The 57,671-nt window shown below is 42.8% G+C and carries 57 protein-coding genes, 3 tRNA genes, 1 rRNA gene, 1 other RNA gene and 1 other annotated feature (1 of these 63 running past the window's edge); of the genes, 34 read left to right on the top strand and 28 right to left on the bottom strand.

What is annotated here, in order from left to right:
* On the bottom strand, positions 1–311 hold the 5' portion of the coding sequence (locus CRO17_RS00305; RefSeq protein ID WP_097038172.1) for a pyridoxal-phosphate-dependent aminotransferase family protein. It extends 850 nt beyond the left edge of the window; the window shows 311 of its 1,161 coding nt (coding positions 1–311); it begins with the start codon at positions 309–311; its stop codon lies beyond the left edge, outside the window.
* 484 nt (positions 312–795) lie between these two features.
* Here CRO17_RS00305 and CRO17_RS00300 point away from each other — a divergent pair, with 484 nt between their 5' ends.
* The gene (locus tag CRO17_RS00300; RefSeq protein WP_097038170.1) at positions 796–1,515 is read left to right on the top strand and encodes an NAD-dependent protein deacylase; all 720 of its coding nucleotides are present in this window, start codon (positions 796–798) and stop codon (positions 1,513–1,515) included.
* Between the two features lie 29 nt (positions 1,516–1,544).
* Here the strand turns inward: CRO17_RS00300 and CRO17_RS00295 are convergent, their stop codons facing one another.
* The 8 genes from CRO17_RS00295 to CRO17_RS00260 all read right to left on the bottom strand — a co-directional run bounded on the left by CRO17_RS00295 (position 1,545) and on the right by CRO17_RS00260 (position 8,042).
* Positions 1,545–2,975 (bottom strand): MDR family MFS transporter, encoded by a 1,431-nt coding sequence (locus CRO17_RS00295; RefSeq protein ID WP_097038168.1) that lies wholly within the window; start codon positions 2,973–2,975, stop codon positions 1,545–1,547.
* Between the two features lie 227 nt (positions 2,976–3,202).
* Positions 3,203–3,433, bottom strand: coding sequence for a 30S ribosomal protein S18 (gene rpsR, locus CRO17_RS00290; RefSeq protein ID WP_077306011.1), 231 nt, complete (start codon positions 3,431–3,433; stop codon positions 3,203–3,205).
* A gap of 20 nt (positions 3,434–3,453) precedes the next feature.
* Positions 3,454–3,966 carry a single-stranded DNA-binding protein gene (gene ssb / locus CRO17_RS00285; protein WP_097038166.1) on the bottom strand — a complete coding sequence of 171 codons (513 nt, stop codon included), beginning with the start codon at positions 3,964–3,966 and terminating at the stop codon, positions 3,454–3,456.
* Between the two features lie 12 nt (positions 3,967–3,978).
* On the bottom strand, positions 3,979–4,269 hold the full coding sequence (gene rpsF / locus CRO17_RS00280) for a 30S ribosomal protein S6 (protein ID WP_077306007.1): 291 nt from the start codon (positions 4,267–4,269) through the stop codon (positions 3,979–3,981).
* Between the two features lie 151 nt (positions 4,270–4,420).
* Complete coding sequence (ychF, locus tag CRO17_RS00275; RefSeq protein ID WP_097038164.1) at positions 4,421–5,521, bottom strand: redox-regulated ATPase YchF; 1,101 nt, start codon at positions 5,519–5,521, stop codon at positions 4,421–4,423.
* Positions 5,522–5,850: 329 nt separating this feature from the next.
* Positions 5,851–6,060 (bottom strand): DUF951 domain-containing protein, encoded by a 210-nt coding sequence (locus tag CRO17_RS00270; RefSeq protein WP_097038162.1) that lies wholly within the window; start codon positions 6,058–6,060, stop codon positions 5,851–5,853.
* Positions 6,053–6,973 (bottom strand): mechanosensitive ion channel family protein, encoded by a 921-nt coding sequence (locus CRO17_RS00265; protein ID WP_097038160.1) that lies wholly within the window; start codon positions 6,971–6,973, stop codon positions 6,053–6,055. Before CRO17_RS00265 ends, CRO17_RS00270 begins: the two co-directional genes overlap by 8 nt.
* Before the next feature lie 49 nt (positions 6,974–7,022).
* Entirely contained in the window at positions 7,023–8,042 is a 1,020-nt protein-coding gene (locus CRO17_RS00260; protein WP_097038158.1) for a YkvI family membrane protein, read from the bottom strand.
* Positions 8,043–8,129: 87 nt separating this feature from the next.
* Here CRO17_RS00260 and yyaC point away from each other — a divergent pair, with 87 nt between their 5' ends.
* Positions 8,130–8,723: a spore protease YyaC gene (yyaC, locus tag CRO17_RS00255; protein ID WP_097038156.1), complete on the top strand. Its 594-nt coding sequence runs from the start codon at positions 8,130–8,132 to the stop codon at positions 8,721–8,723.
* Positions 8,724–8,780: 57 nt separating this feature from the next.
* On the opposite strand, the gene CRO17_RS00250 is transcribed toward yyaC, so the two are convergent.
* The 10 genes from CRO17_RS00250 to rpmH all read right to left on the bottom strand — a co-directional run bounded on the left by CRO17_RS00250 (position 8,781) and on the right by rpmH (position 17,959).
* The gene (locus tag CRO17_RS00250) at positions 8,781–9,620 is read right to left on the bottom strand and encodes a ParB/RepB/Spo0J family partition protein (protein ID WP_097038154.1); all 840 of its coding nucleotides are present in this window, start codon (positions 9,618–9,620) and stop codon (positions 8,781–8,783) included.
* Complete coding sequence (locus CRO17_RS00245; protein WP_097038152.1) at positions 9,592–10,374, bottom strand: ParA family protein; 783 nt, start codon at positions 10,372–10,374, stop codon at positions 9,592–9,594. Before CRO17_RS00245 ends, CRO17_RS00250 begins: the two co-directional genes overlap by 29 nt.
* 152 nt (positions 10,375–10,526) lie before the next feature.
* Positions 10,527–11,378: a nucleoid occlusion protein gene (gene noc, locus CRO17_RS00240; protein ID WP_097038150.1), complete on the bottom strand. Its 852-nt coding sequence runs from the start codon at positions 11,376–11,378 to the stop codon at positions 10,527–10,529.
* A 216-nt stretch (positions 11,379–11,594) separates the two neighbouring features.
* On the bottom strand, positions 11,595–12,311 hold the full coding sequence (gene rsmG, locus CRO17_RS00235) for a 16S rRNA (guanine(527)-N(7))-methyltransferase RsmG (RefSeq protein WP_097038148.1): 717 nt from the start codon (positions 12,309–12,311) through the stop codon (positions 11,595–11,597).
* A 21-nt stretch (positions 12,312–12,332) separates the two neighbouring features.
* Complete coding sequence (gene mnmG / locus CRO17_RS00230; protein WP_097038146.1) at positions 12,333–14,219, bottom strand: tRNA uridine-5-carboxymethylaminomethyl(34) synthesis enzyme MnmG; 1,887 nt, start codon at positions 14,217–14,219, stop codon at positions 12,333–12,335.
* 17 nt (positions 14,220–14,236) lie between these two features.
* A complete protein-coding gene (mnmE, locus tag CRO17_RS00225; RefSeq protein WP_097038144.1) occupies positions 14,237–15,613 on the bottom strand; it encodes a tRNA uridine-5-carboxymethylaminomethyl(34) synthesis GTPase MnmE in 1,377 nt (458 codons plus the stop codon).
* Positions 15,614–15,812: 199 nt separating this feature from the next.
* On the bottom strand, positions 15,813–16,451 hold the full coding sequence (gene jag, locus CRO17_RS00220; protein WP_097038142.1) for an RNA-binding cell elongation regulator Jag/EloR: 639 nt from the start codon (positions 16,449–16,451) through the stop codon (positions 15,813–15,815).
* A complete protein-coding gene (spoIIIJ, locus tag CRO17_RS00215; RefSeq protein WP_097038140.1) occupies positions 16,451–17,230 on the bottom strand; it encodes a YidC family membrane integrase SpoIIIJ in 780 nt (259 codons plus the stop codon). The genes jag and spoIIIJ overlap by 1 nt, the downstream gene beginning before the upstream one ends.
* 34 nt (positions 17,231–17,264) lie before the next feature.
* Entirely contained in the window at positions 17,265–17,636 is a 372-nt protein-coding gene (rnpA, locus tag CRO17_RS00210; RefSeq protein WP_097038138.1) for a ribonuclease P protein component, read from the bottom strand.
* A 188-nt stretch (positions 17,637–17,824) separates the two neighbouring features.
* The gene (rpmH, locus tag CRO17_RS00205; RefSeq protein WP_077305977.1) at positions 17,825–17,959 is read right to left on the bottom strand and encodes a 50S ribosomal protein L34; all 135 of its coding nucleotides are present in this window, start codon (positions 17,957–17,959) and stop codon (positions 17,825–17,827) included.
* Positions 17,960–18,567: 608 nt separating this feature from the next.
* Here rpmH and dnaA point away from each other — a divergent pair.
* The 8 genes from dnaA (at position 18,568) to CRO17_RS00165 (ending at position 28,684) form a co-directional block, all read left to right on the top strand.
* Positions 18,568–19,917, top strand: a complete 1,350-nt coding sequence (gene dnaA, locus CRO17_RS00200; RefSeq protein WP_097038136.1) for a chromosomal replication initiator protein DnaA — start codon at positions 18,568–18,570, stop codon at positions 19,915–19,917.
* A 188-nt stretch (positions 19,918–20,105) separates the two neighbouring features.
* A complete protein-coding gene (gene dnaN / locus CRO17_RS00195) occupies positions 20,106–21,239 on the top strand; it encodes a DNA polymerase III subunit beta (protein ID WP_097038134.1) in 1,134 nt (377 codons plus the stop codon).
* A 156-nt stretch (positions 21,240–21,395) separates the two neighbouring features.
* Entirely contained in the window at positions 21,396–21,617 is a 222-nt protein-coding gene (yaaA, locus tag CRO17_RS00190; RefSeq protein WP_077305970.1) for a S4 domain-containing protein YaaA, read from the top strand.
* A gap of 30 nt (positions 21,618–21,647) precedes the next feature.
* Positions 21,648–22,772 (top strand): DNA replication/repair protein RecF, encoded by a 1,125-nt coding sequence (recF, locus tag CRO17_RS00185; protein WP_097038132.1) that lies wholly within the window; start codon positions 21,648–21,650, stop codon positions 22,770–22,772.
* A gap of 1 nt (position 22,773) precedes the next feature.
* On the top strand, positions 22,774–23,019 hold the full coding sequence (gene remB, locus CRO17_RS00180; RefSeq protein ID WP_097038130.1) for an extracellular matrix regulator RemB: 246 nt from the start codon (positions 22,774–22,776) through the stop codon (positions 23,017–23,019).
* A gap of 20 nt (positions 23,020–23,039) precedes the next feature.
* The gene (gyrB, locus tag CRO17_RS00175; RefSeq protein ID WP_097038129.1) at positions 23,040–24,968 is read left to right on the top strand and encodes a DNA topoisomerase (ATP-hydrolyzing) subunit B; all 1,929 of its coding nucleotides are present in this window, start codon (positions 23,040–23,042) and stop codon (positions 24,966–24,968) included.
* 43 nt (positions 24,969–25,011) lie between these two features.
* The gene (gene gyrA / locus CRO17_RS00170; RefSeq protein WP_097038126.1) at positions 25,012–27,537 is read left to right on the top strand and encodes a DNA gyrase subunit A; all 2,526 of its coding nucleotides are present in this window, start codon (positions 25,012–25,014) and stop codon (positions 27,535–27,537) included.
* Between the two features lie 73 nt (positions 27,538–27,610).
* Entirely contained in the window at positions 27,611–28,684 is a 1,074-nt protein-coding gene (locus tag CRO17_RS00165; protein ID WP_097038125.1) for an HD-GYP domain-containing protein, read from the top strand.
* 9 nt (positions 28,685–28,693) lie between these two features.
* On the opposite strand, the gene CRO17_RS00160 is transcribed toward CRO17_RS00165, so the two are convergent.
* Entirely contained in the window at positions 28,694–29,650 is a 957-nt protein-coding gene (locus CRO17_RS00160; protein WP_097038123.1) for a YaaC family protein, read from the bottom strand.
* Positions 29,651–29,785: 135 nt separating this feature from the next.
* Between CRO17_RS00160 and guaB the strand changes: the two genes are divergently transcribed.
* From guaB to proC, 10 genes are all read left to right on the top strand, one after another.
* Entirely contained in the window at positions 29,786–31,261 is a 1,476-nt protein-coding gene (gene guaB / locus CRO17_RS00155; RefSeq protein WP_097038121.1) for an IMP dehydrogenase, read from the top strand.
* Positions 31,262–31,419: 158 nt separating this feature from the next.
* Positions 31,420–32,412, top strand: a complete 993-nt coding sequence (locus CRO17_RS00150; protein ID WP_342748937.1) for a TAXI family TRAP transporter solute-binding subunit — start codon at positions 31,420–31,422, stop codon at positions 32,410–32,412.
* A 70-nt stretch (positions 32,413–32,482) separates the two neighbouring features.
* Positions 32,483–33,007, top strand: coding sequence for a DUF1850 domain-containing protein (locus tag CRO17_RS00145; protein WP_097038119.1), 525 nt, complete (start codon positions 32,483–32,485; stop codon positions 33,005–33,007).
* Complete coding sequence (locus tag CRO17_RS00140; protein ID WP_097038117.1) at positions 33,000–35,108, top strand: TRAP transporter permease; 2,109 nt, start codon at positions 33,000–33,002, stop codon at positions 35,106–35,108. The genes CRO17_RS00145 and CRO17_RS00140 overlap by 8 nt, the downstream gene beginning before the upstream one ends.
* A gap of 67 nt (positions 35,109–35,175) precedes the next feature.
* On the top strand, positions 35,176–35,856 hold the full coding sequence (locus CRO17_RS00135) for a uracil-DNA glycosylase (protein WP_097038115.1): 681 nt from the start codon (positions 35,176–35,178) through the stop codon (positions 35,854–35,856).
* 107 nt (positions 35,857–35,963) lie between these two features.
* Positions 35,964–37,292: a serine hydrolase gene (locus CRO17_RS00130; RefSeq protein ID WP_245864509.1), complete on the top strand. Its 1,329-nt coding sequence runs from the start codon at positions 35,964–35,966 to the stop codon at positions 37,290–37,292.
* Positions 37,293–37,593: 301 nt separating this feature from the next.
* Positions 37,594–37,796 (top strand) — a binding site (T-box leader).
* Between the two features lie 50 nt (positions 37,797–37,846).
* Positions 37,847–39,121: a serine--tRNA ligase gene (gene serS, locus CRO17_RS00125; protein ID WP_097038113.1), complete on the top strand. Its 1,275-nt coding sequence runs from the start codon at positions 37,847–37,849 to the stop codon at positions 39,119–39,121.
* 61 nt (positions 39,122–39,182) lie between these two features.
* Positions 39,183–39,277 (top strand) — tRNA-Ser (locus tag CRO17_RS00120).
* 59 nt (positions 39,278–39,336) lie between these two features.
* Positions 39,337–39,429, top strand: a tRNA-Ser gene (locus CRO17_RS00115).
* A gap of 133 nt (positions 39,430–39,562) precedes the next feature.
* Positions 39,563–40,384, top strand: coding sequence for a pyrroline-5-carboxylate reductase (gene proC, locus CRO17_RS00110; protein WP_097038111.1), 822 nt, complete (start codon positions 39,563–39,565; stop codon positions 40,382–40,384).
* A 25-nt stretch (positions 40,385–40,409) separates the two neighbouring features.
* Here the strand turns inward: proC and CRO17_RS00105 are convergent, their stop codons facing one another.
* Complete coding sequence (locus CRO17_RS00105) at positions 40,410–41,090, bottom strand: deoxynucleoside kinase (protein ID WP_097038109.1); 681 nt, start codon at positions 41,088–41,090, stop codon at positions 40,410–40,412.
* Positions 41,087–41,728, bottom strand: a complete 642-nt coding sequence (locus CRO17_RS00100; RefSeq protein WP_097038106.1) for a deoxynucleoside kinase — start codon at positions 41,726–41,728, stop codon at positions 41,087–41,089. The genes CRO17_RS00105 and CRO17_RS00100 overlap by 4 nt, the downstream gene beginning before the upstream one ends.
* A gap of 150 nt (positions 41,729–41,878) precedes the next feature.
* Between CRO17_RS00100 and CRO17_RS00095 the strand changes: the two genes are divergently transcribed.
* Positions 41,879–41,951, top strand: a tRNA-Arg gene (locus tag CRO17_RS00095).
* 207 nt (positions 41,952–42,158) lie between these two features.
* On the opposite strand, the gene CRO17_RS00090 is transcribed toward CRO17_RS00095, so the two are convergent.
* From CRO17_RS00090 to CRO17_RS00080, 3 genes are read right to left on the bottom strand one after another with little or no spacing between them, the layout of a single operon-like run.
* The gene (locus CRO17_RS00090) at positions 42,159–43,403 is read right to left on the bottom strand and encodes a Ger(x)C family spore germination protein (protein WP_097038104.1); all 1,245 of its coding nucleotides are present in this window, start codon (positions 43,401–43,403) and stop codon (positions 42,159–42,161) included.
* Complete coding sequence (locus CRO17_RS00085) at positions 43,400–44,491, bottom strand: GerAB/ArcD/ProY family transporter (protein WP_097038102.1); 1,092 nt, start codon at positions 44,489–44,491, stop codon at positions 43,400–43,402. Before CRO17_RS00085 ends, CRO17_RS00090 begins: the two co-directional genes overlap by 4 nt.
* Before the next feature lie 19 nt (positions 44,492–44,510).
* Positions 44,511–45,953, bottom strand: a complete 1,443-nt coding sequence (locus CRO17_RS00080) for a spore germination protein (RefSeq protein ID WP_245864507.1) — start codon at positions 45,951–45,953, stop codon at positions 44,511–44,513.
* 228 nt (positions 45,954–46,181) lie between these two features.
* Between CRO17_RS00080 and CRO17_RS00075 the strand changes: the two genes are divergently transcribed.
* Entirely contained in the window at positions 46,182–46,931 is a 750-nt protein-coding gene (locus tag CRO17_RS00075) for an N-acetylmuramoyl-L-alanine amidase (RefSeq protein WP_097038100.1), read from the top strand.
* A gap of 163 nt (positions 46,932–47,094) precedes the next feature.
* Here the strand turns inward: CRO17_RS00075 and CRO17_RS00070 are convergent, their stop codons facing one another.
* Positions 47,095–47,277: a CsbD family protein gene (locus tag CRO17_RS00070; protein ID WP_097038097.1), complete on the bottom strand. Its 183-nt coding sequence runs from the start codon at positions 47,275–47,277 to the stop codon at positions 47,095–47,097.
* 244 nt (positions 47,278–47,521) lie between these two features.
* Here CRO17_RS00070 and CRO17_RS17310 point away from each other — a divergent pair, with 244 nt between their 5' ends.
* The 4 genes from CRO17_RS17310 (at position 47,522) to CRO17_RS00055 (ending at position 51,047) form a co-directional block, all read left to right on the top strand.
* Positions 47,522–47,680 carry an aldehyde dehydrogenase family protein gene (locus CRO17_RS17310; RefSeq protein ID WP_143595971.1) on the top strand — a complete coding sequence of 53 codons (159 nt, stop codon included), beginning with the start codon at positions 47,522–47,524 and terminating at the stop codon, positions 47,678–47,680.
* A 318-nt stretch (positions 47,681–47,998) separates the two neighbouring features.
* Positions 47,999–49,702, top strand: coding sequence for an acetate--CoA ligase (acsA, locus tag CRO17_RS00065; protein ID WP_097038096.1), 1,704 nt, complete (start codon positions 47,999–48,001; stop codon positions 49,700–49,702).
* Positions 49,703–49,766: 64 nt separating this feature from the next.
* A complete protein-coding gene (locus CRO17_RS00060; RefSeq protein WP_097038093.1) occupies positions 49,767–50,279 on the top strand; it encodes a type 1 glutamine amidotransferase domain-containing protein in 513 nt (170 codons plus the stop codon).
* Between the two features lie 51 nt (positions 50,280–50,330).
* Positions 50,331–51,047, top strand: coding sequence for a DUF3891 family protein (locus tag CRO17_RS00055; RefSeq protein WP_097038090.1), 717 nt, complete (start codon positions 50,331–50,333; stop codon positions 51,045–51,047).
* 28 nt (positions 51,048–51,075) lie between these two features.
* Here CRO17_RS00055 and CRO17_RS00050 read toward each other — a convergent pair whose 3' ends face one another.
* Both CRO17_RS00050 and CRO17_RS00045 read right to left on the bottom strand, forming a co-directional pair.
* On the bottom strand, positions 51,076–52,362 hold the full coding sequence (locus tag CRO17_RS00050) for a glycoside hydrolase family 18 protein (protein WP_097038088.1): 1,287 nt from the start codon (positions 52,360–52,362) through the stop codon (positions 51,076–51,078).
* Between the two features lie 60 nt (positions 52,363–52,422).
* Entirely contained in the window at positions 52,423–52,947 is a 525-nt protein-coding gene (locus CRO17_RS00045; RefSeq protein ID WP_245864505.1) for a cysteine hydrolase family protein, read from the bottom strand.
* 101 nt (positions 52,948–53,048) lie between these two features.
* On the opposite strand from CRO17_RS00045, the gene tadA reads away from it, so the two are divergent.
* From tadA to CRO17_RS00005, 8 genes are all read left to right on the top strand, one after another.
* Complete coding sequence (gene tadA, locus CRO17_RS00040) at positions 53,049–53,528, top strand: tRNA adenosine(34) deaminase TadA (RefSeq protein WP_097038084.1); 480 nt, start codon at positions 53,049–53,051, stop codon at positions 53,526–53,528.
* A gap of 69 nt (positions 53,529–53,597) precedes the next feature.
* An RNA gene (gene ffs / locus CRO17_RS00035) (signal recognition particle sRNA large type) lies at positions 53,598–53,863 on the top strand.
* A gap of 115 nt (positions 53,864–53,978) precedes the next feature.
* Complete coding sequence (dnaX, locus tag CRO17_RS00030) at positions 53,979–55,661, top strand: DNA polymerase III subunit gamma/tau (RefSeq protein WP_097038082.1); 1,683 nt, start codon at positions 53,979–53,981, stop codon at positions 55,659–55,661.
* Positions 55,662–55,691: 30 nt separating this feature from the next.
* Entirely contained in the window at positions 55,692–56,009 is a 318-nt protein-coding gene (locus tag CRO17_RS00025) for a YbaB/EbfC family nucleoid-associated protein (RefSeq protein WP_077305912.1), read from the top strand.
* A 16-nt stretch (positions 56,010–56,025) separates the two neighbouring features.
* Positions 56,026–56,622: a recombination mediator RecR gene (gene recR, locus CRO17_RS00020; protein ID WP_097038080.1), complete on the top strand. Its 597-nt coding sequence runs from the start codon at positions 56,026–56,028 to the stop codon at positions 56,620–56,622.
* Between the two features lie 14 nt (positions 56,623–56,636).
* Positions 56,637–56,852, top strand: coding sequence for a YaaL family protein (locus tag CRO17_RS00015; RefSeq protein ID WP_077305908.1), 216 nt, complete (start codon positions 56,637–56,639; stop codon positions 56,850–56,852).
* 74 nt (positions 56,853–56,926) lie between these two features.
* Entirely contained in the window at positions 56,927–57,187 is a 261-nt protein-coding gene (locus CRO17_RS00010) for a pro-sigmaK processing inhibitor BofA family protein (RefSeq protein ID WP_097038077.1), read from the top strand.
* Positions 57,188–57,422: 235 nt separating this feature from the next.
* A 16S ribosomal RNA gene (locus CRO17_RS00005) occupies positions 57,423–57,671 on the top strand; the annotation flags it as partial.

Below are 57,671 nucleotides of genomic sequence, written 5' to 3'. Positions count from 1 at the left end.
TGCAGCTGATAAGCTTTCGCTATTTTGACGAAACGATCCCCAAAAGCACCAACTACCACAACCAAAACTTCATCACCAGGCTTCGCCGTATTGGCTACGGCCGCCTCCAAGCCGGCAGTCCCGCTGCCTGTAACTAACAAGACATCTTGTTCGGTTCCGAAAACAGGCTTTAACCTTGGCTTAATGCGCTGGAGCAATGCAGTTGTTTCCGCACCGCGGTGACCAATCATAGGCTGACTCATTGCCCGCTGCACACTCGGCGGTATTGGTGATGGTCCTGGAATACGTAATAAAAGCTGATCTGGTAACATAGTTTCTTTTCCTCCTTGGTTTGTGAGATTTCTTCACAGGTAAAAAAGCCAATAAGAAAAGCCTTCCGCTCCCTTACCTGTTTGTAAGGGGCGAAAAGCTTGAATCTACTCACGCGGTGCCACCCTTTTTCACCGTCTGTGTCATTGCACAGAACAGCCTTCATTGAAGCTATGCGTAACGGGCATATACCGGACAAACCTACTTCATTCAGCCTGCCTATTCCGAAGTGCTGCCCTTTGCCGGATTATGCTAGTTTCCACCATCCACTAGCTCTCTTGGATAATCACTGGACAAAGATATGGTCTTCATCAACATAGTTGGTGTTTGGTTCAATTTTTTATTTATCATAGCAGACACACAGCTGATGTCAATACGTTTTCAAACAATTTTACCAAATGTGATTGTTCGGATTTTGCTGCATTCTGCTTCCTTATCGTTTTTTTGCTATACTGGAAAAAATAAAAAAAAGTTGGAGGATCCATCATGCAAACAGAAGCAGCAGCCCGAAAAATTGCCGCAGCCTCGTCGATCGCGATTCTGACTGGAGCTGGTGTATCTACCGCCAGCGGTATTCCCGATTTTCGTTCCACAAATGGTCTTTGGACAGCTGATGAAGCGCGGGAATATTATATATCTAATCATTATTTTCATAAAGATCCTGAAGATTTTTGGAAGAAATATAAAGATATCTTTCGTGTCAAACTGCTGAAAGACTATGGCCCTAATCATGTGCATCGCTATCTCAAACAGCTGGAAACGGGTGGGAAACAAATTAGCATCATTACGCAGAATGTCGATGGCTTACACACACTGGCAGGTAATGAGCAAGTTATTGAATACCACGGCACGTTAAACAGTGCTACCTGTCAAAACTGCGGTCAATCCTATGAATTAGATTACTTATTACAAGATGATGTACCCGTCTGTCAAAATTGCCAGCATATAGTAAAACCAGACGTCGTCTTATTTGGCGATCCCATTACAGCGCATCATCAAGCAGAACGTGTTATCCAGCAGAGTGAATTAGTGCTTGTACTAGGCACATCCCTGCTTGTCAGCCCATTTAATCTGCTTCCTGATTACGCCAGCTCCATTGGTAAGCCATCTATTCTAATAAATCGAGAACCTACTGTAATGGATCATCTTTTCGATATTGTTATTCATGATGATCTTTCTAAAATTGTACAACAACTGCAAAAATAGCGAGCTCCTTAGCAGGAACTCGCTATTTCTCATTCATATTGGTAATGGTGTGCAGGCTTGGATTGTTTGACGAATAGAACGAACACAACAGCAGCTACTGCGAATGCCCCTGCAATTGTGAAGGCAAACTGAAAACCAGCTGTCATTGCCTGATTGGCATTTTCATTGGATACCGCTTGGCTTCCGCTGCTCATCAATGTGATAAACAGTGCAGGACCAATTGCTCCTGAAATTTGATTAAATGCATTCAGAGAGGCACTGCCATGAGAATAAAGCTCTTCCGTCAGCTGATTGAGCCCTAAAGTTGTCATCGGCGTCAAGATGAGACCAATTGCAAATGTAAAGCCAACATATAACAAGGTGAACTGCAGCTTCGTCGTATCAGTAGATATTGTCGTCATTAAACCAATCATCGCCACAAGAAGCACTGTACCTGTAATCGCAAATGGTTTTGGCCCGAACCGATCTGAAAGCCGGCCCGTAAGCAAGGCCATAATGGCAATCATGATTCCTCCTGGAAACAAGACAATGCCAGAGTCAAAGGCACTGATTCCTAATGCATCCTGCATGAATACTGGCAAGAGAATCATCGCGGCAAAGAAGCACATCATCACGGTAATTGTCACAAGTATGGCCATCAAGAAGTTTTTGTTTTTATATGGTCGTAAATCTAACATTGGTGTTTCCAAATGGAACTGACGATAAGCAAAATAAGCAATCGCAAGCATACCAACTAGTAGCGCTCCAAGCACAATTGGACTTGTCCAGCCTTGTTCACTGGCACTGCTGAATCCAATTACAATAGAACCAAAACCGATAACAGCTAAAACTACCGATACTATATCGATCTTTGTACGCTTTGTCTCGAGCACATTACGAACATAATACGCTGCAAACCCAAGCAAAATAAGTGTCAATGGCAATACGCTAATAAAAACATAGCGCCAGGAAGCTTGTTCCACTACCATTCCGGAAAATACAGGCCCGATAGCAGGCGCAAATAAGATGACAACCATCAGCAAGCCTAACATGGAACCACGCTTAGCTAACGGTGTAATCGTAATGATGACAGTTGTTACAAGCGGGATGATAATCCCAGAACCAGAAGCCTGGATAACACGTCCGATCAGCAAAACAGTAAAGTTAGGAGCGAAACCGGCAATCAGTGTTCCAATAAAGAAAAACGACAGTGCAGTCAGCAGCAATTGCCGTGTCGTAAAACGCTGCATCAAATAAGCACTAATCGGAATAAGAATACCGATCGTCAGCATATACCCTGTAGATAACCAATGTGCTGTTGTCGTTGGAATCCCCAGGGTTTCTTCTATATTGGGCAATGCGACATTCATAACTGTTTCGTTTATTAGTGCGATGAAGTTCCCCAGCATTAAGACAATAATTAACGGAATACGGTTTTTCACTTGCACGTGTTTTTCGATTGGTTGTGTAGTAGCAGCCATATAGATGCCCCTTTCCTTCTGTCAGAATAAGAATCAACTTTTTCCATTATAGAAGTTTTGCTGTGAGATTCAAGCATCTTGTTTATATAGGCCTTATAATGCCAAATTAATTATTTTCTGAAAACTAACCATAAAAAAAACCCATTGGATGGGGTTAAATTTTATAGATTATCTATTAAAATTTATATACAAAAAAAGCATCACCCGAATGGATGATGCTCCTTTTATTACTCGCTCACATATGGCAATAGAGCCATTTGACGAGAACGTTTAATTGCGATAGTCAATTTACGCTGGTATTTTGCAGAAGTTCCAGTTACACGGCGAGGAAGAATTTTTCCACGCTCAGAAATGAAACGTCTTAGCAAATCAACGTCTTTGTAATCGATGTAAGTGATGCCATTTGAAGTGAAATAACACACTTTTCTGCGCTTAGCGCGACCACGACGTGCTGCCATGTTTGTTTGCCTCCCTTATATTAAAATGGTAAATCATCATCAGAAATATCGATCGGTTCACCTTTATCACGGAAAGGATCCTGATTGCTGTTATTCTGATTCTGATTCTGATTGAAATTATTGTTATTGCTATTGAAATTATTATTGTTGTTATTAAAGTTCGAGTTCTGATTTTGGTATCCAGAAGAACCTTGTCCGCCTCCTTGAGAAGCACCTTTCGATTCAAGGAATTGCACGCTGTCTGCAACGATTTCCGTTACAAAGACACGATTGCCTTCCTGGTTATCGAAACTTCTCGTTTGAACACGGCCATCTACGCCAACCAGACTTCCTTTGCTCATGAAATTCGCCAGATTTTCAGCTGGGCGTCTCCATACAACACAGTTAATGAAATCTGCCTCACGTTCGCCTGACTGATTAGAGAAAGGTCGGTTTACTGCTAAGGTAAAGTTGGCAACTGCCACTCCATTTGGTGTATAACGCAGGTCCGGATCCTTGGTTAATCTGCCGACAAGTACGACACGATTTAACATCAGAACCCCTCCTTATTGCTCGTCTAGACGAAATGCCATCTGACGAATAATATCATCAGAGAATTTCGCTTGACGGTCGAATTCATTAATAGCGGCTTCATTGCCTTTTAGATTAATGACGTAATAGTAGCCATCACGGTAATCGTTGATTTCGTAAGCAAGACGTTTCTTGCCTTTCTCGTCAACTTTCACGATTTCCGCGCCGTTATCAGTTAGGATTCCGTTGAAACGCTCAACTAGAGCAGTTTTCGCTTCTTCCTCGATATCTGGGCGGACGATGTACATGATTTCGTAATCTCTCATCCGTTTGCACCTCCTTTTGGACTTAACGGCCCTTATCTTTCATAAGAGCAAGGAGTAATCTTAAATACGTAATTACTCACAATAATAAATTATAGCAATATTATTGTCGTTAAGCAAGCTTATTCGTATATTTGCAGATGAGGAACCGGCCTTATACGTTAAAACGGAAATGCATAACATCTCCATCCTTCACCAAATAGTCTTTACCTTCCAACCGAACTTTCCCGCGTTCTTTTGCAACGCTCATAGATCCGCCATCAACCAGGTCATCGTAGGAAACTGTTTCCGCGCGAATGAAGCCCTTCTCAAAGTCGCTGTGAATGATACCTGCTGCTTGCGGCGCTTTGATTCCTGTAGGGAATGTCCAAGCTCTTACTTCCTGTTCACCAGCAGTAAAGTAAGTTGCTAAACCAAGCAAGCTGTAAGATGCCTTAATCAGCTGATCTAAGCCTGACTCAGGAATACCTAGCTCTTCGAGGAACATTTCTTTTTCCTCTCCTTCAAGCTCAGCAATTTCTGATTCAATCTTGGCACAAACTACAATTACTTGTGCTCCTTCATTGGAAGCAAACTCCTGTACTTTTGCCACGTTTTCATTGGCAGATGGATCGGCTACTTCCTCTTCACTCACATTTGCTGCATAAAGAACTGGCTTGCTTGTAAGCAAATGCAGTCCCTTCACGATTCTTTGTTGTTCATCCGTGAATTCAAGCGCACGTGCTGGCTGTTCATTTTCCAAAGCATCTTTCACTTTAGATAGAACTTCCTGCTCTGCTACTGCTTCTTTATCTTTTTGACGCGCAAGTTTCTCTACACGCTGAAGACGTTTGTTAACAGAATCAAGGTCAGCGAAAATCAATTCCAAGTTAATTGTTTCGATATCATCAATTGGATCCACTTTTCCGGATACATGTGTGATATTTTCGTCATCAAAACAACGCACTACATGAACAATTGCATCTACTTGACGGATATGGGATAGGAATTGGTTGCCTAAGCCCTCGCCCTTACTTGCCCCTTTTACGATACCCGCGATATCTGTAAACTCGAAAGCTGTTGGGATCGTTTTTTTCGGTTTGACAAGCTCTGTCAATTTATTTAAACGTGAATCTGGAACTTCTACAATGCCGACGTTTGGGTCAATCGTACAAAACGGATAATTGGCTGATTCGGCCCCCGCCTGTGTGATTGCATTAAACAATGTGGATTTACCAACGTTTGGTAATCCGACAATACCTGCTGTTAAAGCCATGTAATCTTCCACTCCTTAAGTGTGCTGACCAGCTTTGATCGGACAACTGGTCATGATAAATCTGTTTACTGAACACTCCGCCCAGAGTTAGGGAAGATGGGGCAGCACCGGTAACTGACTTGTGTTCAGCATGCCAGACAGCCGTTGCTTTGTCCAAGTAAACATACGTAATTCTAGAGTACACTATTCTGCCTGAAACAGCAAAAATATCTACGCATTTTTAGCCTTATTAAACCATTTACATACAAGAAAATAGATTTTAACTAAAAAAACAGAAAGCCTGTCCACTACCGAATTGGACAGGCTTTCTGTTTCACGTGAAACTTGTACTAGTTTGTCGTTTCTTCTTCTGCACGTTCTAGAACTTTTTTTAGCTTTGTCTCAAATTTCCTCCGAGGAACAAGCACGCTGTGACCGCAGCCCTCACACTTAATTCGGATGTCCATTCCAAGACGGATAATCTTCCAGCGGTTCTCCCCGCATGGATGAGTTTTTTTCATTTGTACGATATCATTTAACTGATAGACCTTATCACTCATGAGCTTCCCCCCTCATTGCACTTTCTGCCATAAGATCTGCTGCTTCTTGTTTATTATACATGACCAATCTTGGCGCCGGAATACTAATATTTCGCTGTAACAGTCTTGTTTTAATGCGATTCCTAGCTTCCCTCGCCACTCCGAAGTGTTCCATTGGCAGCGTTTCAATTATTGCACGCATGACAATATGAGAAGTAGATAGTGTCTCCACTCCAAGTAATTCTGGTGTTGATTGGATTTCCGGAAAATCAGCGGGCATTTCCAGTAACACCTGCATAATGACTTCTTCCGCAACATGTAAATCTGCTTCATATGGAACATTGATGTCCAGTACAGCCAAACTATTATGCACAGAGAAATTGGTCACTTGTGTAATATTGCCGTTCGGGATAATATGCAGTTCTCCTGTCCAATTTCGAATCTTACAAGTACGCAATCCTATCTCCTCTACATCGCCGCGCACACCTGCTGTCTGGACATTATCGCCTACGGAAAATTGATTTTCGAATATAATAAAGAACCCGCTGATAACATCCTTTACTAAGTTCTGCGCTCCAAAGCCAATCGCGAGGCCAGCAACTCCTGCACTTGCTATTAAGGCACCGATATTCAAACCTAATTGAGACAGCACCATGACGACAGCAGTGAAATACACAACATAAGTAAGAACATTTTGTATGAGCTTTCTCAATGTATTTTCTCGCCGCTCCGATACAATTGGAGACTTAATTTTTGCTTTTTCACGAATTGAATTATGAAATGTTCTATCAACAATATTGTTACCTACCCGTACGACAATCATGGATAATACGATAATCATTATAATCTTAAAGGCTGCTAATCCGATGGTTGTCCAGAGCTCGGCACTTGTCAAATAGTCATATATGGTTGTCCACTGCTCCTCTACATTCATGATCTGTTTCTCCTCAATAGTAATGTTTTCTTTTTATAGTATCAAAATTCTATTTCATTTTGTAATAATTTAGTATTGGATATACGAGGATAGCAGAAAGCAGGTAAAGATTAGCGAAACCGAATAATGGGTACATAAAAGCTATCAAGTCTGCGAAGCCAAGCTGTGTCAATGGCAGCATTATGAATACGAGAATAGCAGCCTGAATCCACAATGGTCCTCTAAACTTTTTCTGAAAACGCGATACGATACCTAATATCCCAGATACAGCAGATGTGTAGATGGCTAACCACAAGACAATACTAATGGCAATAAACACAAGAGAAGGGTAGTTTTTCAAGATATAAAACAAAGGGATGTCATAATGAGGAATTGCATGGCTGATATGCATCAAATCATTATTATACAAGTACGTAAGTGCACCTATAATCAGCCCGCTGCCAATACTCGCAATCCATAACTCTCCTTTAGTCTTCATCTGGTTGCCAATTGCGCCAATGATAGCGACGACGGGCAGAATATTTAATGCAGTAAACGGGAAAGCAGCTCGCCAATTTGTTTGTACGCGCCAATCATGAAGCAAGTTAATTTGTTCATGTTTTGTATAGATGATTAGCACTAGAATAAGCCCCCCGACTAAAAGCGGCAGGATATAGCTGTTCAGCGATACAACGCCTTTTACATTCGTGGTGAAGATTAAAATAATCATCACAGCAATAAATAAGATACCAAGCCAATTCGGAATTTGATACATGGTGCCTGTGGCTCCTCCAGCAGCAATCATCACTACTGTCACGGTAAACAAATAAAACACAATTAAAACATCATATACTGCAGCTAATCTCTTACCGATCAGTCGCTCCAGCACTGGGATGTAGTGCATACTTTTTTCCTTATAACTGATATGCAGAATCACTTGACTGCACAACGTAAACAGGATTGTAAAGATGACAATAGCTAGTCCGCTTCCAAAACCGAAGAATTGCCAGATTTCTCTTCCAGAAGCGTATCCTGCACCGATTAAAGTTGCCAATATTAGAAACATCCATTTTAGACCTGCAGCCCACATCACAGTCCCTCCAATTTTTAACTGACCACGTATAGAAAAAGCAGAAAAGCTATATACTATTACCAATATGTGTATGGAGGATAAGCTATGAGCCTGAAAAGAATATTTACGAAAAAAAAGGAGTTCCGCTGCGACTATCAAGATCCCCTTCTTATGAGTAAAGCTTATGAAACAATCAGCTCATGGATTCCTGATGAACGTGAGATAGTTGTTCTTTGCATTGGGACAGATCGATCAACTGGAGATGCATTAGGACCAATTATCGGTTCCTTCCTGACAGAAAAACCGCTGAACAGACTTCATGTGTACGGCACATTGGAATCTCCTGTTCATGCTGTTAATCTTGTGGAACGTCTGCAGCTAATAGAAAAAAGACATCCAAATGCTTTTATTATTGCAATTGACGCTTGTTTAGGCAGAACTACATCAATAGGGTCCATTATTGTTTCCCCTACCCCGCTGCGTCCAGGGGCTGCCTTAAAAAAGAACCTTCCAGCTGTTGGAGATGCACAAATTACCGGCATCGTGAATGCCAGTGGCGACATGGAATATTTTGTATTGCAAAACACACGTCTGCATCTCGTTATGCAGCTTGCTTATAAGATTAATGCCTTACTATTAGCTGTTGACCAAAGACAAGTACCTATCCTATCTCCCGACAAAACTGCTGCCGAAAACTGATATGTTTCACGTGAAACATACAAAAAAGCCAAGAGAAGTTGCTTTTTCTCTTGGCTTTTATCTATTCAGTACGTTTAAAATCCGTTCTAAGTCTTCATCGGAAAAGAATTGGATTTCAATTTTACCTTTCCGCTTACCGCGATGAATCGTCACATCTGTCCCAAATTGATTACGCAGCTGTGATTCGGTCTGAACAAGGAAGATATCCTTTACTGGTTTCTTCTTGTCTGTTTCAGGTACATTATTGTTCAGCTTCATAATCAGTTGTTCTACCTGCCGAACATTCAATGATTCTGTTCTTATTTTTTCTACTAACGGCTGCAGTTTGTTCTTATCTTTAAGCCCTAACATAGCCCGTCCGTGCCCCATGGATAACTCTCCCTGATTGATTAAATCACTAATAGAAGGAGGCAGCGATAGCAGACGAACAAGGTTAGCAATATGAGAACGGCTTTTCCCTAATCGCTTTGCTAAAGTCTCTTGTGTAATATCCAATTCATTCATTAGATTGAAATAAGCTTGTGCTTCCTCAATTGGTGTAAGATCTTCCCGTTGAAGATTTTCCAAAAGGGCAAGCTCCATCATCTTTTCATCATCCAATGATTTAATGATTGCCGGAACTTTTTTCATTCCTGCTGCTTTAGCAGCACGAAATCTTCTTTCACCAGCTACAATCTCATAACCTTTAATACTCTTACGCACAATAAGCGGCTGCAGAATACCGTATTCTTGTATGGATTGCTTTAGTTCTTCAATGGCTTCGGCAGCAAAGACTTTGCGCGGCTGATACGGATTTGCTCGGCAATCACTGATTGCGATTTCCTGAATTTGATCTTCTTCCTTCATTTCTAATTCCGGAAAGAAAGCATTAAGACCTTTCCCCAACCCTTTGGCCATGCGCCATCACTTCCTTTGCTAAGTCTAAATAAACCTCTGCTCCACGTGACTTTGGATCGTAAATAATGATCGGCTGACCATGACTAGGTGCTTCCCCTAGTCTTACGTTTCTTGGAATAATAGACTGATATACTTTATCTTGAAAATATTTCTTAACTTCTTCAATGACTTGAAGCCCTAAGTTTGTACGTGCATCCAGCATAGTCAACAGGACACCTTCTATCATCAGGTGTTTGTTCAAATGCTTTTGTACGAGACGAATTGTATTCAATAATTGACTAAGCCCTTCCAATGCATAATACTCGCATTGGACTGGTATGAGGACTGTATCGGCTGCTGTCAATGCATTCAATGTCAGCAAACCTAAGGAAGGCGGACAATCGATAATGACATAATCATAGTTATCTTTCACACTATCAATTGCTTTTTTCAGACGAACTTCTCTTGATATTGTCGGCACTAGCTCAATCTCGGCGCCTGCAAGCTGAATCGTTGCTGGTATAACATCCAAATGATCAACTGCAGTCGGTACAAGAACTTTCTCTGCTTCTAAATCTTCAACAAGGACATTATACACACAATTTTCAACATCTGCTTTGTTTACACCAACACCGCTAGTAGCATTCCCTTGCGGATCAATATCTACAAGCAATACTTTATTACCTAAAAAAGCCAGGCAAGCACTCAAATTGACGCTGGAAGTTGTTTTCCCAACACCGCCCTTTTGATTTGCTATTGCGATTACTTTGCCCAATGGTGTCACCTACCTCAAACTCAATACGTTTATTTTATCACTTTTCCACCTAAACCAACGGATAAATTCATAGTTTTAAAAAAGTTGCTCACTTTTCCTATATAAAATCCCATCTTGCAGCAAGATGGGATTCTATGAAGGCGTACATATAGTTAAGATTTTTTCGGTATCTTAATTGTTATTTGATAGTAATCGTCCAAGTCTTCTTCCTCTGTCTCCAAATTGATACCTGTATCGGAAACCATAGACAGCGACTGACGTATTGTGTTCATAGCGATGCGCATATCTTTGTTGACACCCTTCATTTTCGGCCGTTTCTTTTTCGGCGGTGCGTTGACCATGCGGGCGATACGTGCCTCTGTTTCTTTTACATTCAGTTCTTTTTCAATGATCTCCTGCAGTATGATTTCCTGCTTCTCTGCATCTTTTAATACAATGAGTGCGCGAGCATGCCGCTCTGTGATCTTCTTCTCCAGCAAAGCTGTTTGCACCGCATCAGGCAATTTCAACAATCGCATTTTATTAGCGATTGTTGATTGGCTTTTTCCAAGCCGCTGTGCCAATGCTTCCTGTGTTAAAGAATGCAGTTCCAACAGACGCTCATAAGCAAGAGCTTCTTCAATAACTGTCAATTCTTCTCGCTGTAAGTTCTCAATCAGTGCTACAGATGCCGTTTCTGTATCTGACATCTCACGGATGATGGCAGGCACAGTTTCCCACTCCAGCGACGTTACCGCACGCCAGCGTCGTTCTCCAGCAATTAACTCATATCCGCCCTCTGCGATTTTCCGCACGACAATTGGCTGAATAATACCATGTGTGCGAATAGTCTGGGCCAATTCTTTGATTTTCTCTTCCTGGAAAACCGTTCTTGGCTGGTATTGGTTCGGAACAATGTCCTGTACCGGCAGGTTCATTACTTCATCCTGTTGCACATCGTTTTCCGTTTCCGCTGAATCCGATTTATCACCTAGCCCAAAAATACGGCTGAAAGGGTGTAACATCCTCAGACACCACCTTTTTTACAATCCTAATCTAGCAAGCAGGTACATAAGGAATAGTAAATGTTTCACGTGAAACACGTATAAAAAGGCGCAGCAGTTCTCTTTAGAAGCTGCTGCGCTTGCATAAGCCGAGCCAGTTCCTTATCTACTATTTTAGCATAGATTGGTTGAGAATGGTAAGCTTGTATGGTACTTCATCTACTAATTTTCTTTTCCTTATTCGATTGGTTCACGATTCGGAACACCAGCTTTTCGCGGGTATTTCTTCGGTGTTTTTCGACGCTTAGCGATGATAGCAATATTCCGCTCACCGCCCTCTTCCGGTAAATCAAATGTGAAGCTTTCCACCAATTCGCCGCCAAGCAGCTGGATAGCAGATTCAGCATCTTGCAGCTCTGTTTCCATATTCGGCCCTTTCATTGCAATGAAATGTCCCTTTGTTTGGCAAAGCGGCAGACACAGTTCACTAAGGACAGACATCCTGGCCACAGCTCGAGCTGTTACTAAATCAAAAGATTCCCGGAAGCTATCATTTTTCCCGAAATTTTCTGCTCGATCGTGATAAAAAGCGACATTTGTTAATCCAAGCTTCGTTGCTAGCTCATTAAGAAAAGTAATTCGTTTCTTCAGCGAATCGACAATTGTCACCTTCAGGTCTGGATAGATAATCTTTAGCGGAATACTCGGGAAACCAGCGCCGGCACCTACATCACAAATACTTTCATCCCCTTTAAAATCAAAGAAGAAAGCTGCAGAAATAGAGTCATAGAAGTGTTTCAAATACACTTCGCCCTTCTCCGTAATAGCAGTTAAATTCATTTTTTCATTCCACTCTACTAAGAGATGAAAATAGTCTTCTAACTGCTGTTTCTGCCGGTCAGATAACGTGATTCCTTGCTGTTCCAATTGTTGTAGAAAGTCTGTTTGGTTCATCCTGTACCTCTTTTCGACGGATTATTGGTTTGCTGCTTTTGCAGGGCCACCTTGTTCGATATAAACGAGCAGGATGGACACATCAGCTGGATTAACACCGGAAATACGAGAAGCTTGACCGACAGACAGCGGACGAACTTCTTGCAGCTTCTGACGTGCTTCAGTGGCAAGTCCGCTAACGTCATCATAATTGATGATGTCTGGGATTTTTTTGTTTTCCATGCGTTTCATGCGATCTACCTGCTGCATGGATTTTGCAATATATCCTTCATATTTCGTTTGAATTTCAACTTGCTCTTTTACGTCAGCAGGCAGTTCTATATCAGCCGGCACGATTTTTTCCAACAAGCTGTACTTGATTTCTGGACGTTTTAACAAATCTGAAGCGCGCTGAGCTTCTTTCATGACAGATCCTGCTTCTTCCATCAGTTCCAGCACATGCGGTTCTGTTTTGATAATAATTCCTTCTAAACGTTTGCGCTCTTCTTCAATCAAGCGTTTTTTCTCTTGGAAGCGCTCATAGCGTTCATCACTGATTGTACCAATTTGATGGCCTAGTTCAGTCAGGCGCATATCGGCATTGTCATGACGAAGCAGCAAGCGGTACTCAGCGCGTGATGTAAGCAAACGGTAAGGTTCATTTGTTCCTTTTGTTACCAAGTCATCAATTAAGACACCGATGTATGCTTGGGAACGGTCAAGGATAACTGGATCTTTGCCAAGTGCTTTTGCAGCAGCATTAATCCCAGCCATGATACCTTGGCCAGAAGCTTCTTCGTAGCCGGACGTACCGTTGATTTGACCTGCTGTATAAAGACCAGCAATTTTTTTCGTTTCCAATGTTGGCCAAAGCTGCGTTGGTACCATTGCATCATACTCAATGGCGTAGCCGGCACGCATAATTTCTGCGTTTTCCAATCCCGGGATAGTTTGCAGCATCTCTTTTTGGACATATTCAGGTAAAGAAGTCGACAATCCTTGCACATATACTTCTTCTGTATTGCGTCCCTCAGGCTCCAAGAAGATTTGGTGGCGCGGTTTATCGTTGAAACGTACAACTTTATCCTCGATGGATGGACAGTAACGCGGACCAGTACCTTTGATCATACCGGAATACATTGCCGACAATCCTAGGTTTTCGTTAATAATATTGTGTGTGAATTCATTTGTATACGTCAGCCAGCAAGGAATCTGATCGGTAATGAATTCTGTCGTTTCATATGAGAATGCCAAAGGCTCGTCATCGCCTGGCTGAATCTCTGTTTTGGAATAGTCGATAGATCGGCTGTTTACACGCGGTGGTGTTCCTGTTTTAAAGCGCACCATTTCGAAACCAAGTTCTTCTAAGTGCTCAGATAATGTAACCGATGCACGCTGGTTATTCGGACCGCTCTCATAAGATACATCGCCGATGATTACGCGGCCGCGCATAAATGTTCCTGTTGTAATAACAACTGTTTTCGCGTAGTAAGCTGCTTTTGTTTCGGTGATCACACCTTTGCAGACGCCGTCTTCCACAATCAGACGTTCTACCATCCCTTGACGCAATGTCAGGTTTTCCTGACTTTCCAGTTGTTTTTTCATTTCTGTAATATACAGCGGTTTATCCGCTTGTGCACGCAATGCTCGAACAGCAGGACCTTTTCCTGTGTTAAGCATGCGCATTTGAATGTGTGTTTTATCTATTACTTTTCCCATTACGCCGCCAAGTGCATCTATTTCACGCACGACAACACCTTTTGCAGGGCCGCCGACGGATGGATTACACGGCATGAATCCTGTCATGTCAAGGTTCATAGACAGCATTAGAGTGTTCGCACCCATTTTTGCTGCACCAATACCAGCTTCACAGCCAGCATGTCCTGCACCAATGACGATGACATCGTAATGTCCAGCATCGTATGTCATGTTCATTCTCTCCTTTTTTATTTACCTAAACAAAACTGTGAAAACAGTTGATCAATTAAACTTTCATGCACGGTATCCCCGATAATTTCACCGAGTAATTCCCAAGTACGTGTTACATCTATTTGGACAATATCCATCGGCATTTGCATTTCAATGCCATTCATTGCTTCCTGCAGTGAAGATAATGCTTGCTTGAGCAACTGAATATGCCGCACATTCGATATATAACTCAAGTCGCCGCCATCAATTTCTCCTGCAAAGAAGGTATCTTTGATGGCCAGCTCCAGTTCATCAATTCCTTTTTCCTCTATAAGTGCTGTCGTGATGACAGGACGGTCTCCTGCCAGCTTTTGCACTTCTTCCAAATCGATTTTCTGCGCAAGGTCCGTCTTATTCACTATAACAATGACATCAAGTCCTTTGACAGCTTCGAATAAATGACGATCTTCATCAGAGATTTCTTCGCCGTAATTAAGCACAAGTAAAATAAGATCACTTTGCTTCAATACTTGGCGGGAGCGCTCCACGCCAATTCTTTCAACGATATCTTCTGTTTCCCGAATACCTGCTGTATCCACAAGTTTTAATGGAACACCGCGTACATTGACATATTCTTCGATTACGTCTCGCGTAGTTCCTGCAATTTCTGTGACAATCGCCTTATTTTCGTGCACAAGTGCATTCATCAAGGAAGATTTTCCTACATTCGGGCGGCCAATAATCGCAGTAGCCAGACCTTCGCGCAAGATTTTACCTTGCTTCGCCATCTCCAGCAATTTCTCAATTTCCTTATACACATATTGTGTCTTCTCAATCATCATATTGTGCGACATCTCTTCTACATCGTCGTACTCTGGATAATCAATATTCACTTCTACGTGTGCTACAGTCTCCAGCAGTTCCTGACGCAGCTTCTGAATGAGTCGGGAAAGTCTGCCGTCCATTTGTTTTAGCGCCACGTTCATCGCTCTGTCAGTCTTCGCGCGAATAAGATCCATGACAGCTTCTGCCTGGGACAAATCAATCCGGCCATTTAAGAAAGCACGTTTTGTAAATTCCCCTGGCTCTGCCAAGCGTGCTCCTTCTTGCAATACAAGCTCCAAGACGCGATTAACGGAAACAAGACCGCCGTGACAGTTTATCTCCACAACATCTTCTCGCGTAAAGGTTTTTGGAGCTTTCATAACAGAAACCATTACTTCTTCTGCGACTTCCCCGGTAATAGGGTCAATAAGCTTGCCGTAGTGAATGGTATGGCTTGGCACAGTCGTCAATGCTTTACCATCAAAAAGCTTTGCAGCAATTTCTACTGCTTCTGGCCCGCTTAGCCGCACAATGGCAATTGCTCCCTCTCCTACTGGAGTTGAGATAGCTGCAATTGTTTCATGCTGCATGCTTTTCACCTCTTTCTATCTATTGTTCAGTTCATCTATTTATCCACAGTTTAATCCTGTGGTTGTGTTTATACTCACTAACTTATAAGAATAGCACATTTGCCTATTAAAAAGAAAGATATCCACAACAAAAAATAACACTTGCTAGGTTGTCAAAAAATGTCCACATGTGAATAAAGCGCACAAAAAAAGTCTTGGCTTATTGCCAAGACTTTTCCTGTGATGGTTGGATGATGAGATAACGATTGGGTTCTTTCCCTTTCGAATCTGTTTCAACATCCTGTTGTTTATGCAGTGCAGCATGTATGATCTTCCGTTCGCTTGCCGGCATTGGTTCCAGAGGTATCGCTTTTTGCAGCGCTAATGCCTTGCTGGCAGCATTCACTGCTAGCTTTTCAAGAGTTTCCCGCCTTTTTAATCGATATCCTTCCGCATCGACGGTAACTGTAACATGATATGCTTTTTGCTGATGCAGGAATTGTTCGACAAGCTGCTCCAGCGCATTAAGCGTCTGTCCTCGTTTCCCTATCAATATGCCGAGGTTTTCTCCGCTAAGCGTAAACATCACATGCTTTTTCTTTCGAGTTGTGATCTCCACCTGGACATTCGGATGCAGGTGTCGAATCACACTTTCCAAATAAGCTTTTGCTGCTTTCATAACATCTGTTTTTATCACGACTTTTACTACAGCCGGTTTGGCACCGAATAAACGAAGAAAACCTTTGCTTCCTTCATCAATGATGGTTACTTCAACATCTTCTTTGGCAGCTTGCAGCTGCTGAAGGGCCGATTGGATGGCATCATCTACGGTTTTCCCGCGAGCAGTGAGCTGGTTCATTACTTTTTGCCATCAGCTTGCTGCTTGTTCCCCGCCATCATTGGTTTGTTGATCAATAATGTTTGGGCTACCATGAAAATATTACCGACTACCCAGTACAATGCTAGAGCAGACGGCAGGAACAAGGCAAAAACAGTAATCATAACTGGCATGATATAAAGCATCATTGTCATCTGCGGATTAGCCGCCATCGCCGTATTCCCAGCCATCATCAGCTTCTGCTGCAAGAATGTTGCTAAACCTGCAACAATCGGCAAGATGAAGTATGGATCGGGTTGACCTAGCTGCACCCATAAGAAACCATGTTCTTTAATCGCTTCTGTTCTGCTGATTGCTTGATAGAACGCAAGCAAGATTGGCATTTGAACGATGATTGGTAGACAGCCCGCAAGCGGGTTTACACCATGACGCTGGAATAGCTGCATCGTTTCCTGCTGAAGTTTTTGTTGTGTGTTTGCATCTTTGGAACTGTATTTCTTTTGCAGCTCTTTCAATTCCGGCTGGATCGCCTGCATGGAACGGGAGCTTTTCAGCTGTTTAATGTTAAGCGGCAGCAAGATTAGACGGATAATCACCGTAACGATGATAATTCCTAAGCCATAGTTATCACTGAACAATTCAGCAAAGTAGCGAATTACCTCGGATAAAGGAAAAATTGCATATTTGTTCCAAAATCCGGTGCTCTCCGATGTGATTGGCTCCGAGTTCGGCGCACAACCTGCCAATGCTGCGACAAGCAGCACGAGCGCTAACGCTAATATACCTTTTTTACGCACCATGTTTCCTCCTTAACTTCCTTACATAAGACTTTCTCTATTCTGTATCTTTATTTCGGTTTTTCAGCTGCTTCAGCAGACGCGGTTTCCACAGCACGTGGATCAAGCTTTTTTTCAGCTCATGATATGACATGTCTTTTGCCGGCTGTCTCGCAATGACAACATAATCATAGCCGCCAGCTACTTGCTCGTCCAATTCATGGAAAGCTTGTCTTAAATAGCGCTTTATCTTGTTCCGCATAACAGCGTTTCCAAGTTTTTTGCTGACAGACAAACCGATACGGAAATGCGCATCTCCGTTATCCTGCTTCTTATAATATAGAACGAGTTGGCGATTCGCAAAGGAGTTCCCTTTTTGGAACACTTCCTGGAACGCTTCATTCTTTTTGATTCGATATTCTTTCTTCATAAGAGGATCCCCTCAAACATGCCTATTTAGCAGAAATAGTCTTTTAATTTGAAAGAAGGAGAATAAACACGGCATTTAAGCTTCTGGTTTATTCTCCTTCTCCACTCATGTAAAAGCACAGTCGGAACTGTGTTCGTACACTGATCAAGTATATAAAGTCAAAAAGACCACTATTACAGTAAGTGGTCTTATGCAGACAATACTTTTCTTCCTTTACGACGACGACGAGCTAGAACTTTACGTCCGTTTTTACTGCTCATACGCTCACGGAAGCCGTGTACTTTTTTTCTTTTACGGTTATTAGGTTGAAATGTACGTTTCATATATCAAACACCTCCCTCGAGGATATATAAAAAATATTGCGAAAGGTCATAGACAGTCTTGAACATTATACTTTTAAATGAGCAAACATGTCAACCTCTCATTTTTTGCTGCTAATTGCCTTTCTTTTATCCACAACCCGTGTTAATCTAATACACCTGTGCATAACTTTTTCCACACAAGTTTTCGACAACTTACTCACATAATCGCACCCTGTGGATATTTTTTGTCTACACGTACAAGTGAATGTGGATAAGTGTCGAATGCGCATTGCAACACAAGGATTATTCTGGTATCATATTTGTGTTTTACTGATTGAATAACTACCTAGCCAAAAACTATTATCCACAATGTGTGGATAAGCTGTGGACATCTATTCACAGCCCTGTAGATGCACTTATCAACAGGAAAGTGGACAACTGGAGAAACCTCTCTGATTCCACAATTTACGCGGTTTTTTTTATCCACATTACTATAATTGAGTTGCACGGCCTTTTTGGCATGTCCGTATTTTTCTTATGCCTAAAAAAAGGTCTTTTAATACCTACTATGATGCAGTTCCTAGTTAAAGTGACTGCTTCTTTCATTTTTTCAGAAAGGGGGATGCCTGTTGGAGAATATTCAGGATTTATGGAAAAAAACGTTACAAGCAATTGAACAGAAAATCAGTAAGCCAAGCTTTGATACGTGGCTGAAAAATACGAACGCATACGCACTCGAAGAGGATACCCTAATTATTGAAGCTCCCAATGAGTTTGCCAGAGACTGGCTGGAAAGCAGCTACTCTTCCTTGATTGGAGACACCCTTTTTGAAGTGACCGGTAATCGCCTGCAGACAAAGTTCATCATTCCGGAATTTCAGCAGGAAGAAGAAGCTGCCAGACCAGCTGTGCCTGCAAAAACAGCAGCGAAAGATACTGCATCGGAATCACCAAAAACGATGCTGAATAGCAAATATACATTTGATACATTCGTTATCGGATCCGGCAATCGCTTCGCACATGCTGCATCACTGGCTGTTGCAGAAGCACCCGCTAAAGCTTATAATCCGCTTTTCATCTATGGAGGTGTCGGGCTCGGCAAGACGCATTTAATGCATGGAATCGGACACTATGTACTTGATCATAATCCAGGTGCAAAAGTGGTGTACTTATCTTCCGAAAAATTTACAAATGAATTCATTAACGCTATCCGAGATAACAAAACAGCAGAATTCCGGGCAAAGTACCGAAATATTGATGTCTTGCTTATAGATGATATTCAGTTTTTGGCTGGAAAAGAACAAACACAAGAAGAATTTTTCCACACATTTAATGCGCTGCATGAAGAAAATAAGCAAATTATTATTTCCAGTGACCGGCCGCCAAAAGAAATTCCAACATTAGAGGATCGTCTTCGCTCCCGGTTTGAATGGGGATTAATTACTGATATCACACCACCGGATCTGGAGACGAGAATTGCCATCTTACGCAAAAAGGCCAAAGCAGAAGGTTTAGATATTCCAAATGAAGTTATGCTGTACATTGCCAATCAAATAGATACAAATATCCGAGAGCTGGAAGGTGCACTTATACGCGTTGTTGCTTATTCCTCTCTTATAAACTCGGATATTGATGCTTCTTTAGCAGCGGACGCACTTAAAAATATCATTCCTAGCTCGAAGCCGAAAGTCATTACGATTCACGCGATTCAAGAGCTGGTCGGTGAGCGCTTTAACGTACGCTTAGAAGAATTTAGTGCAAAAAAACGTACGAAGGCCATTGCTTTTCCTCGTCAAATTGCAATGTTTCTTTCTCGTGAACTAACCGATTTCTCTTTACCTAAAATAGGTGAAGAATTCGGCGGAAGGGACCATACCACTGTCATTCATGCGCACGAGAAAATATCTAAGCTATTAAGTGAGGATCAGGAATTCCAGCGTGAAATTGATGAGATAAAAGAAAGACTAAAATCTTTCTGACGAGAAGGCCCTGTTGATAAACGTGCATAAACTCTTTTTTTATTCACATATTATCCACAGGGTGTTTTTGTTGTCATAACTGGGTTTTTTGGTGGTTATCCACATAATCACAGCCCCTATTACTACTACTGTATTTTTATAAATAATAATTAATATAAGAACACCCCTTTAGGAGGCACGCAATTATCATGAAATTTGTCATACAACGTGATCGACTATTAGCTAGTATTCAAGACGTGATGAAAGCAATCTCATCCAGAACAGCTATTCCAATTCTTACAGGAATGAAGATTGAAGCAAAAGAAGACGGCATTACGCTAACAGGCAGTGATTCCGATATCTCAATCGAATCCTTTATCCCTAAAGAAGAAGATGGAATTGTGTATGTAGAACAAATAGAACCAGGAAGCATTGTCTTGCAAGCTAAGTATTTCCCAGAAATCGTACGAAAAGTACCGATGAATGCGGTAGAAATTGAATCTGATGGACAATTAAATGTTACGATTCGTTCAGGAAGTGCAGAATTTAAATTAAATGGGCAAGATGCTGATGAATATCCACAGCTGCCGAAGCTTCATAGTGAAGACAGCTTTGAACTTCCTGCGGATTTATTCAAGAATGTAATAAAAGAAACAGTATTTGCTGTATCTACACAGGAAACACGCCCTTTATTGACTGGCGTAAATGTTCGTGTACAAGATGATCAATTGCATTTTGTTGCGACAGATAGTCACAGGCTAGCATCTCGACAAATTCCGATTTCAGCAGCATTTGATTTCCAAAATGTTGTCATTCCAGGTAAAAGTTTGACAGAACTGAATAAAATTCTTGATGAAAATCAGGACCCTGTAGAAATTCGAATTACAAATAACCAAATTCTTTTCCGCACAAAACATTTATATTTCCTTTCTCGTTTGCTGGAAGGTAATTACCCGGACACGTCTCGTCTGATCCCAAATGAAAGCAAGACTGTCCTTCAAATTGATACAAAAGAATTGCTCCGTTCTATCGATCGTGCATCTTTGCTAGCAAAAGAGAATAGAAATAACGTTGTGAAACTTGTTACGCAAGAATCCGGAAAATTAGAAATCAGCAGTAACTCACCAGAAGTTGGTCGAGTGGTAGAAGAAATGTCTGTTGAAGAAATTTCCGGTGAAGAACTGCGCATTAGTTTTAGTGCCAAGTATATGATGGATGCGCTGAAGGTTATTGAAAGTGAGCAAGTGAAAATTGAATTCACAGGAGCAATGCGTCCATTCCTCATTCGTCCAACTGATGATGAAGATTTGCTGCAGCTGATTACACCAGTTCGTACGTACTGAGTTATGCACATGTGGATAAAGGCACTGCCAATCGGCGGTGTCTTTTTTTTGTGCATAACATGTTGTCTGTTCAATTGGGCATAATGAAAATAACTTTCAATGTTGTGGATACTTTAGTAAAATAATAAGAAGGCACTAAAAGTAAGGAGAGCGGAAATGAACGAAGAAATTCAGATTAATACCGAATATATTCAGCTGGGTAAATTCCTGAAGCTGGTGAATGCTGTGGAAAGCGGCGGAATGGTTAAGTTGTATCTGGCTGACTATCCGGTGCTAGTGAATGGAGAAGAAGAAAACAGACGCGGCAGGAAGCTGTATCCGGAGGATCGTGTCGAGCTGCCAGCGACATCCGATGTATTTATTGTCAAAAAGGCATAGCAGCTTGCCGGATACAGAAAGGACCTGAGCATGCATATTCAAGAGCTAACGCTTACGCATTATCGGAATTACGATAAGCTGCAGCTTCAATTCGACGATAAAGTAAATGTAATCATCGGTGAGAATGCACAAGGCAAGACGAACTTGATGGAGGCCATCTATGTTCTCGCTTTTTCTAAATCCCACCGGACTCCGAAAGATAAAGAACTTATCCAATGGGACCAAGAATATGCTAAAATAGAAGGGAACATCTCAAAGCGAAAACAGCGGTTTCCTCTGGAAATTGTATTATCGTCCAAAGGCAAAAAAGCAAAACTGAATCATCTGGAACAAAAACGCCTAAGTGATTATATCGGGGCGCTTAATGTAGTCATGTTCGCTCCTGAGGATCTGAACTTGGTGAAAGGCAGTCCGCAAATTCGCAGGCGTTTTATTGATATGGAGATCGGACAGATTCAGCCTGTTTACATTTATCACCTTGGACAATATCAAAAAATATTAAAGCAGCGAAACCATCTGCTGAAGCTGCTTCAGCGGCGTCAAGCTGATCCGACGATGCTTGATGTGCTCACAGAGCAGCTGATCGAGCACGCTGCTATTATTTTAGAAAAACGTTTCTTGTTCCTTGGACTGCTGCGGAAATGGGCCCAGCCCATTCACCAGGGCATTACTACGGGACTGGAGATGCTTGATATAGAATATCTTTCCAATATTGACGTATCAGAAGAATCCGATAAGGAAACGCTGAGAATAGCTTATGAAGAAAAATTCTCTGCACTTAGAACGCGTGAAGTGGAAAGAGGGACAACATTAGCAGGCCCCCATCGTGATGACCTGTCTTTTTACGTGAACGGGAAAGACGTACAAGCCTTCGGTTCACAAGGGCAGCAGCGCACAACTGCATTATCCCTGAAACTGGCTGAAATTGAGCTGATTCATAAAGAAGTGGGAGATTATCCGATTCTATTGCTGGATGATGTATTGAGTGAATTGGACGACAGCCGACAATCCCATTTACTTGGAACGATACAAGGAAAAGTACAGACTTTTGTATCAACGACAAATGTGTCCGGCATTCAGCATGACACATTAAGGCAGGCCGAACTGTTTAACATCCAAGCAGGCAAGCTTGTTCGTGAGTCAGGAGGGGCTTGATATGTTTCTGTCAATTGGTTGGGATAATGTCGTCAGGGCGAGAGATGTTGTGGCTATATTGGAATACGACCAAGCGGCCAAAACAGTTGACCCCGAGAGGGCAGAAAATGACGAAGCGGATGATACAGCAGCCAAATCTATCATTGTCACCATAGATGGGATCTATTCGAGTCCCTTATCTGTGCAAACACTGAAAAGACGGGCTGCTGTCTCGATTCCGAGAATGATAGAAGAAGATAACCTTTAAAGAAACGCAGGTGAAAGCATATGGCAATGGAAGATAAGATGCCGGAAGAACAGTTATATGATGCAGATCAGATACAAGTACTGGAAGGCTTAGAGGCTGTAAGAAAACGTCCGGGAATGTACATTGGTTCGACAAGTGAGCGCGGGCTGCACCACTTAGTGTGGGAAATCGTTGATAACAGTATCGATGAAGCACTTGCCGGCTATTGTGACCATATCAAAGTAACAATTGAGAAGGATAACAGCATTACGGTAGAGGATAACGGCCGAGGAATTCCTGTCGGCACACATGAAAAAACTGGCCGGCCTGCAGTTGAGGTCATTATGACGGTCCTTCACGCCGGAGGTAAATTTGGCGGAGGCGGTTATAAAGTATCCGGCGGTCTGCACGGTGTAGGTGCATCCGTTGTAAATGCTTTATCGACAGAATTGAATGTTACCGTGCACCGTGATGGCAAAATCCATGAGCAAACTTTTGAACGAGGTATCCCAAAAGCTGATTTAAGAGTCACTGGGGAATCTGACAGAACAGGAACTTTCACGCATTTTAAGCCGGATCCAGAGATCTTCACGGAAACAACAGAGTATAACAAAGAGACGCTGCTTGTCCGTATTCGTGAGCTTGCGTTTTTAAATAAAGGACTGGCTATCAGTCTGGAAGACAAGCGCGAAGAAGAACCTGAGGTTGTTACCTTCCACTATGAAGGCGGTATTCGTTCTTATGTGGAGCATTTGAATCGATCCAAGGAAGTATTACACGAACCGTTTTATGCAGAAAATACGGATTCTGATATCACAGTGGAGATTGCCCTGCAATACAACGACGGCTACACAAGCAGTATCTACTCTTTTGCGAATAATATCCATACGTATGAAGGCGGAACACATGAAGCTGGATTTAAATCTGGATTGACACGCGTTATAAATGACTATGCGCGGAAAAACAACATGTTCAAAGAAAATGACCCTAATTTGTCTGGTGATGATGTACGGGAAGGCTTAACTGCCATTATATCTATCAAACATCCCGATCCGCAGTTTGAAGGCCAAACAAAGACGAAGCTTGGTAACAGTGAAGCACGCCAAGTAACTGATGCGGCGTTCACAGAGTTATTCTCCAAGTTCATGTTCGAAAATCCAGATACAGCCAGAATTGTAGTTGAAAAAGGATTAATGGCATCTCGCGCTCGTATAGCGGCAAAACGAGCACGCGAACTCACACGGCGTAAAGGTGCTTTGGAAGTAAGCAGCTTGCCAGGTAAACTTGCAGATTGTTCTTCCAAAGATGCTTCTATCAGTGAATTGTACGTAGTAGAGGGAGACTCTGCCGGCGGTTCAGCGAAGCAGGGACGTGATCGTCACTTCCAAGCGATTCTGCCATTGCGAGGTAAAATTATCAACGTTGAGAAAGCTCGACTAGATAAGATTCTTGCCAATAATGAGATTCGCGCAATGATTACTGCTTTAGGAACAGGTATCGGGGAAGACTTCGATATTTCAAAAGCACGATATCATAAATTGGTTATCATGACGGATGCTGATGTCGACGGCGCACATATCCGGACGTTGCTTTTGACATTCTTCTACCGCTACATGCGCCCGCTGATAGAAAATGGTTATGTATATATCGCCCAGCCGCCGCTTTACAAAGTACAGCAAGGGAAAGCGGCATACTATGCGTACAATGACCGTGAAATGGATCGGATTATGAGTGAACTCCCGAAAGTACCGAAGCCTGGTGTGCAGCGTTATAAAGGACTAGGAGAAATGAACGCAACACAGTTATGGGATACCACAATGGATCCAGATCACCGCACATTGCTGCAAGTCAGCTTAGCGGATGCGATTGATGCCGATCAGATCTTCGATATACTGATGGGTGACAAAGTTGAACCAAGAAGGAATTTCATTCAAGACAATGCAGAAAATGTGCAGAATTTAGATATTTAACCAATAGAGTATTGGTACTGGCAATTGACAGGAGGTTTTTCGCATGGCGGATGAATTACGTCCAAGTGTGCAAGAAAGAGATATTGGTCAAGAAATGCGTACATCATTCCTTGACTATGCAATGAGCGTTATCGTAGCACGTGCATTGCCCGATGCTAGAGATGGCTTGAAGCCTGTACACCGCAGAATTCTTTATGCAATGCACGATTTGGGTATGCATGCTGATAAAGCATATAAAAAATCAGCTCGTATTGTCGGGGAAGTAATCGGTAAGTACCACCCGCATGGTGACTCGGCAGTATATGAAGCGATGGTGCGTATGGCGCAGGATTTCAGTTATCGCTACATGCTCGTTGACGGACACGGCAACTTCGGTTCTGTGGACGGCGACTCAGCAGCAGCAATGCGGTATACGGAAGCACGTATGTCTAAGATATCAATGGAGCTATTGCGTGATATCAACAAAGATACAATTGACTATGGCGATAACTACGATGGTTCCGAAAGACAGCCACTTGTATTGCCAGCCCGCTTCCCGAACCTGCTTGTAAACGGTGCGTCTGGTATTGCGGTCGGAATGGCTACGAATATACCGCCGCATAACCTAAATGAAACGATTAATGGTGTCCTGGCTCTTAGTAAGAACCCAGATATCACCGTTGAAGAACTGATGGATGAACATATATTTGGCCCTGATTTTCCTACTGGAGCTCAAATATTAGGCAGAAGCGGCATTCGGAAGGCTTATGAAACAGGACGCGGTTCAATCACTGTTCGTGCTAATACAGAGATTATTGAACACGACAATGGTAAATCCACTATCCTTGTTTCAGAACTTCCTTACCAAGTGAACAAAGCTCGTCTGGTGGAGAAAATTGCAGAGCTAGTGCGTGATAAGCGAATTGAAGGTATCACAGATTTGCGCGATGAATCTGACCGGAACGGGATGCGCGTTGTTATTGAAATCCGCCGTGATGCAAATCCAAACGTAATTTTGAATAATTTGTATAAGCATACAGCTTTGCAGACGTCATTCGGAATTAACATTTTGGCGCTTGTAGACGAGAAGCCGCAGATCCTGAACTTGAAGCAAGTGCTTAAACATTACCTGGATCACCAGCAAATTGTTATCCGCCGCAGAACAGAGTTCGAATTGCGTAAAGCGGAAGCAAGAGCTCACATCTTGGAAGGTTTACGTATTGCACTCGACAATTTGGATGAAATCATTCGTTTGATTCGCGGATCCCAAACAACAGATATTGCTCGTGAAGCGTTAATGACTAACTTTGAGCTATCTGACAAACAAGCACAGGCAATCTTGGATATGCGTTTGCAGCGTTTGACAGGTTTGGAACGTGACAAAATTGAAGAGGAATATCAGGAACTTGTAAAACTTATCGCAGAGCTGAAAGCAATCCTTGCTGATGATGAGAAAGTATTGGAAATCATCCGGGAAGAATTGATTGAAATTAAGGAACGCTTTGGTGATGAGCGCCGTACGGAGATTGTAATCGGCGGAACAGACTTTATTGAGGATGAAGCACTGATCCCAGAAGAGAATGTGGTCATCACCTTAACACACCAAGGGTATGTCAAACGCCTGCCTTCTTCCACATATCGCAGCCAAGGACGCGGCGGCAGAGGTATTCAAGGTATGGGAACGAATGAAGATGACTTTGTTGAACATCTCATCTCTACTAGTACGCATGATACGATTCTATTCTTCTCTAATAAAGGGAAAGTATATCGTGCAAAAGGCTATGAAGTACCAGAGTTCAGCCGGACAGCGAAAGGTATACCGATTATCAACATGCTGGAGATTGAAAAAGGCGAATGGATTAATGCTTTGATACCTGTTAAGGACTTTGTTGATGACTGGTATTTGATTTTTACAACAAAACAAGGCATATCCAAACGGACAACCCTTTCTCAATTTGCCAATATCCGCCGAGGCGGTTTGATTGCATTGAATCTGCGTGAAGATGATGAATTGATTTCTGTTCGTATGACTGATGGTAACAAGCACATCATGATTGGTACGAAAAATGGTTATTTGATTCGCTTCCCTGAAGAACAGATTCGTCCGATGGGCCGGACTGCTGCGGGAGTAAAAGGAATCAGCTTACGCGGGGAAGACGATTCGGTAGTATCAATGGATATTATTGATGAAGGCGTCGATATCCTGAACGTTACAGAAAAAGGATTCGGAAAGCGCACGCCAGAATCAGAATATCGTATTACAAATCGCGGCGGTAAAGGTATTCTAACCTCTAAGATTACGGATAAAACAGGTCAGATGGTTGCTGTCAAACCAGTAAGTGGTGATGAAGATATTATGATTATTACCGTTTCTGGCGTCTTAATCCGTATGCCTGTTGCCAGTATCTCCGTCACTGGCCGGAATACACAGGGCGTCATTCTAATTCGTATTCAAGAAAATGAAGCAGTTGCTACTGTTGCTCGGATTGATAAAGAGCAAGAAGAGGAAATAGAGGGTGTTTCGGAAGAATTGCTGGATGTACCAGTACAGTCTGAAGCAGACAACTCTGAGGATTCCGAAGAAGTATGATTGAAAGCATTCCCGCTCCCATAGTGGGAATGCTTTTTTTACATAATGTAGTGGAAGAAAGGGTGCGTAGGATATGATCGTCTCAGCTAATCAACTTGTAGCTGGCTGTATTGTAACTGCAGACGTGATGGGAAAGAGTGGTTTACCGCTTGTAAAGAGTAAAACAATACTGACAGAGTCGGATATCTTTTATCTGCAAAAATTACTTGTGAAGGAAGTACCAATAGCCAGTCACTTAGAAGACGGTACCAGCTTTGTTCCAAGTAAGGAATTTGTAAAGCCAAAGATGCTGAAAAAGGAACAGAATTTTCTAGATGCCTTGGAAGCAGCAGCAGATGCATATCAAAAACAGTTTGCTTCTTGGCAGCACGGAGCTGCAGTGGATGCGTCTAGTTTGCGGCAAATGCTGTTACCGGTAATGGAAAAGGCAGCAAGCTGGGAAGGAAATATTTTCAATTTGCCATCTTATCGGACGCAGACAGACTATGTATCTCATCATGCAATTGGAATTGCGCTGCTTGCAGCAGCTGTGCTGCAGAAAGCAGGTTACACAGAGGCGGATGTGAACCAAACAGCTTTAGCTGCTTTGTTGGCTGATTGCGGGATGGCGAAGCTCAAGCAGCCATATTTTCTGCAAAAGCGGAGATTACATGCACATGAACGAGAGGATATAGAGAAACACCCTACACTGTCTTACCGAATGATAGAGCAAGTTTCTCATCTTTCCACAAAAGCAAAACTTGCAATTCTGCAGCATCACGAACGAGCAGATGGAACAGGATATCCGCTCCGGCTGAGTAAAGATAAAATCCATCCTTTCGCAAGTCTTGTTTCCATTTGCGATACCTATCATGCACTCATATCCGAACGGGCTCATCAGCGGGCTGTATCTCCTTACAGAGCAGTTGAAATCATACTGGACGAGCAATTTGAACGATTTGATCCTTCCATGGTGCAGTCTTTTATTCAAGCTTTTCTTGATGCACAGCAGAAGACGACGGTTCGTTTATCTTCCGGGCAGCTAGCTGAAATTGTTTTTACGGATAGCAGTAATCCGACCAAACCAATGGTCCGTGAGCTGGAATCTGGAGAAGTGAAAGCGATGAATGAATATCCGGACTTACACATTGAAGAAGTCATCAAATGAAGCACGCATTTAGCGTGCTTTTTTTGTATCTATAAAGCGCTGCTGCATAAAAGATCCGATTAGCAGCGGAATTTTCTCACAAGTGGTTTCTAGAAAACGGACAATTAGCGGATATTCGTGCGGTTTACTCACATGCAGAAAATCTGTCCACCATTCAGTTTCATAACGGCAAATCATGCTCAGATTATACAGCAGTACATAATGGGCCATGCACTCATGGATAGCCGTTAAGCTTCGCTGTTTGAGAAAGTGGTATTGCTGATCTGTTGTACTGTAAAAAAGCGGACCAGCTGCTTGCCAAATTATATCTGGAGTCTGGATAGCCAGCTGGTCGTCACTAGTCAATTGCAACGAGAAAGCATGCAGAAGTTCACGGAAACGGCGCTGTGTATATTGAAAGTGATCAGGCAAGGATGAAGGCAGATGAATGGTATTTTGCTGCTGTTCTGCCGGTACCATATGCTGTTTCTCTTCTTGCATCAGTAAGAGATCTTGTAACTCTGGAATTAAACCAAGCATATCGCCCATAGATAGCTTCTGGATGGAAAGTAAATCTTTCTGACAGACATATCGTGAAAAGTAGGGAAATAAGCCGCGCTTTTGAACAAGAACTTCATCAAGATTGAACTGATAATCCCTTTTTTTACGTTTTCTAGACGACAGCCCATGCGCCAAATCAGCTGTTGATTCTGGATATGCCGGCCTCATCAGCAGCAAACTAGCTTTCATAAAATGTGTCATTCCGTAAAACAATAAGACAGGCTTCATAAAAAGCGGGGCATCTTTACCATAGGAATTATAAGCTTTTCCATGGCTTAAGTAAGCCAGGAAAGCAGCTATGTTCTGATAGCTCCGGCTTTCTGCATCGGGGATAGCGAGTTGCTGATAGTTATTTTGCAGAAGAGAAAGGGCTGCATCTTCTGCTTCCAGGTAGGTTAGAAAGGTGGAGACGTTTTCATCTTTCATACAGAATCCTCCATTAATTTTTCAATGATTATATAGTTGAAAAACCGCGCATCATGGCGTATTGTAAGTAACAATAGGTTTTTATAGAAGTATTTTAACCATATATAGTCATTTCATGATAAAAGGAGGATAAACATGCGGGAAGACAAGTTTACAAAAGAGGGTTTGACCTTTGATGATGTCTTGCTTATGCCAGCAAGATCTGAGGTATTGCCACGTGATGTGAAGTTCCAAACTGCATTAACCAAAAATATTACACTAAACATTCCACTTATCAGTGCTGGAATGGACACTGTAACAGAAGCTAGTATGGCCATTGCAATGGCCAGACAGGGTGGACTAGGCATTATCCATAAGAACATGTCCATTGAAGAGCAAGCAGAACAGGTGGATCGTGTAAAACGTTCTGAGAGCGGCGTTATAACAGACCCATTCTACTTGTGCCCTGAAAACCAAGTGTTCGATGCTGAGCATTTGATGGGTAAATTCCGCATTTCAGGTGTACCAATCGTGAACAACAAAGAAGAGCAGAAGCTGATCGGTATCCTGACAAATCGTGATCTTCGTTTCGTGCAGGATTATTCGATTGCAATCTCCGATGTGATGACAAAAGAAAACTTGGTAACTGCACCAGTCGGCACAACGTTAGATGAAGCAGAGAAAATTCTTCAGAAACATAAAATCGAAAAGCTGCCGCTTGTAGACGATAAAGGCGTGCTTAAAGGCTTGATTACTATTAAAGATATTGAGAAAGTAATTGAGTTTCCGAATTCCGCTAAAGACAAACATGGCCGCTTACTTGTAGGAGCTGCTGTCGGCGTTACTGGTGATGCGATGACACGTATCAGCAAGCTAGTGGAATCTGGTGTGGACGTACTTGTTGTTGATACTGCACATGGTCATTCTAAAGGCGTTTTGGAGCAAGTAAAAGCAATTAAAGAGAAGTTCCCTGAAGTGGACTTGATTGCTGGTAATGTAGCAACAGCTGAAGGTACACGTGCTTTGATCGAAGCTGGCGCTGATGTAGTTAAAGTTGGTATCGGACCTGGTTCTATTTGTACAACACGTGTTGTAGCTGGTGTTGGCGTGCCGCAAATCACAGCAGTCCATGACTGTGCTGTAGAAGCTGACAAGCACGGCGTCTCCATTATTGCAGATGGGGGAATTAAATACTCTGGCGACATTGCCAAAGCATTAGCAGCAGGCGGACATGCCGTTATGCTCGGCAGCATGTTTGCGGGTACAACAGAGAGCCCTGGCGAAACAGAAATTTTCCAAGGCCGTCAATACAAAGTATACCGTGGTATGGGATCTGTTGGAGCGATGAAATCTGGTTCCAAAGACCGTTACTTCCAAGGCGAAACAGAAGAATCGAAGAAATTGGTACCAGAAGGTATCGAAGGACGCGTTGCATTTAAAGGAGCACTTGCAGATACAGTACACCAGCTGCTTGGCGGCTTGCGTGCCAGCATGGGCTACTGCGGTGCTGCTGACCTTGTGTACTTCCGTGAGAATGCACAATTTATTCGTATGACTGGAGCAGGCTTGCGTGAAAGCCATCCGCATGATGTTCAAATCACGAAAGAAGCCCCGAACTATTCCGTAAATTAATAAGAAACTGAAACGACGTCATTATTGGCGTCGTTTCTTTTTTATAGTACATAATCTAACAAATGAACTTACTTTTTTCAATAGAAATAATATTGTAATAATTGAAAGGGTTTGCTACATTTATAAAGAACTGATTTAGAAATAGGGGGTATGAAGAGATGAGAATGAAGAAAAGATCTTTTATCGTAATTAGTATGATAGCGGCAATGACTATTATTTTGGCAGCATGCGGCGGAGGTACAAGTGACAGCTCTTCATCTGAAGGAGGTCCGCAATTCATTGATTTGCTGACAGGCGGCACGGAGGGTACATATTATCCGCTAGGAGGCAGTTTGGCTGAGATTATTAACTCTAATGTAGATGATGTAAAGGCGCGGGCTACATCTACGGGAGCATCAGTTGAAAATATGAATACACTGAGCGAAGGTAACGATGATGTGATTGCCTTTACCCAGACAGATATTGCTGCTTATGCAGCAGAAGGAAAATTGATGTTCGAAGGAGAAACCATAGATAATATCCAAGCGATTGGTTCTCTCTATCCGGAAACAATCCAGATTGTTGCAACGAAGGCTAGCGGCATTGAAACGGTAGAAGATTTAAAAGGTAAGACTGTATCAATTGGGGCGCCAGGTTCCGGTACAAGCGCAAGTGCAGAGGATATTCTAGGTATCTATGATGTGACAGTGGATGATATTGAAGTGCAGAATCTTGACTTTGGTGAGTCTACAGCTGGCATGCAGGATGGAACGATTGATGCTGCCTTCATCACAGCGGGTACACCAACAGGCGCAGTTGAAAGTCTATCTGCAACGACAGATATAACCGTTGTGGGCTTGGATAAGGATAAGGTTGATCAATTGATTGAAGAGAAACCATATTATGCACCCTATACAATCGAAGAAGGTACTTACAGCTTGGAGCAGCCTGTAGAGACAGTTTCTGTTAATGCAATGCTTGCGACAACTGCAGGTATGGATGAAGATCTTGTTTACAATATCACGAAATCTATTTATGAAAATACAGATGAAATTGGTCATCAAAAAGCCGAATTTATTAAACCAGAAAGCGCAGTAGAAGGCGTGAGCATTGATTTCCATCCAGGTGCATTGCGTTACTTTGAAGAAGCGGGAGTAGAAGTGCCGCAATAACGTATACGTATGTGATCGCCGGTATCCCTCGGTTACCGGCGATTTTTTAAGGTTGAAAGGGTGTTCAGAAATGAAGCTGCCTCGCTCTCTAACGAGATACTGGCTGCTGGTGATTCCTGTTGGAGCTGTATTCCTATGGTATTTAGTTTATCCATCTCACCAAATTCTTGCTTTGGAGGACCCTGATAGTGGGGAGCTGCTGTGCTATTTGCCAGTAGCAGATGGTGACCACTTTCAAATCAAATACACGCATTCTATTCACTTATCAGATGTACACGAAGAATATCGTGTGCAAGCGGGACGTTTATATCCTTATCAGCTGGTTTATGAAGACACAGGAGTAGGGATGCCAGCGAATGCGGACGCAGGTCAAACTTTTACGATGGAAGATGGGAAATACATCCTATCCAATCTTCAAGGTTCAACGGACAAGCTTTATCTCACGATTGGAGCTGTAAAAGCCAATCACCAAATTATTTATAATAACATCTCTTATTCGCTGCAAGATAACATCGGTCCAGGCGAGACCATTGCGATTAGAACTCGTAACGTAAATAACTGGAAGCTTAGGAAAGGAGACAGATTACATGAGTAACAAGCTAGCACAAGCAGAAAGAATGACAGAAGAACAACAGCAGCTGCTGATTGAGAAATACGACTCTGAATCGAATTTCCGAAGACTTGCTGGATTCATGAGCATGATCGTTTTTTATGGGTTACTCGCTTTCTCCATTTATCAGCTGTATACATCAACTTACGGAAATATTCCTACCCAGATTCACCGTTCCATTCACTTAGGTTTCGGTCTCGTATTAATATTTCTGCTTTTTCCTGCTTTTAAGAAGAGCAGCCGGACAAAAATAGCTTGGTATGATTACCTGCTGGCTGTTCTTGGATTTATCGTAGGTGCTTATTGGCCGGTGATGTACAATGACATAATTTCACAAGCCGGACAGATTACAACGATGGACTTCGCCGTTGGCACGCTGGCTGTACTTCTTGTACTAGAAGCAACACGCCGGACAGTCGGTCTGCCGATTGTCATCATCGCAGTCGCTTTCTTGGCTTATGCGTATTGGGGACGGCAAATGCCGGGATTCCTGCTGCATCCAGGTGTTGACGTAGATACATTGGTGCAGTCACTATTCTTTACGACACAAGGAATTTTAGGTACTCCAATCGGTGTATCAGCTACATATATCTTTCTGTTTTTGCTATTTGGGGCCTTTCTTGTTAAGACAGGTGTTGGACAGTACTTTAATGATTTGGCGTTGGTCATTGCCGGCAGAAGAATTGGCGGTCCAGCAAAAGTTGCGATCTTCTCAAGTGCTTTGCAAGGAACAGTAAGCGGGAGCTCTGTTGCTAACGTCGTGACATCCGGATCATTCACGATTCCGATGATGAAGCGCCTTGGCTATTCGAAGAACTTTGCAGGAGCTGTGGAAGCATCTTCTTCTACAGGAGGACAAATCATGCCGCCCATCATGGGGGCAGCTGCCTTCTTAATGGTCGAGTTCATTGGGGTAAGCTATTGGACAATTGCAAAAGCAGCGGTCATTCCAGCTATTCTTTATTTCTCGGGTATTTGGATTATGACCCATTTTGAAGCGAAAAAAACGGGGCTGCGCGGGTTAGAAAAAGAGGAGATGCCAAATAAGAAAGAAGTACTGCAAAATCTTTATCTGCTTCTCCCGATTGTCGCCATGGTATTTTATTTGAGTTCTGGGTTAAGTATTATGCGCGCTGCTGTTTATGGCATTATTACATGTATCTTAATTGGTTTACTGCGGAAAGAACGTTATAAGCACCTTTATCCAATTGTGTTTGCGGCGGCATTCGCAGCTTATCTTGTGTACGGTGCAGTGACAAGCGGAATATCGGTTGAAACAGCTTTAATAGTGGCCGCTCTTGTTACGGTTATTGTCAGTTACTTTTTCGATGAAAACTTCATTGATACCATCCAGGCATTAGCAGAAGGTGCAAGAACGGCTCTAAGTGTTATCGCAGCAACAGCAGCAGCCGGAATCATTGTCGCTGTAGTGACAAAGACAGGTCTTGGGCTAAGCTTGGCGAACAGCCTTGTCGACCTGGCCAATGAGAAACTGCTGTTAACTCTGTTCTTTACCATGATTGCATCCTTAATTCTTGGGATGGGAGCCCCAACAACGGCCAATTATATTATTACTTCAACAATTGCAGCACCGGCAATCATTTTGCTAGGTGTGAATGATTTATCGGCTCATATGTTTGTGTTCTATTTCGGTATTATGGCCGATATTACTCCACCTGTAGCGCTGGCAGCATTTGCAGCAGCAGGAATATCTGGAGGAAGGCCGATTGCTACCGGACTGAATTCCGCGAAGTTATCCATTGCTGCCTTTATCATTCCGTACATGTTCGTATTGGAGCCGCGGCTGTTGCTTTATGGTATAGATGGTGACTATCTGCATGTAATCTGGATCTTCCTCACAGCTTTTCTCGGTATGATTAGTATTGGAGCAGGAATTATCGGCTACTGGTACCGTAAGTTATATATCGTGGAGCGATTCGCAGCTGTAATCGGAGGTCTGGTGCTCATTTATCCGAATCTATGGACAGGAATAGCAGGTATTATTACTTTCGCAGCCTTAATTGCTATTCAGTATTTCGTAAAACGTTCCGAATGGAATGTACCTGTAACAAAGCCATCTTCTTAATGGAAGGTGGCTTTTTTTGTCGAGTAATCCGGGTATAGGTTTGGTACAATGTCCGGGAGGTGAAGGTATGGTAAAACAAATGATTGATAATGACTGGCAGGAAATACTGCAGGATGAGTTTGATAAGGAATATTATAAGGAACTGCGGAGCTTTTTAAAAACTGCCTATCAAGAACGGACAATTTATCCAGATAGGCATGATATATACGAGGCTTTGCAGATTACGTCTTTCCAGCAGACAAAGGTTGTCATACTTGGCCAGGATCCATATCACGGTCCAAATCAAGCACATGGACTCAGTTTTTCTGTCCAGCCAGAAGTAAAAGTGCCAAGGTCACTTGTGAATATTTATAAAGAACTAGCTGACGATATTGGATGTTCCATCCCAAAACACGGCTATTTAAAGCACTGGGCTGAGCAAGGGGTGCTTCTCTTAAATACAGCGTTAACAGTAGAAGCGCATCAAGCTGCATCCCATCGCGGCAAAGGCTGGGAACATTTCACCGATCGTGTGATTCGGTCGCTCAATGACAAGCAAAATCCAGTTGTCTTTATCTTGTGGGGAAAACATGCACAGGAAAAACAGAAGCTGATAGACACCGACAAGCATTACACCCTCACATCTGTCCATCCAAGTCCATTGTCAGCAAGACGCGGATTTTTTGGAAGCAAGCCGTTCTCCAAAACGAATGAAATATTGAAAAGCAATGGACTGCAGCCAATTGATTGGTGTGTACCTGACTTGTGAACAAAATGTAGAATCGTCATAAAGTACGTTCCCCTCTAGCTGCCGTCTATGGTAAAATAGCGAGGATATAAAATAACGATTCTATATATTTGTGGAGGTAGAAACACTTGAAACATCTTTTGAAAGCATCGATGATCGGTTTATTCGCGATGCTGATTACGTTTAGCACTTTTACAGCAAAGCCACTAGACACACAAGCTGCGGGAAGCTTGAATATCGAAGCGGAATCCGCAATTTTAATAGACGCCAACTCTGGTGAGATATTATATGCGAAGAATGCTGATCTCACTTTACCTCCAGCAAGTATGACAAAAATGATGTCGGAATACCTCATCTTAGACGCGATTGAAGCAGGAACTATTTCCTGGGACACAACAACGCAAGTGAGTGATTATCCTTACGCCATTTCAGCTAATAAGGATTTCTCCGGTACAGGGCTTACACAGGACAAAGATTACACAGTGCGTGATCTTTACAATGCAATGGCTATCTATTCTGATAATGCTGCTACTGTTGTATTAGCAGAACTTGTAGCTGGCAGTGAGACAGAATTTGTGAAAATGATGAACAAAAAAGCTGAAAAAATCGGCATGAAAGAGTACAAGTTCGTTAATGCTTCTGGTCTTGCCAACTCTGACCTTGGTGATAGCCGTCCTGAGGGAACTGGAGTCAATGAAGACAATCTTATGTCAGCAAGATCAACTGGTATTCTTGCTTATAACTTAATCAAAGATCACCCGGAAGCACTGGATGTTGCCGGCACAACACAAGCAGAGTTTGACGGTAAAAAAATTACAAACTGGAACTGGATGCTGCCGAATATGCCTGGCTACCTAAAAGCATATGGCTATGAAGGCATGGATGGTTTGAAAACAGGGCACACAGATGCGGCTGGCTACTGTTTCACAGGTACTGCTGAAAGAAACGGCCAGCGATACATTACCGTTGTGATGAAGACAGCGAGCGAAGAAGCACGTTTCCAAGAAACAGCGAAATTGCTGGATTACGGCTTTAATCAGTTTAAACAAACAGAACTTTATAAAGCTGGCACAGAAATCAAAGACCATGAATCTTTATCTGTAGCTAAAGGAAAAGACGATACAGCAGCCATCGCAACGAAAGAAGCAATTACAACTTCCGTTAAAAACGGCGAAGAAGATAAATATCATCTTGAATTTAAAGTCGATGAGGACAAGCTGAACAAAGAAGACGAGCTGGTAGCTCCAGTGAAAAAAGGCGATAAAGTTGGTACAGCTACACTCGTCTATGAAGGCGATAATCTAGGAAACATCAACGGCGGCTCTTACACTGTCGATATTGTTGCATCAGAAGACGTTGAAAAATCAAACTGGTTCATGCTCACCCTAGGCGCCATCGGAGACTTCTTCTCCGGTATCTTCACTAGCGTAGCTGATACAGTTAAAGGCTGGTTTTAACTAAGAAAAGCGGAAAAGACCGGTTAGAAACGGAGGAATAGGTGAGAAAGCCCGGAATGAGGTGCTTTGTCTCAAGCAGGGCTTTATCGCCTATACCGCAGTTTCTGGTCTTAGCAGCTAGACACCAAAGAAAAGCGGAGAAAGCCGTTTAGGAACGTAAGGATAAGCAAGAACCCCGGAGAGTTCATCTTTTTCGGGGTTTTTATGTATAAATCACCTTTTTTTTGCGGAAGCTAGATCCAGAATTGCATATCATACTTGCATAATTACCTGGAATTAGCTATTCTTTAGGAAGAATAACAACAACGTGATGATAGGAACTAGTAACCCATAGCATGCTAGAGAGAGTCGACGGCTGGTGAAAGTCGATGCAGCGCTGTGAGTGAATCCATCCTGGAATGGTATGGAGACATACCCGGTACAAACCGTTATCTTGTCGAGCCGGAAGACAGTTTTTCGTCTTCAATCAGGGTGGTATCGCGGGTGAAACATCTCGTCCCTTTTTCTATAGGGGCGGGGTGTTTTTTTGTTTAAGAAAAAAGGAGGAAGCTCGTATGCTTGATATGAAATATCTGCGCTCTAATTTTGAGGAAGTAAAACAGAAGCTTACAAATCGCGGTGAAGATTTAAGTGACTTGGATAAGTTCGGTGACCTGGATGAACGTCGCCGTAAGCTGATTAATGGCACTGAAGAATTGAAAGCGAAACGCAATGAAGTATCAAAGGAAATTGCCGTACTGAAGAAAGAGAAACAAGATGCTGATGCACAAATCAAGGAAATGCGTGAAGTAGGCGATCAAATCAAAGCTTATGATGAGGAGCTTCGTGAGGTGGAAAGCGAGCTGGATATGCTATTGCTCTCCATCCCGAATATTCCGCATGAGAGCGTTCCTGTGGGCGAATCTGAAGATGATAATGTAGAAGCGCGTACGTGGGGCAACGTGCAGCAGAAAGATTTCGAAGAGAAAGCACACTGGGATCTTGCTGCTGATTTAGAGATTCTTGATTTTGAACGTGCTGGTAAAGTGACAGGAAGCCGCTTTGTTTATTACAAGGGGTTAGGCGCGCGTCTAGAGCGTGCTTTGATCAACTTCATGATGGATCTTCATGCTGATGAACATGGATACGAAGAAATGCTGCCCCCTTATATGGTAAACAGAACAAGCATGACAGGAACAGGACAGCTGCCGAAATTTGAAGAAGATGCCTTTAAGGTAGAAGGATGGGATTACTTCCTTATCCCAACAGCAGAAGTACCTGTCACGAACTATTATCGAGAAGAGATTCTAAAAGGTGAACAGCTGCCGCAGAAGTTTGCAGCATTCAGTGCATCTTTCCGTTCAGAAGCTGGTTCTGCTGGCCGTGATACACGTGGTCTTATTCGTCAGCATCAGTTTAACAAGGTAGAATTGGTGCAGTTCGTTAAACCAGAAGATTCTTATGCTGTGCTAGAAGAAATCACTGGCCATGCAGAAAAAGTCTTGCAGCTGCTCGGTCTGCCATATCGAGTGATGAGCATGTGCACAGGTGATCTTGGTTTCACTGCTGCGAAAAAGTATGATTTAGAAGTTTGGCTGCCAAGCAGCGGCACTTATCGGGAAATCTCTTCTGTATCTAACTTTGAGGACTTTCAAGCTCGCCGTGCTGGTATTCGTTTCAAACGTGATGAAAAGAGTAAGCCAGAATTTGTGCACACATTGAATGGATCTGGTTTGGCACTGGGACGCACAGTTGCTGCAATCTTGGAGAACTATCAGCAAGCAGATGGATCCATCAAGGTACCAGAAGTATTGGTATCTTACATGGGCGGCAAAACAGAAATTCGCTAATGTCAGTTTCTTGACAGAGATAGAGTAAATATGGTGAGATTATTTTTGGAGACAAAAGCATGGAGGGGTACCCAAGTTCGGCTGAAGGGATCGGTCTCGAAAACCGACAGGGGTTTAATAAGACCCGCGGGGGTTCAAATCCCCCCTCCTCCGCCATATTTTCATTTTTTCTTGACATCTATTGAGAGTACATGGTATATTATATCTTGTCTTACGGAGGAATACCCAAGTTTGGCTGAAGGGATCGGTCTTGAAAACCGACAGGGGCTTAACGGCTCGCGGGGGTTCGAATCCCTCTTCCTCCGCCATATTTTACAAACGCATAAAATTGGAGATATACAAAATCGTTACGTTATCGTAACGATTTTTTTTATATATTGATTTCCGGACAGCAGCGTCAGATAATACAACAAACGTGTTTCACGTGGAACGGAGGTTTTTATGGATAAAATAGCTTTTATAGGTGCAGGAGCGATGACGGAAGCAATCGTTAAGGGTGTAATCAAAGCCGAGCTTTTGCCTGCTCCGCATATTTGGGTCACGAATCATGCGAATGAGGAAAGGCTGCAGCGGATGCACGCTGTATACGGTGTCACGGTAACTCGTAATCAAAACGAACTGCTGCAGGAGACAGATATTATTATCTTATCTGTAAAGCCAAAAGATGCAGAGCAGGCATTACGGAGCTTAGGAGTAGCACAGCTGGGAAAGCAGCAAATTGTTGTTTCGCTGATGGCAGGTATAACTACTGCTTACTTGGAAAGCTTCCTGCCAGCAGGGCAGCCAGTCATTCGCGTGATGCCTAATACGTCTGCAACCATTTTAGAAGCTGCCACGGCTATTGCTGCAGGAACATATACTGATAAGCAGCAGCTGCAGCTTGTAAAGCGATTGTTTGGTACTGTTGGGTCTGCTGTTGAAGTAGGGGAGGAATTGATGGATGCTGTTACCGCAATTTCGGGAAGCGGTCCTGCTTATATCTATTATTTGATGGAAGCATTAGAAGAAGCCAGCTCCCAAGTTGGATTAGACGAAGACATTGGGAAACAGCTTTTAATCCAAACTTTCAAAGGAGCAGCGGCCATGCTGGAGCAGTCGGAGTTATCTTCTGCGCAGCTTCGGGCGAACATTACCAGTGCCGGCGGGACTACTGCGGCGGGTATTGCTGTGCTGGAAAATCAAAATGTGAAAGCTGCAGTTAAAGCCTGTGTACAGGCTGCTGCAGTACGATCGAAAGAAATGGGCCAAGCATACAGCAAATAAAAAAATCCGCCTCGAAGGCGGATTTTTAATTGAGCTGACGGGATGTCCACTTGCGTGAGTGCTGAATAAAATGGCCAACTTTCTCTAAAATCGGCTCTATCGATGTATTTGGATCGAGCAAATCATAGTCGGCAATATTCACTCGCAATACAGGACAAGCATTGAAGTTGTTGATCCATTTCTCATAGCGATGAAACATCCCTTCCCAATAACTGATTGGTGTTTGCTGTTCCATCTCACGGCCGCGCTGTTTGATACGGCTGATAATGTGGTCGAAGGAACCTTCCAAATAGATTAGCAAATCTGGATGTGGGAAGTAAGGTGTCATCACCATAGCATCAAAGAGAGAACGATAGGTTTCATAATCTACATCAGACATATTTCCTTCTTCATAAGCCATGCGGGCGAATATACCAGTGTCCTCGTAAATAGAGCGGTCTTGAATGAAGCCGCCGCCGTATTCGAAGATTCGCTTTTGCTCCTTGAATCGCTCTGCTAGGAAGTAGACCTGCAGGTGAAAGCTCCAGCGTTCAAAGTCGGCATAGAATTTATCCAAGTATGGATTGCCGTCTACTTTTTCAAAACTTGTACGAAAATCTAATGCTTGGGACAATGCTTGTGTCATGGTTGATTTTCCGACACCGACAGTACCTGCAATGGTAATGACACTGTCAGCAGGAATCTGATATTTATCTCTAAGATTCATGATGATGTTACTCCTTTATTCAAGTGAAAGGAAATCTCTTCACATATATACTGCCAATCCTGTTCGTTTTGCACAAAATCCAATTTATCCCCGCTAAGACGAAGCACAGGAATGTGTGGATTTTCTTCTTCAAATTGATCCATGAAGTTCCGATAATCAGCTGTTAATTGTTCTAAATAATCGGGCTGGATATGCTGCTCGGCAGCACGAGCTCTCATCTCAATTCGTTTCAGCAATGTTTCCAAACTGGCATCTAGATAGATAACCATATTCGGCAATGCAACATCCTCTGTTAAGATAGAGAAGATTTTGCTGTATTTCTCATATTCTGCTGCAGCAAGTGTACGCTGTGCAAAAATCATATTCTTAGCAATATGATAATCTGCTACAACCGGTTTTTGCTGAGAAAGATAATCCCTGCGAATATCGTTTAGCTGTTTGTATCGATTTGTTAAAAAGAACATTTCCAGCTGGAAGCTCCACTCATCAATGTCTTCATAAAACTTGCCTAAAAATGGATTTTCTTCAACGATTTCCTTCAGTAGTTCGTAATGAAAATGGTCTGAAATTCTTTTAGCCAATGATGTCTTTCCGACACCAATCGGCCCTTCCACTGCAATAAAAGGCAGCTCGTGCATGCTGTATCCTCCAAACTAAAACGTTGTATGGCAAATAAATATAGTTTACCATAGAAGAGCTTGTGCTTCGATATTGCAAAGACAGAAACTGCTGGAAAATACAGCCTACTTTGCAAGGAAGCTGCAATTCGCTATAATGTATCTTATCGTGGCTCCGTAGCTCAGGGGATAGAGCATCGGTTTCCTAAACCGTGTGTCGCAAGTTCGAATCTTGCCGGGGCCGCTCGTATAAAACAGCCGGCATGCAAAAGCATGCCGGCTGTTTTTTTAAAGGCGAAACATCAGGAAAGGGGAGGCGACAACTATGATTACCAAACAGACAGTAGCAAGCATAGCGGGTTTATTTCCATCCTTGTTTAATGAATAGGCTAAGGTAGACGTGTATATTGTAACGATAACCGTCAATAACGCAATGAAAAAATTCAGCATGTTAGTCTTTCACTCTCCCTAGATCGGATTGTCTCAAAACCTTTCCGAATTCAAGACTTGTCAAACGGAAATTCATCTTTATCTCCGCATTCGGGTAGATCTTTTTACTCCAATCCGCTTTTTCGTAATCCTGGATAGTAAGGAAATGTCGTCTTATGTGCAGGGACCAGTAAAACGGTTCACCTTTGTATTTCTTCTGCGTTACTTCAATAAACTTTTCTGTCATCTGTTTGAGCTGCCTTTCGAGGTTATTGCGTAATAGCTCCCTTTTTTTATCATCTGAGATATAATTTACAGTACTTGGGATGGAGTAGACATCCAACCGGAAGTTTATATCTGCATATATAGTTGTTTTTCCATTTGGCCGGTAATCTACAGTGATTTTTGGTTCTTCTGCTTTGAATCGGGCAGCTATTTTATAATCCGGTTTCAGAGGGTCTTTATAATTTGCTATAAAATCCTGCTGGGAAAGCGTTGGGTCGAGCATAACGCTGATTCGTGTTTCCTCACCAGTCAGTTCATCAATCATTTTACCTTCCTTAAAGAGAGCTGATCCCATAAACTGTGTTTTATTTTCGCCCTTTAGGGGGATGTCACCAGCAGTGTATTTATCCTCACTTTTATATTCCTGCTTATCCTCCGGCTTTACGGTAGCCAATGGTGCGATAAACAAATCGGCATCTCCTTCCGTGATATAATAAAATCGACTCAATGGAGCATCCGGGATGATTCCTGTTTCCTTGGCTCTATCTAACATATACTGGTAATATTTATGCGGCCTTGTTTCCATTTTCGGTTTATTTTGTTGGAGGAAGTCGGCAGCTTTTTCTTTTGATACGACCAGCTGTGCATTCAGCCGCAGCTCTACCGTACTGGGAACAGTTTGCATCAAATGAATGAATTCGTTTGATTTTGCTAATTTACTCGATATAATAACGACCCTCACTTGCTCCAGGGTGATCTCCTTCGCAACAGATGAATTAGCAGCATTCGTGGCTGATAAAAAATCTGCCCCCAACACTGAAACCAATTCTTGTGGTGATTCATTTGGAGATGGGCTTATTGTGGAACTGCCTACCTCCGGATTGGCAATCTGAAAAGTAAAACGAAAGATATTTGGCTTATCCGTCTTGTCGACACCAACAGCAACTACAAATGCCTGTTCTTCTATTTCCTTCCTATCGGTACAGCCAGAGAGCAATATGATCATTGGAATGCAAACTATCATGACTAACAGCTTCCTCATCGCTCTCTCCTACCTCTCAAGAGAGACATGACCCATAGAAGGAAGGGAAATAGCAAGAAAATCGGGCTGATATATTCCAATACCACTTCTCTTACGGAGAGCTCGTTAGTCACAAAGCTCGGTGCGATAGAACCGAGGGTCAATATTAGGAAACAAAAAGGGAGGAGATAGGATTCAAACGGCTTTACCTTAAAAATTGCCCCGAAGGTCCACACGAGCAAATAAAGGAAGACGCTAAAGCGTAAGAAACTGCATATTAACCAACCTACCATGAAAAAGGTGCTTACATTAGTAAAAAAATGACCTAATGTGACTATCTCGGTTGTTTCTTGGTACGGAAAGGCTACATTTTCGATGGTATTGTAATCGAATACGATTGCATAGGTAAGATAAAAGAAAGTAATGAAGAAAAATGCAAGGCCGCTTCCCAGGTAAATGCCCCGGCGGAAAAACTTTGGCTCACGAAATGCCTGATATCCAATGGTGAGAAGAAACATCTCTAAGAATAGGGAGGATTTATTCCATCCTTCCGTTAAAATGACTCCAAGTCCACTTCCAAATATCGGGAAAATGCGATTCCATACTGCGTTGCTCTGACCTAGCCAGAGAATAAAAATAATTGTGAATAGGATGAAGGGCATAAACATCCAAGAAATACTTCCAATTGACTCCAACCCCTTACTGGCAGTTATGAAACAAACCAAGAGAAAGATCGTAAAAATAAAAGTAGTGGATGCGTTTGGAAAGTAAAGATAGTTAATTTGCTCGACATAATTCCTTAGGTCGAGCACTATTACGATAAAAGCACTTAGGAAAATAAGCAGGCATAATAGTGTACCGATCTTACTCCCCAATAAATGTTGAATCAATTCCACTAAATTATAGTTCTTATGTTTCTTCAGCAAATGCATCAAAAGCAGAAAAGAAGGGAGCAGGAAAAGGAGGGAAGCGATTGGAACAAGCCATACGGCATTTTTGGTATGTCCAGCCAACATAGCTGGGGTTGTATCTGCTGATTTTAATCCGACCATAAACCATGCCATTGTTAGCAACTCTCTTGTTTTAAGCGGTCTTTTAACTAATACCATCTTTACCCTTCTTTCATGCTTATTGTTTATCTTTATCCTGCGGCTTTAGAAATACTGGTCGCCATCGCTCTTTCTTCAGTAATATCCGGAAGAAAGTATCATGCGTAGATTTGGTAGACGGAGTGGCTGGTGACATATAGGAAACTCCAAAAGATTTAATTGATACCAGGTATACCGTCCATATCATGATTGCACCGAGCAGGCTCATGAAGCCAAATAAAGAGCTGGCACAAATGAAGATAAATCGGGAGATCCTAAGGGTATGGTTGATACTGTAATTAGCAGCCGTAAAGGAAGATAGCCCGCTTAACGCCACCAGAATGACAACAATCGGACTCACAATATTTGCTTGTACTGCTGCCTGTCCGAGAATTAAAGCTCCAACTATCCCGATTGTTGGACCAAGCGGTGATGGTATACGTATACCGGCTTCCCGTATGAGCTCGAAGGCAAATTCCATTATTAAAACCTCAATAAATACGGGCACGGGTACTCTCTCTCTGCTGGCTGCGATTGCGAGCAGTAAATCAATAGGAATCAACTGGCTGTGGAAATTTGTTATGGCTATATAGACTGCTGAAACAAATAATGTAATTAGGTAAGCTGATGCTCGGATAAACCGACTAAAGTTACCGAAAATAACACGTAGATAGCGGTCCTCCGGTGAATGGAAGAAGGACCAAATTGTAGCCGGTGCAATCAGGCATGAGGAGGAATTATCCATCATCAACACTATGAATCCCTCTGCGATGTAATTGCTGGCGTTATCTGGACGCTCACTATAAAGCATCGTTGGAAATAACGAAAGGGGGCGTTCTTCGATAAACTGTTCCAGTATTTCTATGTTACAAACAGTATCTACTGAAATAGATTTCAGCCTTTTTCGAATGTTATCCAATACCTCTGGATTAGCTAAGTCCCGTATATAAACGAGAGATACAGACATCGCTGGTCTGGCACCTATCTCCACATTCTCCACGATAGTATCTTTGGAAGGCAGCCGTTTCCGAATAATAGAGATATTGGTATCAAGTGATTCAGTAAATGCTTCTTTTGGTCCCTTAACTGTTTTTTCATTTTCTGCCTTTTCAATGGCTCGGTGTTTCAGATCAGGAATTTTAGCAGCATAGGCTTCCCGGCAGCCTTCCTGGAAAATGACAACATAGCCTGAACTTAAAGCGTCTTCCACCTTTTTCATATCTTTTAAGCTTTCAATTCCAGGAACAGCTAGAAGTGCCGGCAGAGGAACATCTTTCTTACTACTTAGAATTGGTGATATAACGTGATTTGAAAGTTGTTTCGTGTCTACAGTTGTCGAATAAAAGAATAAGTGATATCTCCCAGTGGCTGCGGTAAGTGGCCGAGATACAAAATCCATATTCACTCCATGGGAATATTGAGTCTCTATATATTCTTGGTTCTTAGATAAATCCCGGGAGATGAGTGTCTCCTTATTCTTCACATTTGCCTCCGTTTTCTTTTGCCTGGAAAAAATGACAATCACTCCCCTTTACGTATTTCTAGTTTGGCTAACTTCTTTCTTTTTATGAGATGTTTCACACCGTATCGCTTCAAAAAACGATACTAAATGCAGAATGGGTTGTGAAATTGTGACATCAACCGCTTTTATTTAGTACAAGGCTGCATAAGGTACCACATGGCAGTCAAAAAAAGAAAGGGAGATGGTCGAATGGTGAAAATTTATGTAGATCCAGGACACGGAGGTTCAGATCCAGGTGCAACAGCGAACGGTCTTCAGGAGAAAAATGTGACATTGGCAATTGGGGCATCAATTCGGGATATTCTGCAGCTGGAGTATGAAAATGCAGAGGTTCGGATGTCACGTACTGGTGATACGTTCCCGTCACTTTCCCAGCGAACGAATGATGCAAATGCTTGGGGGGCGGATTTCTTTCTCAGCATTCATGTTAATGCTGGCGGGGGGACTGGCTATGAGGATTACATCTATCCCTCATTGTCAGACCGTTCCGAAACTGCTGTGGCGCGTGCTAGTATCCACGAAGAAGTCATGAAACTAATTGATATGCGTGATCGCGGTATGAAGGAAGCCAACTTCCATGTACTTCGAGAAACAGCAATGCCTGCTGTCCTGACAGAGAATGGTTTTATCGATAATAGTGCGGACGCAGCGAAGATGAAGAATAATGGATGGATTCAAAATGTGGCGCGAGGTCATGTGAATGGCTTGGAACGTGCACTTGGCCTTCGTAAGAAAGCAAACTCAACCTTCTTGATTCGTGTGAAGGCGCAGTCTCTATACTATTATGATGCACCAGATTGGGATGCGCGTGCTGGGGTAGTAAGTCAAGGAGAAGTGTTCACTGTAGTGGAGACTTTGACTGTTGATGGAGCTACCATGTATAAGCTGAAGAGCGGAAATTATATTACAGCTAATCCGCAGTATGTAGAGATTGTTTAAACAAAAAGGGCTGCCAAATTGGCAGCCTTTTTGTGTTAGAAATTTAGGGGAAATCTAATGCAATAAGTGTAGCACGAAATTTGTTGAAATTGGGTGCTGCATGTACTTTCCCAAGTACTGCCGTTTCCTTGTTAGTTTATCTTACAAAATAGAAGGTACTTTCTTAGCGTTTTTCTTTAAACTTACCGGCAATATCTTGTAAATTCCCTTTTGTTTTGTCTTTCTTGCCTTCACTTTGCATACCTTTATCCCCTTTTGCATTACCCATTTGATCTTTAGCTTCCCCTTTTACTTTGGATACTGTACTTTTTGCTTTATCACTAAGACTTTGTTTATTCTCTGCCATGGTAATCCACTCCTTTTGTGAATAGTTGTATACAGAGCTTGTTCCCGCGAAAATTAATTGTAAACTTTTTCAGGAAAAGTGTTTAATTTTTTGAAAGAAGGGTATAGTGATAACAGGTATCCCCCATACCACTAATCTGCTAAGTGTAAGGAAAGGTCCATTCCGGCGAGGAATGGGCCTTTTTGTGTTTGTGCAACTCATCTAGGTGGAACTGCATTACCAAATATAGCTTGAGGAGGTGCACATGGATACGCATCAGCTGTATATCATTGGACGTTTTGTTACTTCACAAGCAGAAGATACAATCGACATCTTGAATCCTGCAACTGAAGCAGTTATCTCAAAGATACCGAAAGCGACAGAAGATGAAGTGAATCAAGCGGTGGAAGGTGCAGCAGCATAAAAAGAGTGGGAGCAAACACCAGCAATTGAACGCGCTAAAATTGTCCGCCAGCTTGGAGATGAATTGGAAAAACGGAAAGACACTTTTGTTTCTTTGCTGTAGGAGGAACAAGGAAAGAATTACGAGCTTGCTACAGGCGAAGTGGATATGGCAATTGCCTTCTTTGGTTATACATCCGAATTTTATTATTTTCCTTTCACTGGTAAAGAAAACAAGGTACAATAGGGATAACCTACTTGCCTTACAACCATAGACAGAGGCTTTTTTTATTTCAGTTTATTGAAAACGCTTACAAAATAAAGGGAAGGATGTCGAATCATGAAAATGTTAGCACCTCTCGCTGGGAAGCATAATGTAACTGATTTTGAAGCGCTTTGTAAGTCTTTTGAATGGAGTCACATGGAACGAGAATTTTCTTGGTTTACAACAGGCAAAGTGAATGCAGCGTATGAAGCAGTCGATCGTCATGCGGAAAATCCCGCTAAATCCGACCAGCTTGCCTTAATTTATCAAGATGGAGACACGGAAGAGAAATGGACGTTTGCCCAGCTGAAGAATCGCAGCAATCAGGCAGCCAATATGCTTAAATCCCTAGGGGTGACAAAAGGGGATCGCGTATTTCTGTTCATGCCTCGCTGTCCTGACTTCTATGCAAGTTTCTTTGGCATTCTCAAAAATGGTGCTGTTGCTGGTCCTTTATTTGAAGCCTTTATGGAACAGGCGGTAGAAGATCGGTTAAAGGATAGCGGTGCAAAAGTTTTAATTACGACAGCAGAATTGCTGCCACGTGTAAAACGGGAAAACCTGCCAGATCTAAAGGAAATCATTGTACTCGATTGTGAACCAGCAGATGATTTACATGATTATGAGAAACTGATGAATGCTGCATCAACAGCGTTTGAACCTGTTTGGCTAGATAAAGAAGATGGCATGCTGCTGCATTATACCTCAGGTTCTACTGGGAAACCGAAAGGGGTGTATCACGCTCATCGTGCTATGATACAGCATTATGCTACTGGTAAATGGGTGCTGGATTTGCAAGAGAGTGATGTGTATTGGTGCACTGCTGATCCTGGCTGGGTAACAGGAACAAGTTACGGTATTTTTGGGCCTTGGCTGAATGGCGCAACGAATGTAATTGCTGGCGGACGTTTCACGCCGGAAGCTTGGTATAAAATGATCGAAAAGCACAAAGTAACCGTGTGGTATACAGCGCCGACTGCATTGCGAAAGCTGGCTGCTGCAGGAGATGAGGTAGCGCATTCCTTTGACTTATCCTCGCTTCGTCATGTCCTCAGCGTCGGGGAGCCTCTAAACCCGGAAATTATCTATTGGGCCGAAGAAGTATACGGGAAACGCATCCATGATACGTGGTGGATGACCGAAACCGGCGCAATGCTGATTGTCAATCATCCAACGCTGCCGATTAAACCAGGTGCGATGGGAAAACCGATTCCAGGTGTAGAAGCTGCCATTATAGATGATGCCGGTAATGTATTACCGCCGCACCAAAGCGGAAACTTAGCAGTGAAAGCTGGCTGGCCGTCAATGATGAAGACCATTTGGGGCAACCAGGAGAAGTTTGACAGTTACTTCATCAATGGCTGGTATGTTTCCGGTGATAGCGCCAAAATGGATGAAGACGGCTATTTCTGGTTCGAAGGGCGTTTGGATGATGTCATTAACACGTCAGGCAAACTCGTTGGTCCATTTGAAGTGGAAAGCAAACTTATTGAACATCCTGCTGTAACGGAAGCTGCGGTGATTGGAAAACCGGATGAAGAGCGTGGAGAAATTATCAAGGCGTTTATTACATTGGATAAGGGACACTTAGACTCTATCGAGCTGCGTGAAGAAATCCGTCTGTTTATCAAGAAGGGGTTGAGTGCACATGCAGCCCCTCGTGAAATAGAGATTGTAAGCTCCATTCCGAAGACAAGAAGCGGCAAAATTATGCGCCGCTTACTTCGTGCCAAAGAACTTGGGCTTCCGCTAGGGGACACGTCTACTTTAGAGGAATAATGTTTAAACAGCTTCACACGTGGAACTATACATTGTGTAATACTTTTAAAAGGAGTGTTAGACAATGGCTAAGATTGCAACAGTGATTACCGATATGTTTGAAGACGTAGAATACACAGACCCAGCTAAAGCATTCAAGGAAGCTGGTCATGAAATTACCACAATCGAAATGGAAGCAGGCAAATCTGTTACAGGAAAGCAAGGAGACGCAACGGTGTCCATTGATAAAGGCATTGATGAGGTAAACCCTTCAGATTTTGATGCACTATTCATTCCTGGCGGCTTTTCACCAGACGGCTTGCGAGCAGATGATCGTCTCGTTAATTTTGCAAAACATTTTATGGATGAAAAGAAACCCGTATTTGCAATTTGTCACGGTCCGCAGCTGCTTATTACAGCTAAAACGCTAGAAGGACGTAAAGCAACAGGATTTAAATCCATTCAAGTAGATATGGAATATGCAGGTGCTACAGTCGAAGATAAGGAAGTTGTTGTATGTCAAGATCAACTGGTTACAAGCAGACAGCCTGATGACATTCCAGCTTTCATCGAGCAATCCTTGAAACTAATCAAATAAAAACGAATTTACTCCCGGCGATTGCCGGGAGTTTTATATAGGAGGGAGAATATGATTATAAGAGAAACTGCCAAGGGAACGATACTTATTCCGCAACATGCACATGCCGCTATTTCCGGGGAAATAGCCAGGCATTGGCGTACAGATGACCCGGAATCACCTGCGCAGCGCCCGGAGGCAATCATGGCAATTGAGCAGCATGATCGAGCTTGGATACCATTAGATGAAATGCCAAAGAAAAAGCCAGATGGGGGCGGATTTTACAGTTTTATTAATTACCCGTTATCTGATAAGCTTCGTGCTTACCAGCAAGGTATTATGGAAGTGAGAGAGCAATCCCGTTATGCAGCTATTTTATGCAGCCGTCATTATTGCTCCTTCTTTCCTGAAGACACAGATGATTATCGAATTAAAGCATTTCTGGAACGGGAGAAGGGTTTGCAGCAAGCAGATCAGCAAACGCTATCACCTCGGGAAAGAGAAACGCTGGCGCTTGATCAGAAGTTTCTCGAATTCTGCGATGATGTTTCCCTTTATATTTGTATGAATGAACCTGGTGCCTCAAAAGAAGAGGAAGTAAGCTGGTTCAGAGGTGGCTTTCGACAGCATTTTTCTTTTGCTGATAAGATAATCGGAGCATGGGTATCAGCCGATCAAGTCACACTTACCCCTTCCCCTCTGCAAAGTCCGCTGAACGTGTCTGTTCCGATGTACATTGCAGATGGAAATCAGTGGAGAGAAGAAAAGTACTGGGTAACAGTGACATAAGAAAAAGAGCAGTAGGGAACACTGCTCTTTAAAGCTTTCTAATCGTAAAATTGTCCTGAAGCAGCAGCCAGTTTTGCGGGAAAGAAAGACCTAGCTTCCAATAACTTATACCCCGCAAGTTCAATTCCTTGATCAAATCAAACTTGGCTTGGATAGAGCGGGCATCCTCAAACCACACCTCATGCTGAGCACCGTCAGCATCTGTATAGGTGAAGAACGGTGCTTGTGCTGTTGTGTCATATTGAATGGAAACATTATTTTCACGTGCAAGTGCGATTGCTTGCTGCGGACTCAAGGCTTTGGCATAATCTCCACCGGGTTCATAGGGAAGTGTCCAGTCATATCCATACAAGTTCTGACCAAGCACTATTTTATTTGCTGGCATTTCTGTCAGTGCATACTCTACAACGTCCCGCACATTTGGTAAAGGAGAGACTGCAAGCGGCGGTCCTCCGCTGTATCCCCATTCATATGTCATCAAAACTACAAAATCCACAATTTCACCATGAGCAGCATAGTCATGCGCTTCATACCATTGTCCTTGCTGCGTAGCACTTGTTTTTGGTGCTACCGCTGTGGATACACGCAATCCTTGAGGGCGAAGCCTGGCGACAGCACGACGGAGGAAATTATTATAGTCTTCTCGATTTTCTGCCGGAAGAAATTCAATATCAAAGTGAACCTCACGAAATCCAACATTTTTGGCAGTATCAATAATGTTTGTGAACAAGCGATCCTGGACACTTGTATCTGTCACGAGTGTTTTGCCAAGTTCTTCACTGAACTGTCCATTCTCAATTGTAGAAATAGCTAAGCTCAGCGTCGTATTGTTGTTCTTGGCGATGGTGGAAAAATCATTTAATGGCGGGGCAGTCAGATTACCCTGGCGGTCAACTTTGTAACTGAACGGCATTAAATAGGTCAGATAAGGTGCACGTTGTCTGGCTGCTGTCTCCAGCGCTTGGGAAACTGTATTCCCTGATGGTTCGATGTAAGCATTGGAATCAATCTCTCTCTTTGGTTTGGCAGGAAGATAAAGGCGCAGGCCAGGCTGAAGGGTAGCGGTTTCTGAAATGTTATTGATACGAGCTATTTCTGCTGCGGTTAGATTGTTTTTTCTAGCAATGCTGTAAAGACTATCCCCTGTTTGGACATAATAAAAGGAACCGATAATGGGGATTACTAATGCTTGGCCGATGACAAGGTTATTAGGGGCTTCTAGTTCATTTGCTCGAATTAATTCCTGACTGGTCGTACCGTACCGGCTTGCGATGCTGTTTACTGTGTCTCCACGCTGGACCGTATAGATTTGCAAAACGACTCCTCCTTTAAGTAGCCTCTGTAGAAAAGCTATGCTAGGAGGAGCCGTTCTATGTTAGATTGGATCGGTTTGAGCATTGAGTGTACTCTCAATGACGCGCAATGCATCATCGTTTTCTTCCTTTGTATTAGAAGCTATACAGTTTTTTGGCACGTCTAGCTTATATTCCCGCATATGTGCATCATTTGCGGAGAAGATGACACAAATATTGCCAGCGACACCAGCTAGAATGATACGTTCGCACTCCAATTCGTTAAGCAGGGACGGAAGGGAGGTCTGAAAGAAAGCAGAGTGTTTTGGTTTCAAAAGGAAGTAATCATCTTCCGTAGGCATCATTTTATCTATAATTTCCTTGTTGTCATCTGTTCGGGTATGATCAGCGATTTTTTTAAAGTTATCCTGCCAAATACCATAGTGATCGTTAACGTAAATAACAGGCCATTTGTTCTCTTTCGCCTTATTGCGCAGCTTCTCCCAGTTGGGGAGGATTTCCTTTGTATTCTCGAGCAGTTTATCACCACCGGGAAAGTCGAATGTATTGAATACATCTATAAATAATACGGCTTTTTTTTCACTCACAGCTATTGTCCCCTTTACTTCATAGTAGAAAGCTTTTTATACTTATACATTATCTACTTCAGGTAACTTCAAACCTTTAAATAGAAATGTGGGATATATATATGACAACAGATGCTTACTGGATGGAACAAGCAATAAAGGAGGCGAAGCGGGCAGAGCTTCTTGGTGAAGTTCCGATTGGAGCAATTATCGTGAAAGACGGGAAAATAATCGCTAGCGGTTTCAATTTAAGAGAGACAACGCAGCAGGCGCAGTCACATGCTGAGATGCATGCTATTCAATCAGCGAATGAACAAGTTGGCAGCTGGCGGCTGGAGGATTGTGATTTATATGTCACACTTGAGCCATGTCCAATGTGTGCGGGAGCTATTATCCAATCGCGAATCCGGCGTGTGATATTTGGTGCCTATGATCCGAAAGCGGGATGTGCAGGTACATTATATAATTTATTGGATGACACGCGATTCAATCATCAAACAGAGGTGATAGGCGGCGTCATGCAAGAGGAATGCGGCGGAATGCTCACCTCCTTTTTCCGAGATTTACGGAAGCGCAAAGCTGCGAAAAACAGCCGGGATTGATTTTTCATTATAAACAAGCTATACTATAAATTGCGCTAACAAATGCGCCTAACATTAATCACAACTTAGCCGTGCTAAGCGGGGAGGTAGCGGTGCCCTGTACTCGCAATCCGCTGTAGCGAGGCCGAATTCCCGCCCGAGGTAATACGGCTTTAAGGTCTGCCATAAGGAATTGGTGTTGACACCCGGGTCCTGCGCAACAGGAACCTGTGAACCCTGTCAGGTCCGGAAGGAAGCAGCAGTAAGCAGTTCCTCCTGTGTGCCGCGGGGAAGCCTGGGTCGAGCCATGAACTTATGTAACGCTTAGATCCGTATTATCGACGGTGGGTGCACGGCGCTTAATCAATAAATAATCAGAGTCCTTGCCATTTGGTAAGGGCTCTTTCTATGTAGTAACAGGTTTCTAATTCCGTTATAATGGAATAACAAAGAAAAAAGGAGCGCGGCCTAATGAGCTATCAAGCGTTATACCGTGTTTGGCGGCCGAGAACATTTTCTGATGTAGTAGGTCAGGAGCCGATTATCCGCACATTAAAAAATGCCATAATGCAGGATAAATTTTCACATGCCTACTTGTTTTCCGGACCGCGTGGTACAGGGAAGACAAGTGCGGCGAAGATCTTTGCAAAGACGATCAACTGCGAGCACGCACCTGTAGAGGAAGCATGCAATGAATGTGCAGCCTGCAGAGGGATACAAGACGGATCTATCTCCGATGTGATTGAGATAGATGCGGCGTCCAATAATGGTGTCGAGCAAATAAGGGATATCCGGGACAAAGTAAAATATGCTCCCAGCGCGGTAAACTATAAAGTATATATTATCGATGAAGTTCACATGCTCTCAATCGGGGCATTCAATGCGCTTTTAAAGACATTGGAAGAACCGCCGAAACATGTAGTCTTTATTTTAGCAACAACAGAACCGCATAAGATTCCGCTGACCATCATTTCGCGCTGTCAGCGTTTTGACTTCAAACGAATTAACCAGCAAGCTATGGTCAATAGAATGCAGGAGATTCTGGATAAAGAGCAGATAACTGTATCTGATGAAGCGGTAGAATCTGTTGCACTTGCAGCAGAAGGTGGAATGCGGGATGCGCTCAGTCTTTTAGATCAGGCGATTTCTTATAGTGAAGAAACCGTCCAGCTGGAGGATGTCTTGGCTGTTACAGGTGCTGTTTCTCAAGACAGACTTACGGCAGTCATTCGGGCGTGTGCGAAGCAAGATGTGACAACAGCACTCGAGCAAGTGGATTTACTCATACAGGATGGGAAAGATCCAGGACGTTTTGTCTTTGATCTTATCTATTATTTACGGGACTTGCTTATGTTCCAAAGTGCTCCGGGAATGGAGAATATCTTGGAACGCGTACTGGTGGACGATGCATTCAAGCAGTTGGCAGAGGAAGTTGATGCAGCTTGGATCCAAGCCGCCATTGTAGAGCTCAACCGCTGCCAGCAGGAGATTAAATGGGCAAACAGTCCAAAAGTGTTTGTTGAAATCGCTATTCTTCATATTGCTGATCAAAGCGCTCCGACAGCGAGTGTAGAAGCAGAAGCTGTTCAGCAGCTGACACGGAAACTCTCTCAGCTTGAGCAAGAGCTGAAGCAATTGAAGCAGCAGCCACAGCAATCAAATGCCTCCGCTGCAGCAGAGCAACCGAAACGACCAGTGCGGACAGGCGGTAAGAACAGCTACCGTGTGCCATTTGAACGGATTCGCCAAGTGTTATCGGAAGCGACAAAGGATGAATTGAAGCTGGTAGCGGAACATTGGGCAAGTTTCATGGATGCGTTGAAACGGCAGAATGCCCCTGCTCATGCCACTATCTTGAATAGTAAGCCAAGAGCAGCATCTACTAACGCAATTATTATTGGATTTAAATATGAGATCCACTGTTCACTTGCCTTAGAACATAAAGACACGATAGAATCATTACTAGCAGATCGCATCGGACATCAAGTCGCGATTATACCGATTCCGGAAGAGAATTGGACAGAGCTGCGAGAAGATTTCTTGAAGAATCAAAAGCAACAAGACCCGGCAGACGCTGCGAATCAGGAAGAAGATCCAATTATCGCAGAAGCAAGAAAACTTGTCGGAGATGACTTACTCGAAATAAAAGATTGATATCTACTTATTCCAAGGAGGGATTTTTCCATGCGTGGTGGTGGGAATATGAACAATATGATGAAACAGATGCAGAAGATGCAGAAGAAAATGATGCAGGCTCAAGAAGAGCTTCATGAAATGACATTCGAAGCAACTGCAGGCGGCGGTGCTGTAAAAGTAATCGCTAATGGTAAAAAAGAGATAACAGATGTAGAAATCCAAGAAGAAGTAGTAGATCCAGATGATGTGGAAATGCTGCAGGACTTAATTATTTCAGCTACAAACGAAGTATTGAAGCAAGTTGATGAAAAATCAAATTCAACAATGGGACAGTTCACGAAAGGTTTACCTGGAGGAATGTTCTAGGAGGCAGCTATAACAAATGTATTATCCTGAACCGATATCGAAGCTGATTGACAGTTTTACGAAACTACCTGGTATTGGTCCTAAGACAGCCGTGCGTCTCGCTTTCCATGTATTGAGCATGAAAGAAGATGACGTGATGGACTTTGCAAAAGCATTAGTAAATGCGAAGCGTGAGCTGACACATTGCAGTATTTGCGGTCATATCACGGATCAAGATCCATGCAGTATATGTCAGGATGAATCCAGAGACGGTACATTGATATGTGTTGTACAGGATCCAAAAGATGTTATTGCCATGGAGAAAATGCGAGAATTCAACGGGAAGTACCATGTGCTGCATGGGGCGATTTCTCCTATGGATGGTATTGGGCCTGAAGACATTAATGTCCCGTCATTGCTAAACCGCTTAAAGGATGAGGAAGTGGAGGAGCTAATCCTTGCAACCAATCCAAATATAGAAGGTGAAGCTACAGCCATGTATATATCCAAGCTAGTCAGACCATCTGGTATACGAACAACAAGAATCGCACACGGTCTGCCGATGGGTGGAGATCTGGAGTATGCAGATGAGGTCACCCTTTCCAAAGCAATGGAAGGCAGAAGAGAACTGTAAAGCAGGTGAGATAAATGGCTGCCAGAAGATTAAAGAAATCTGATGTGGACAAAGAGTTATTGCAAGATATATTTAAAATGAAGAATGATTGGATGAGCATACAATCCATTATTGATAGAAGTGTCGATGCAAGTGAGTTGGGGCAATATGATTTACAGGTCGCACAGGCCAAGTATTTATTCATGCTTCGAGAAGCTAGGCACCGTAATCTGAGCGCATTGCGTGTATAACGCAATGCGTGTTCTTTTTTCTTGTTGCTTTTCATAATGTAGAAAAGCAGGACAAGTTAAAGGAGAGATGGAATATGTCTTATACAATTATCGGCATCCTCTTAGCGGCGGTTGTCATCTTACTTATCTCAGGAACATCCAGTAAGCTGTTCGGTTTAGCGCTGAAAGGTTCGGTTAGAGTAATTCTCGGTGTATTTCTATTATTTTTATTCAATGTAGTAGGAGCACTAGCTGGTCTTCATATACCGATTAATGGAGCAACAGCAGTGTTGGTGGGAGTGTTAGGAGTTCCGGGAATCGCTTCTTTGGCAGCGATTCAATATTTTTTGTTATAAAGTGTTGCCATCTTACTATAATCGTGGTATATTATTTGAGTCGCTTCGGAACGGGGCAGACAACATATAAAAACATGTTGACAGCGAAAGTTGAAACATGATATGATGTTCTAGTCGCCTATTGAGCGGCAGAACAAAATTGATCTTTGAAAACTGAACAAAACAACCAATTACGAACTAAACGACATGGTCTTTTATAAGACCAACGTCAGCGCAAGAAGCAAAGCATCACACTTTCATGGAGAGTTTGATCTTGGCTCAGGACGAACGCTGGCGGCGTGCCTAATACATGCAAGTCGAGCGCAGGAAGCTAGATGACCCCTTCGGGGTGATTCTAGTGGAATGAGCGGCGGACGGGTGAGTAACACGTGGGCAACCTGCCTGTAAGACTGGGATAACTCCGGGAAACCGGGGCTAATACCGGATAGTATTTTCTTTCTCCTGATTGAAAATGGAAAGACGGTTTCGGCTGTCACTTACAGAT

Source organism: Terribacillus aidingensis, from assembly GCF_900215625.1.
Classification (GTDB): domain Bacteria; phylum Bacillota; class Bacilli; order Bacillales; family Amphibacillaceae; genus Terribacillus; species Terribacillus aidingensis.
This window is presented reverse-complemented; position numbering and strand designations above follow the sequence as displayed.

What these genes read in the sequence shown, in the direction of transcription:
- ychF (WP_097038164.1), bottom strand. Translation starts at nt 5,521, where the DNA reads ATGGCTTTAACAGCAGGTATTGTCGGATTACCAAACGTTGGTAAATCC.
- dnaX (WP_097038082.1), top strand. Translation starts at nt 53,979, where the DNA reads ATGAGCTATCAAGCGTTATACCGTGTTTGGCGGCCGAGAACATTTTCT.
- CRO17_RS00145 (WP_097038119.1), top strand. Translation starts at nt 32,483, where the DNA reads ATGAAGCTGCCTCGCTCTCTAACGAGATACTGGCTGCTGGTGATTCCT.
- CRO17_RS00025 (WP_077305912.1), top strand. Translation starts at nt 55,692, where the DNA reads ATGCGTGGTGGTGGGAATATGAACAATATGATGAAACAGATGCAGAAG.
- CRO17_RS00010 (WP_097038077.1), top strand. Translation starts at nt 56,927, where the DNA reads ATGTCTTATACAATTATCGGCATCCTCTTAGCGGCGGTTGTCATCTTA.
- CRO17_RS00265 (WP_097038160.1), bottom strand. Translation starts at nt 6,973, where the DNA reads ATGAATGTAGAGGAGCAGTGGACAACCATATATGACTATTTGACAAGT.
- CRO17_RS00270 (WP_097038162.1), bottom strand. Translation starts at nt 6,060, where the DNA reads ATGAGTGATAAGGTCTATCAGTTAAATGATATCGTACAAATGAAAAAA.
- CRO17_RS00140 (WP_097038117.1), top strand. Translation starts at nt 33,000, where the DNA reads ATGAGTAACAAGCTAGCACAAGCAGAAAGAATGACAGAAGAACAACAG.
- CRO17_RS00060 (WP_097038093.1), top strand. Translation starts at nt 49,767, where the DNA reads ATGGCTAAGATTGCAACAGTGATTACCGATATGTTTGAAGACGTAGAA.
- acsA (WP_097038096.1), top strand. Translation starts at nt 47,999, where the DNA reads ATGAAAATGTTAGCACCTCTCGCTGGGAAGCATAATGTAACTGATTTT.
- dnaN (WP_097038134.1), top strand. Translation starts at nt 20,106, where the DNA reads ATGAAATTTGTCATACAACGTGATCGACTATTAGCTAGTATTCAAGAC.
- noc (WP_097038150.1), bottom strand. Translation starts at nt 11,378, where the DNA reads ATGTTACACCCTTTCAGCCGTATTTTTGGGCTAGGTGATAAATCGGAT.
- rpsF (WP_077306007.1), bottom strand. Translation starts at nt 4,269, where the DNA reads ATGAGAGATTACGAAATCATGTACATCGTCCGCCCAGATATCGAGGAA.
- mnmG (WP_097038146.1), bottom strand. Translation starts at nt 14,219, where the DNA reads ATGACATACGATGCTGGACATTACGATGTCATCGTCATTGGTGCAGGA.
- rpmH (WP_077305977.1), bottom strand. Translation starts at nt 17,959, where the DNA reads ATGAAACGTACATTTCAACCTAATAACCGTAAAAGAAAAAAAGTACAC.
- CRO17_RS00260 (WP_097038158.1), bottom strand. Translation starts at nt 8,042, where the DNA reads ATGTGGGCTGCAGGTCTAAAATGGATGTTTCTAATATTGGCAACTTTA.
- CRO17_RS00105 (WP_097038109.1), bottom strand. Translation starts at nt 41,090, where the DNA reads ATGAATCTTAGAGATAAATATCAGATTCCTGCTGACAGTGTCATTACC.
- CRO17_RS00165 (WP_097038125.1), top strand. Translation starts at nt 27,611, where the DNA reads ATGATCGTCTCAGCTAATCAACTTGTAGCTGGCTGTATTGTAACTGCA.
- gyrA (WP_097038126.1), top strand. Translation starts at nt 25,012, where the DNA reads ATGGCGGATGAATTACGTCCAAGTGTGCAAGAAAGAGATATTGGTCAA.
- CRO17_RS00160 (WP_097038123.1), bottom strand. Translation starts at nt 29,650, where the DNA reads ATGAAAGATGAAAACGTCTCCACCTTTCTAACCTACCTGGAAGCAGAA.
- serS (WP_097038113.1), top strand. Translation starts at nt 37,847, where the DNA reads ATGCTTGATATGAAATATCTGCGCTCTAATTTTGAGGAAGTAAAACAG.
- CRO17_RS00075 (WP_097038100.1), top strand. Translation starts at nt 46,182, where the DNA reads ATGGTGAAAATTTATGTAGATCCAGGACACGGAGGTTCAGATCCAGGT.
- tadA (WP_097038084.1), top strand. Translation starts at nt 53,049, where the DNA reads ATGACAACAGATGCTTACTGGATGGAACAAGCAATAAAGGAGGCGAAG.
- CRO17_RS00085 (WP_097038102.1), bottom strand. Translation starts at nt 44,491, where the DNA reads ATGGTATTAGTTAAAAGACCGCTTAAAACAAGAGAGTTGCTAACAATG.
- jag (WP_097038142.1), bottom strand. Translation starts at nt 16,451, where the DNA reads ATGAACCAGCTCACTGCTCGCGGGAAAACCGTAGATGATGCCATCCAA.
- CRO17_RS00300 (WP_097038170.1), top strand. Translation starts at nt 796, where the DNA reads ATGCAAACAGAAGCAGCAGCCCGAAAAATTGCCGCAGCCTCGTCGATC.
- yaaA (WP_077305970.1), top strand. Translation starts at nt 21,396, where the DNA reads ATGAACGAAGAAATTCAGATTAATACCGAATATATTCAGCTGGGTAAA.
- spoIIIJ (WP_097038140.1), bottom strand. Translation starts at nt 17,230, where the DNA reads ATGGTGCGTAAAAAAGGTATATTAGCGTTAGCGCTCGTGCTGCTTGTC.
- guaB (WP_097038121.1), top strand. Translation starts at nt 29,786, where the DNA reads ATGCGGGAAGACAAGTTTACAAAAGAGGGTTTGACCTTTGATGATGTC.
- CRO17_RS00135 (WP_097038115.1), top strand. Translation starts at nt 35,176, where the DNA reads ATGGTAAAACAAATGATTGATAATGACTGGCAGGAAATACTGCAGGAT.
- mnmE (WP_097038144.1), bottom strand. Translation starts at nt 15,613, where the DNA reads ATGCAGCATGAAACAATTGCAGCTATCTCAACTCCAGTAGGAGAGGGA.
- CRO17_RS00250 (WP_097038154.1), bottom strand. Translation starts at nt 9,620, where the DNA reads ATGGCCAAAGGGTTGGGGAAAGGTCTTAATGCTTTCTTTCCGGAATTA.
- recR (WP_097038080.1), top strand. Translation starts at nt 56,026, where the DNA reads ATGTATTATCCTGAACCGATATCGAAGCTGATTGACAGTTTTACGAAA.
- CRO17_RS17310 (WP_143595971.1), top strand. Translation starts at nt 47,522, where the DNA reads ATGGATACGCATCAGCTGTATATCATTGGACGTTTTGTTACTTCACAA.
- ssb (WP_097038166.1), bottom strand. Translation starts at nt 3,966, where the DNA reads ATGTTAAATCGTGTCGTACTTGTCGGCAGATTAACCAAGGATCCGGAC.
- CRO17_RS00150 (WP_342748937.1), top strand. Translation starts at nt 31,420, where the DNA reads ATGAGAATGAAGAAAAGATCTTTTATCGTAATTAGTATGATAGCGGCA.
- gyrB (WP_097038129.1), top strand. Translation starts at nt 23,040, where the DNA reads ATGGCAATGGAAGATAAGATGCCGGAAGAACAGTTATATGATGCAGAT.
- CRO17_RS00100 (WP_097038106.1), bottom strand. Translation starts at nt 41,728, where the DNA reads ATGCACGAGCTGCCTTTTATTGCAGTGGAAGGGCCGATTGGTGTCGGA.
- rsmG (WP_097038148.1), bottom strand. Translation starts at nt 12,311, where the DNA reads ATGAACCAAACAGACTTTCTACAACAATTGGAACAGCAAGGAATCACG.
- remB (WP_097038130.1), top strand. Translation starts at nt 22,774, where the DNA reads ATGTTTCTGTCAATTGGTTGGGATAATGTCGTCAGGGCGAGAGATGTT.
- CRO17_RS00015 (WP_077305908.1), top strand. Translation starts at nt 56,637, where the DNA reads ATGGCTGCCAGAAGATTAAAGAAATCTGATGTGGACAAAGAGTTATTG.
- CRO17_RS00295 (WP_097038168.1), bottom strand. Translation starts at nt 2,975, where the DNA reads ATGGCTGCTACTACACAACCAATCGAAAAACACGTGCAAGTGAAAAAC.
- CRO17_RS00055 (WP_097038090.1), top strand. Translation starts at nt 50,331, where the DNA reads ATGATTATAAGAGAAACTGCCAAGGGAACGATACTTATTCCGCAACAT.
- yyaC (WP_097038156.1), top strand. Translation starts at nt 8,130, where the DNA reads ATGAGCCTGAAAAGAATATTTACGAAAAAAAAGGAGTTCCGCTGCGAC.
- CRO17_RS00090 (WP_097038104.1), bottom strand. Translation starts at nt 43,403, where the DNA reads ATGAGGAAGCTGTTAGTCATGATAGTTTGCATTCCAATGATCATATTG.
- rnpA (WP_097038138.1), bottom strand. Translation starts at nt 17,636, where the DNA reads ATGAAGAAAGAATATCGAATCAAAAAGAATGAAGCGTTCCAGGAAGTG.
- recF (WP_097038132.1), top strand. Translation starts at nt 21,648, where the DNA reads ATGCATATTCAAGAGCTAACGCTTACGCATTATCGGAATTACGATAAG.
- rpsR (WP_077306011.1), bottom strand. Translation starts at nt 3,433, where the DNA reads ATGGCAGCACGTCGTGGTCGCGCTAAGCGCAGAAAAGTGTGTTATTTC.
- proC (WP_097038111.1), top strand. Translation starts at nt 39,563, where the DNA reads ATGGATAAAATAGCTTTTATAGGTGCAGGAGCGATGACGGAAGCAATC.
- CRO17_RS00070 (WP_097038097.1), bottom strand. Translation starts at nt 47,277, where the DNA reads ATGGCAGAGAATAAACAAAGTCTTAGTGATAAAGCAAAAAGTACAGTA.